Consider the following 52,767-nt stretch of genomic DNA (forward strand, 5'->3'; position numbering starts at 1 on the left):
GCGGACAGGGCTCGCAGCTGTCTGAGCCGCAGGCGAGTTCTGCGAGACCCCGCGAAACGCGAGCACCGCAGGGCAGCCCGAAGGGCCGGCACAGCGGGGCTGACCGGGCCGTACCGCGTACCGGGCGCTCTCCACAACGGATGCCCCGCGGCCGCCCCTAGCACAAGGGCAACGAAAAACACACAGGCAAAGCCCCCAAGCCCTGCCCTAAAATCCACCCCCCCGGCTACATGGGCGCGCAGCGCCTGGCCAAGGGCCCCACCCGATGAATGCTCCGACCGCGTTGAACGCGTTGTTGTCGCAGGCCGCAGAGCCCGCACGACTGCGCGAGATCCCGTACAACTACACCAGCTTCTCCGACCGAGAGATCGTGATTCGCCTGCTCGGCGAACGAGGCTGGGACCTGCTCCAGACCTTGCGTGCCGAGCGCCGCACCGGCCGATCGGCGCGCATGCTCTACGAGGTGCTGGGCGACATCTGGGTCGTGCAGCGCAACCCCTATCTTGTCGACGACCTGCTCGACAACCCGCGCCGCCGCGGCCAGCTGGTCGATGCCCTCAAGCACCGGCTGACCGAGGTCCAGAAGCGCCGCACCCCCGACAGCGACCTGCCGCGCGACCAACTGGTGGGCGAGCTCACCGGCCTCGTGAGCAACGCGGTGTCCACCTTCGACACCATGTTCCGCGACGTCGCCGCCCTGCGCCGCAAGGCCACGCGCGTGCTGCGCCGGCTCACGGCAAAGGACAACATCAAGTTCGACGGCCTCTCGCGCGTGTCCCACGTGACCGACGCCACCGACTGGCGCGTCGAATATCCGTTCGTCGTGCTGTGCCCCGACACCGAGACCGAAATGGCGCTGCTGGTCAAGGGCTGCATCGAGCTGGGCCTGACCATCATTCCGCGCGGCGGCGGCACCGGCTACACCGGCGGCGCGATCCCGCTGACATGGAACAGCGTCGTCATCAACACTGAAAAGCTCGAGGCCATGACCGAGGTCGAGCACGTCTCGCTGCCTGGCCTCGAGGCGCCCGTGCCCACCATCTGGACCGAAGCCGGCGTGGTCACGCAGCGCGTGGCCGATGCGGCCGAGCGCGCGGGCTTCGTGTTCGCGGTCGACCCGACTTCCGCCGAAGCCTCGTGCGTCGGTGGCAACGTGGCGATGAACGCCGGCGGCAAGAAGGCCGTGCTGTGGGGCACCGCGCTCGACAACCTCGCCTCGTGGCGCATGGTCACGCCGCAGGCCGAGTGGCTCGAAGTCACGCGCATCGGCCACAACCTGGGCAAGATCCACGACGCCGAGCGCGCCGTGTTCGAGCTGCAGTATTTCGCGGCAGACGGCAAGACCAAGCTGCGCACCGAGCAGCTCGACATTCCCGGCAAGACCTTCCGCAAGGAAGGCCTCGGCAAGGACGTGACCGACAAGTTCCTCTCGGGCCTGCCGGGCATCCAGAAAGAGGGCTGCGACGGCCTCATCACCAGCTGCCGCTGGGTCGTGCACCGCATGCCGGCGCACACGCGCACCGTGTGCCTCGAGTTCTTCGGCAACGCCAAGGACGCGGTGCCCAGCATCGTCGAGATCAAGGATTTCATGTTCGCCGAGCAGAAGCGCTCGGGCGTGCTGTTGGCTGGCCTCGAACACCTTGACGACCGCTACCTCAAGGCGGTCGGCTACGCCACCAAGTCGAAGAAGCACGGCGGCTTGCCGAAGATGGTGCTGTTCGGCGACATCGCGGGCGACGACGCCGATGCGGTGGCGCGCGTGACCTCTGAAGTGGTGCGCATCGCCAACTCGCGCAGCGGCGAAGGCTTCATTGCCATCAGCCCCGAGGCGCGCAAGAAATTCTGGCTCGACCGCAAGCGCACGGCCGCCATCAGCAAGCACACCAACGCCTTCAAGATCAACGAAGACGTGGTGATCCCGCTGCCGCGCATGGCCGAGTACAGCGACGGCATCGAGCGCATAAACATCGAGCTGTCTTTGCAGAACAAGCTCGCGCTCACCGATGAGCTCGAAGCCTTTCTCACACGGGGCAACCTGCCGCTGGGCAAGACCGACGACGCGCACGAGATTCCGGCGGCCGAGCTGCTCGAAGACCGCGTGGCGCAGGCCGTGTCGCTGGTGCAGGACACGCGCGCGTTGTGGGCCGGCTGGCTGCAGGACATCGACGGCCTGTTTGCGCAGCTGCAGGACCATTCCCTGCGCGCCAGCTGGAAGACGCAGTTGCGCCAGCCGCTGCAGGAGATTTTTTCGGGCGCCGAGTTCGCGCCGATCCTGGCCGAATGCACTGCGATCCACAAACGCGTGCTCAAGGGCCGCGTGTGGGTCGCGCTGCACATGCACGCGGGCGACGGCAACGTGCACACCAACATCCCCGTCAACAGCGACAACTACGACATGCTGCAGACCGCGCATGCCGCAGTGGTGCGCATCATGGCGCTGGCGCGCAGCCTCGACGGCGTGATTTCGGGCGAGCACGGCATCGGCATCACCAAGCTTGAATTCCTCAGCGACGAAGAGCTGAAGCCCTTCACCGACTACAAGAAGCGGGTCGACCCCGAAGGCCGCTTCAACAAGGGCAAGCTGCTGCGCGCACCGGCCGGCGAAGCCGTCACGCTGCACGCCGACCTGACCAACGCCTACACGCCGAGCTTCGGCCTCATGGGGCACGAGTCGCTGATCATGCAGCAGAGCGACATCGGCGCCATTGCCGACAGCGTGAAAGACTGCCTGCGTTGCGGCAAGTGCAAGCCGGTGTGCGCGACGCACGTGCCGCGCGCCAACCTGCTGTACAGCCCGCGCAACAAGATCCTCGCGACCTCGCTGCTGGTCGAGGCTTTTCTCTATGAAGAGCAGACGCGGCGCGGCATCAGCATCAAGCACTGGGAAGAGTTCGAGGACGTGGCCGACCACTGCACGGTGTGCCACAAGTGCCTCACGCCTTGCCCGGTGAAGATCGACTTCGGCGACGTGTCGATGAACATGCGCAACCTGCTGCGCAAGATGGGGCAGAAGAGCTTCCGCCCCGGCAACGCGGCCGCCATGTTCTTCCTCAACGCGACCAATCCGCAGACCATCAAGGCGGTGCGCGCGGGCATGGTGGGCGTGGGCTTCAAGGCGCAGCGGCTGGCCAACGATTTGTTGAGCCGCCTCGCGAAGAAGCAGACCGGCGCGCCGCCTGCCACGCTGGGGCCTGCGCCCATCAAGGAGCAGGTGATCCACTTCATCAACAAGAAGATGCCGGGCAACCTGCCGAAGAAGACGGCGCGCGCGCTGCTCGACATCGAGGATGCCGACTACGTGCCGATCATCCGCAACCCGAAGGCGACCACCTCCGAAACCGAGGCGGTCTTCTACTTCCCGGGGTGCGGGTCGGAGCGGCTGTTCTCGCAGGTGGGCCTGGCCACGCAGGCCATGCTCTGGCATGCGGGCGTGCAGACGGTGTTGCCGCCCGGCTACCTGTGCTGCGGCTATCCGCAGCGCGGCAGCGGCCAGTTCGACAAGGCGGAGAAGATGATCACCGACAACCGGGTGCTCTTCCACCGCGTGGCGAACACGCTCAACTACCTCGACATCAAGACGGTGGTGGTGAGCTGCGGCACCTGCTACGACCAGCTGCAGGGCTACCAGTTCGACAAGATCTTCCCGGGCTGCCGCATCATCGACATCCACGAGTACCTGCTCGAAAAGGGCATCACGCTGGCCGGTGCGGGCGGTGGCGGCTACCTGTACCACGACCCCTGCCATTCGCCGATGAAGCTGCAGGACCCGATGAAGACCGTGAAGGCGCTGGTCGGCGACAACGTGCTCAAGAACGACCGCTGCTGCGGCGAGTCGGGCACGCTGGGCGTGTCGCGGCCCGACATCTCGACGCAGATCCGCTTCCGCAAGGAAGAGGAACTGAAGAAGGGCGAAGCCGCGCTGCGCGAGAGCGGCACGGTCGGCGCGACCGACAACGTGAAGATCCTCACCAGCTGCCCGAGCTGCCTGCAAGGCCTCTCGCGCTACGGCGACGACCTGAACAACGGCCTGCTCGAAGCCGACTACATCGTGGTCGAGATGGCCAATAAGATCCTCGGCGCCGACTGGATGCCAGCCTACGTGGAAGCGGCCAACCACGGCGGCATCGAACGGGTGCTGGTATGACGGTGCAAGGCTGCCCCTTGTGCGAAGGCCCCGGCGGCCGTGTCGTGTTCGAGGGCGCGAAGCTGCGCGTCATCCATGCCGAAGAGGCCGGGTTCCCTGCGTTCTATCGCGTGGTGTGGCGCGCGCATGCGGCCGAGTTCTCGGACCTCGACGCGTCTGACCGCGTGCTGTGCATGGAGGCTGTGACGGTGGTCGAGCAATGCCTGCGCGAGCACCTGAAGCCGGCCAAGATCAACCTTGCCGCGCTCGGCAACATGGTGCCGCACCTGCACTGGCACGTGATCGCCCGCTTTGCGGACGACAGCCATTTTCCCGGCTCGGTCTGGGCGCCGGTGCAGCGCGAGGCCAACGCGGCGCAGCAGGCGGACGTCGCGGCGCGGCTGCCGGCCATCGAGGCTGCGATGATCGGGCGACTGGTCACACTGGGCACAAGGAGTTTCTGATGGCAGGTTTGAAACCGGGCGCACCGACGCCGCAATCGATCACCGTGCACGGCCAGTCGCGTGTGCTGGAAGTCGGCTTCTCCGATGGCGCGACCTTTCGCATTCCCTTCGAGTTGATGCGCATCTATTCGCCGTCGGCCGAGGTGCAGGGCCATGGCCCGGGCCAGGAGATCCTGCAGACCGGCAAGCGCGACGTGGAACTGGCCAACCTGGAGCCGGTCGGCAACTACGCCGTGCAACCGACCTTCAGCGACGGCCACAACACCGGCATCTACTCGTGGGACCTGCTCTATGAGCTGGGCGCGAAGCAGGCCGAACTGTGGGCCCAGTACGAGCACCGGCTGGCGGAAGCAGGGGTGGACCGCGACACGCCGATGATCGAGAAGAGCGGTTCCGCCTGCAGCAGCCACTGAGGCTTCCGCTGAAGCTCGCGATTTCCTCGTGCTATTGAAAAGATAGCCCTACAGGCAAGAAGGGCGGGCGTTTCAGCGCGCCCGCGTTTGAAGAAAAAAGCAACAAATGTCCGCCGTAGGCGCGGGGTCGTCGGCTTGATGTGCAGGCTTCCGGCCTAACATCGGTTGCATGAGTACAACCCACTTCGGCTTCGAGAAAGTCGACGAAAGCGAGAAGGCGACACGCGTTCGCGGCGTCTTCGACTCGGTAGCCTCGCGCTACGACATCATGAACGACCTGATGTCGGCCGGCCTGCACCGCGCCTGGAAGGCGTACACCGTGATGGTTGCCAACGTGGGCGAAGGCTCGCGCGTGCTCGACATCGCGGGCGGCACCGGCGACCTCGCCATGGCCTTCGCCAAGAAGGTCGGCGCCACCGGCCAGGTGGTCCACACCGACATCAACGAAGCCATGCTGCGCACCGGCCGCGACCGTCTGCTCGACGCCGGCGTGTCGCTGCCCACCATGGTCTGCGACGCCGAGAAGCTGCCCTTTCCAGACAACCACTTCGACGTGGTCACGGTGGCCTTCGGCCTGCGCAACATGACGCACAAGGACATCGCGCTCAAGGAAATGAATCGCGTGCTCAAGCCGCGCGGCAAGCTGCTGGTGCTCGAGTTCTCGAAGGTCGCCAAGCCGCTTGCCAAGGTCTACGACTGGTACTCCTTCAACGTGCTGCCGCGCCTGGGCAAGCTCGTGGCGGGCGACGATGCGAGCTATCGCTATCTCGCCGAATCGATCCGGATGCATCCCGCGCAAGAGGAGCTCAAGACCCTCATGAAAGAGGGCGGTTTCGGACATGTGGACTATCACAACATGACGGGTGGCGTGGCTGCTCTCCATGTTGGAATCAAATGTTGATGAAGCGAATCTTTCGCTCAAGAGGAGACGACATGAAGAGTTTGGGAACCTTGTTTTTGGCGGCTGTGATGGTGCTGGGCAGTGTCCAGGCCGAGGCCGCTCGCATGGGCGGTGGCAAGTCGGTCGGACGCCAGTCGTCCAACGTGACGCAACGCCAGGCCACGCCGCCCGCGGCGCCCGGCGCACCCGCGCAGCAGAACGCCACCAACGCCGCGGGCAAGCCCGCGACGGCGGCACCGGCCGCGGCCGCGCCGAAGCGTCCGTGGGGCGCGATGCTCGGCGGCCTCGCAGCCGGCCTGGGCCTGGCATGGCTCGCACATTCGCTCGGCCTGGGTGCAGGCTTCGGCAACATCCTGCTGATCGGCCTGCTGGTGCTGGCCGGCGTGGTGGTGTGGCGCATGATCAAGGCGCGCTCGCAGCAAGCCTCGGGCGGCAACCGCCAGGGCGGCTTCGCGTTCCAGGGTGCGGGCGCCAGCCCCACCAACGCCACGGCCCCCGCGCAGTACAGCCCGGCCAACGTGGGCAACGATGCTTCGGCCCGTCCGTGGGAGCGCAGCGCCACCGCCTTCGATGCCACGCCCGCAACGGACGCAGACCGCCACGGCAGCAGCCTTTCCGCGGCAGGCGCGGCGGCTGGTGGCAGCATGATCGGTTCGGCTCTGGCCGGCTCGCAGGCCTGGGGTACGCCCGCCGGCTTCGACGTGGAAGGCTTCCTGGGTGCCGCCAAGCGCAACTTCGTGACGCTGCAGGACGCATGGGACCGCGCCGACGTGACGACGCTGCGCTCGATGATGACCGACAGCATGGTCGACGAGATCCGCACGCAGCTGGCCGACCGCGCCAGCCACACCGGTGGTGCCTCGAACAAGACCGAAGTCGTGATGCTCGACGCCAAGCTGCTGGGCATCGAAGAACTGCCCGACGCCTACATGGCCAGCGTGGAGTTCTCCGGCATGATCCGCGAAGACGCGTCGGCGGGCCCGGGTCCGTTCCGCGAAGTCTGGAACATGACCAAGCCGACCAGCGGCAACAGCGGCTGGCTGGTTGCCGGCGTGCAAGCGCTGCAGTAAAGCAAAAAGCTGAAGCGCGCCCGTCACAGGGCCGCGGCAGTGACGGGATAATGGGGACATGGCTACACCATCGTCCCCTTTTTCTTTTCTCGGCGACCTCTTCAATCGCATCGGCGAACGCCTCCAGCCTCCGGGTTGGGCGGTCCACGAGATCCAGCACCGCGCGGTCCTGTTCCTGAACCACGTGCTGCAGCAGGAGCCAGAAGCCCAGCAGCGGCTGCTGCGCCAGCAGGGGCGGGTGGTGCGCTTCCAGTGGCGCTTCGTGACGATGGAACTCGTGGCCACGCCGGCAGGCCTGCTCGACCTGGCCCCTGAAGGCTCGGTGCCCGAGCTCACCCTCACCGTGACCGACGATTCCCCCTTCGACATCGCCCGCGCCACGCTGCGCGGCGACAAGCCCGCGGTGCAGATCGTCGGCGACGTGCAGCTGGCCGCCGAGGTCAACTGGCTGGTCGACCACGTGCGCTGGGACGTCGAGGACGACCTTGCCCGCGTGATCGGCGACGTCCCCGCGCACACCCTGGGCAACGGCGTGCGCCGCGTCGTGGGCGCGCTGCGCCAGTTCGTCGGCGACCGCACGGCACGCGCCGATGGTTCGTCGACCGGCTCGGCAGCGGGCTCGGCAGGTCGGGCCGAATGAGGCGCTTCTACCGCGGCGTATTCATCGTCTGGGTCGCGCTGCGCTACGGTCTCGACGAGCTCGTGCTCACGAGCTTCCAGAAGCCATGGCTGCGTGTTGTGGCGCGCATCGTCTCGGTCGGGCGCAACCTCGACGCGCCGCGCGGCCAGCGGTTGCGCGAAGCGCTGGAGCGCCTGGGCCCCATCTTCGTGAAGTTCGGCCAGGTGCTGTCGACCCGGCGCGACCTGCTGCCGCCCGACATTGCCGACGAACTCGCCTTCCTGCAGGACCGCGTACCGCCGTTCCCTTCGGCGGTGGCCGTGGCGACCATCGAGCGCGCATTCCGCCGCCCGGTGAGCGACGTCTTCGTGCAGTTCGACGAAACCCCGATCGCCAGTGCATCGATCGCGCAGGTGCACTTTGCCGTCATCCGCACCAAGGAGGGCGCGCTGCGCGATGTCGCCGTCAAGGTGCTGCGCCCCAACATGCGCGGCGTGATCGAGAAAGACCTGGCGCTGATGGCCATGATGGCCGCCTGGGTCGAGAAGCTCTCGCCCGACGGCAAGCGCCTGAAGCCGCGCGAGGTGGTCGGCGAGTTCGACAAGTACCTGCACGACGAGCTCGACCTGGTGCGCGAGGCGGCCAACGCGGCCCAGCTGCGCCGCAACATGGCATCGCTCGAGCTGGTGCTCATTCCCGAGATGTTCTGGGACTTCTGCCACCCCGAAGTCATCGTGATGGAGCGCATGAACGGCGTGCCCATTGCCCAGATGGACCGCCTGCGCGCGGCCGGCGTCGACATTCCCAAGCTGGCGCGCGACGGCGTCACGATCTTCTTCACCCAGGTGTTCCGCGACGGCTTCTTCCATGCCGACATGCACCCGGGCAACATCCAGGTGAGCCTGGAGCCCGAGACTTTCGGGCGCTACATATCGCTCGATTTCGGCATCATCGGCACGCTCACCGAGTCGGACAAGGAATACCTGGCGCAGAACTTCGTGGCCTTCTTCCGTCGCGACTACAAGCGCGTGGCCGAGCTGCACCTCGAAAGCGGCTGGGTGCCCGAGGGCACGCGAATCGACGAGCTCGAAGCCGCCATCCGCACCGTCTGCGAACCGTACTTCGACCGGCCGCTGAAAGAAATTTCACTCGGCATGGTGCTGATGCGGCTGTTCCAGACCTCGCGCCGCTTCCACGTCGAGATCCAGCCGCAGCTGGTGCTGCTGCAGAAGACGCTGCTCAACATCGAGGGCCTGGGCCGCAGCATCGACCCCGAGCTCGACCTCTGGCACACCGCCAAGCCCTTCCTCGAAAAATGGATGGTCGACCAGATCGGCCCGAAGAAGCTGTTCCAGCAATTGAAGGCCGAGGCCCCGCGCTACGCGAAATTGCTGCCGCAATTGCCCCGCCTGCTGCACGATTTCCTTGAAAATCGGCCCGCCGACAACCGGCGCGAACTGCTCGAACTGCTGGCCGAGCAAAAGCGCACCAACCGGTTGCTGCAGACCATCGTCTACGGTGGCATAGGTTTTGTATTGGGGTTGCTCGCCATGCAGTTGCTGGTGCGCGTGCGCTTGTTCTAGAGGAGTCTTTGCCGTGTTGTTGACGTTGGTCATCGTCTATCTGCTGGTCACCATCGCCATCGGCCTCTACGCCGCCAGGCGGGTAAAAAACACCACCGACTTCGCCATTGCGGGGCGGCACCTGCCGCTCTTCATGATCGTCACGACCACCTTCGCGACCTGGTTCGGGTCCGAAACGGTGCTCGGCATTCCGGCCAAATTCATCGAGGGCGGGCTGAACGGCGTGGTCGAAGACCCGTTCGGCGCGGGCACCTGCCTGATCCTGGTGGGGCTGTTCTTCGCGGGCAAGCTCTACCGCATGACGCTGCTGACCATCAGCGACTACTACCGTGAGCGCTACGGCCGCAGCGTCGAGGTGGCCTGCACGCTGATCATCATGCTGAGCTACCTGGGCTGGGTGTCGGCGCAGGTCACGGCGCTGGGGCTGGTGTTCAACGTGCTGTCGGCCGGTGCCATCAGCATTCCGCTGGGCATGGTGATCGGCGTGGTGTCGATCCTGGCCTACACGCTGTTCGGCGGCATGTGGTCGGTGGCGGTGACCGACTTCATCCAGATGATCATCCTGGTGGCCGGCCTGGCCATCATCGCGGTGTTCGCGGGCAACATGGCCGGCGGCGCCGACAAGGTGGTGGCCTTCGCGGTCAGCAAGGACCTCTTCAAGTTCTGGCCCGAGCCCAACTGGCACGACATGGTGTTCTTCTTCGCGGCCGCCATCACGATGATGCTGGGCTCCATTCCGCAGCAGGACGTGTTCCAGCGCGTGATGTCGGCCAACAGCGTCAAGGCGGCCCAGCGCGGCCCGGTGATCGGCGGCGTGGCGTACATCCTGTTCGCCTTCGTGCCGATGTTCCTGGTGGCCAGCGCGCTGCTGATCATGCCGGACGAGGTGGCCGTGCTGCTGAAGGAAGATCCGCAGAAGGTGCTGCCCACGCTGGTGCTGCAAAAAATGCCGTTCGTGATGCAGGTGCTGTTCTTCGGCGCGCTGCTGTCGGCCATCAAGTCGACCGCCTCGGCCACCTTGCTGGCGCCCAGCGTCACCTTCACCGAGAACATCTGGCGCCAGTTCCGCCCGGCCGGCACCGACCGCGAGAACCTCCTGACCATGCGCATCACGGTGCTGCTGTTCAGCGCGGCCGTGCTGGCCTACGCCATCCGCATGCAGGGCACGCCGATCTACGAGCTTGTCTCGGGTGCCTACCAGGTACCGCTGGTGGGCGCCTTCGTGCCGCTGGTTTGCGGCCTGTACTGGCGCCGCGCCACCACCCAGGGCGCCGTGGCCTCGATCGCGCTGGGCATCGGCGTCTGGCTGCTGTTCCTGGCCATGCCCTGGGGTGCGGCCTTTCCGGCCCAGCTCGCGGGTGTGCTGTGCTCGTTCGCGGGCATGGTGGCCGGCTCGCTGCTGCCGCAATGGCTGGTGAACACTCACACGCCGCACCGCCCGCTGGCCACCGAACCCGCCTGAGACAGGGGCTCAGGCCCCGGGCGGGATGGCGATTGGCGGGTACGCCCCTATAATCGAGGGCTTTGCGAGCGGCAGCTGCGCCGCTTTTTTGACCCCAATCTCCATGCCCATCTACGCCTACAAGTGCAGCGCCTGCGGCTTTGCCAAAGACGCCCTGCAAAAGATGTCCGACGCGCCCCTGACGGTGTGTCCGGCGTGCGGCGCGAGTGCGTTTGAAAAACAGGTCACGGCCGCCGGCTTCCAGCTCAAGGGCTCGGGCTGGTACGTGACCGATTTCCGCGAAGGCGGCGGCAAGAAGGCCGAACCCGCCACGGCACCCGTTGCAAGCGACGGCGCCAAGCCCGCCGAGTCTTCTTCCAGTTCTTCTTCCGCCGCGCCGAGCCCCGCTCCGGCGCCCGCGGCACCGGCCCCCGCGCCGGCTGCTGCCGCCAAGAGCGGCGACTGAGACCCTGCCCATGCTCGCCCTGCGCAAATGGTTGTTCTCCGGCTTGCTGGTGATCGTTCCGCTGTTCATCACCCTGGCGGTGCTGAAGTGGATCATCGACACGCTGGACCAGACGCTCTGGGTGCTGCCGGGGGTCTGGCAGAAATGGCTCTACGAGAACAACATCCGCGGGCTCGGCGTGCTGCTCACCCTGGCCATCCTGCTGGTGGTCGGCGCCATTGCGAGCAACTTCGTCGGCAAGCGCCTGCTCGGCTGGGGCGACGCCGTGGTGCGGCGCATCCCGGTGGTGCGCTCCATCTACTCGAGCGTCAAGCAGGTGTCGGACACGCTGTTCTCCGAGAACGGCAATGCCTTCCGCACCGCGGTGCTGATCCAGTGGCCGCGCGAAAACGTCTGGACCATCGCCTTCGTGACCGGTGCGCCGGGCAACGAGGTGGCCGAGCACCTGGGCACCGAGGAATTCCTCAGCGTCTACGTGCCGACCACGCCCAACCCCACGGGCGGCTATTTCGTGATGCTCAAGCGCAGCGACTGCGTCGAACTGAAGATGAGCGTGGACGAAGCGCTCAAGTACATCGTCTCGATGGGGGTGGTCGTTCCAGGCGGCCCCGCCACGGTGGCAATCAAGCCATCCAACTCATAAAAACGAACGCGCCCCAACGGCGCCGGAATTGATCCCTATGGCCATGCGTACTCACTATTGCGGTCTTGTGACCGAAGCCCTGATGGGCCAGACCGTTACCCTCTGCGGCTGGGTCAACCGTCGCCGCGACCACGGTGGCGTGATCTTCATCGACGTGCGTGACCGCGAAGGTTACGTGCAGGTGGTGTGCGACCCCGATCGCGCCTCCACCTTCGCCGTGGCCGAAAACCTGCGCAACGAGTTCTGCGTGCAGATCACGGGCCTGGTGCGCGCGCGCCCCGAAGGCACCACCAACGACAGCCTCAAGAGCGGCAAGATCGAAGTGCTGTGCCACGAGCTGAAGGTGCTCAACCCGTCGGTCACGCCGCCGTTCCTGCTGGACGACGACAACCTCTCGGAAACCACCCGCCTCACGCACCGCGTGCTCGACCTGCGCCGCCCGGCCATGCAGCGCAACATGATGCTGCGCTACAAGGTCACGATGGAAACGCGCAAGTTCCTCGATGCCAACGGCTTCATCGACATCGAGACGCCGATGCTCGGCAAGTCCACGCCCGAAGGCGCGCGCGACTACCTCGTGCCCAGCCGCGTGCACGACGGCAGCTTCTTCGCGCTGCCGCAGTCGCCCCAGCTCTTCAAGCAGCTGCTGATGGTGGCCGGCTACGACCGCTACTACCAGATCGTGAAGTGCTTCCGCGACGAAGACCTGCGCGCCGACCGCCAGCCTGAATTCACGCAGATCGACATCGAGACCTCGTTCCTCGCCGAAGAAGAAATCCGCGAGATGTTCGAAGGCATGATCCGCAACGTGTTCCGCAACGCCGCGGGCATCGACCTGCCGGTGTTCCCGACCATGACGTACGGCGACGCGATGTTCAAGTACGGCTCCGACAAGCCCGACCTGCGCGTGAAGCTCGAATTCACCGAACTCACCGAGCTGATGAAGCGCGTCGAGTTCAAGGTGTTCTCGAACGCCGCCACCATGGTCGGTGGCCGTGTCGTGGCACTGCGCGTGCCCGGCGGCGGTGCCGAAGGCGGCCTGTCGCGCGGCGAAATCGACGCTTACCAGGAATTCGTCAAGATCTACGGCGCCAAGGGCCTGGCCTACATCAAGGTCAACGACGCGGCAGCCGGTCGCGAAGGCCTGCAAAGCCCGATCGTGAAGAACCTCGACGACAACACGCTGGCCGAGATCATCGCCCGCACGGGTGCCCGCAACGGCGACATCCTGTTCTTCGGTGCCGACAAGGAAAAGGTCGTCAACGACGCCATCGGCGCGCTGCGCGTGAAGATCGGCCACAGCCCCTTCGGCAAGAAGACCGGTCTGTTCGACGACCGCTGGGCACCGCTGTGGGTGGTCGACTTCCCGATGTTCGAGTTCGACGAAGACGGCCAACGCTGGAGTGCCGTGCACCACCCGTTCACCGCCCCGAAGGACGGCCATGAAGACCTCATGGACACCGCGCCCGAGAAGTGCATTGCCAAGGCCTACGACATGGTGCTCAACGGCATCGAGATGGGCGGCGGCTCGGTGCGTATCCACCGCGAGGAAGTGCAGAGCAAGGTGTTCCGCGCGCTGAAGATCAGCGCCGAAGACGCACAGTTGAAGTTCGGCTTCCTGCTCGACGCGCTGCAGTACGGCGCGCCGCCGCACGGTGGCATCGCCATCGGCCTGGACCGCCTCGTCATGCTCATGACCGGCGCCGAGTCGATCCGCGACGTGATCGCCTTCCCCAAGACCCAGCGCGCGCAAGACTTGCTGACGCAGGCCCCGAGCCCGGTCGACGAGAAGCAGCTGCGCGAGCTGCACATCAAGCTGCGCAACACCCCTCAAGCTGCTGCTTGAGGACGGCAGGTAGGCACGGGCAGGGTGATTGGCTAAAATGGCTAATCACTCCTCGGAGCCAGCCATGCGCATCACCGCCACCGAAGCCAAGAACCGATTCGGCTACTACCTCGGCCAAGCCGAGCGCGAACCGGTGCACGTGATGAAAAACGACCGCGTGGCGGTCGTTCTTGTTTCCGCGGCGCGCTTTGCAGAGCTCGAGGCGTTCGAAAAGCAGAAGTCGATGGCGCAGCGCAAGCGCGAGTTCAACGAGGAATACAAAGACTGGATTGCCGCGCAGCATGAGCTGGTCGAGACGCACGGTGTTTTCGGCGAAAACCTCCGCCCCTGGTAAGCACCTGTGGCGCAATTCGACATCTACGCCAATCCCGACAAGACCCAGCGCACCGCATTTCCGTGGTGTGTCGACATGCAGAGCGACCTGCTCGGCGTGTTGCCCACGCGGTTGGTCATGCCGCTGACCACCCGGAAATACCTGCCGCCCAAGGCGCCGCACCGGCTGTGTCCGCCCGTCCAATGGGACGGTGAGACCTTCTTTGCGTTGCCCCAGATGACCGCGCCTTTCCGGGTGAAGGATCTGGGCACCGCGAAAGGCAATGTGCGCCTGGCGTCCAATGATCTGGTGGCAGCGCTCGACGCGGTCATCAGCGGCGTCTGAACACTGCCGTGCCGCCATTCAAGATCCCGGAGTCGGTGCTTGTCGTGATCCACACGCCGGCGCTCGACGTGCTGCTGATCCGGCGCGCCGACGCCGCCGAGTTTTGGCAGTCGGTCACCGGCAGCAAGGACACGCCCGACGAGCCGTTCGCGCTCACGGCGGCGCGCGAGGTGGCCGAGGAAACCGGCATCCAGTGCGGCGAGGGCAGTGCGCTTGCGCCGCGGCTGGTCGACTGGCAGCTGAGCAACGTCTACGAAATCTATCCACGCTGGCGCGCCCGCTACGCCCCCGGCGTGACGCACAACACCGAGCACCTGTTCGGCCTGTGCGTGCCCGAACGGCTGGTGCCCACGCTCGATCCGCGCGAGCACACCGAGTGGAAATGGCTGCCGTACCAGCAGGCGGCCGATGCCTGTTTTTCACCGTCGAACGCCGAAGCCATTCTGTTGCTGCCAGAATTTGCGCAATGAACCAGCCGGCAGCACACACCCTTCGGGTCGCGACCTACAACATCCACAAGGGTGTGCAGGGCATCGGCCCCGCCCGGCGACTCGAGATCCACAACCTCGGCCACGCCATCGAGCAGCTCGATGCCGACATCGTCTGCCTGCAGGAAGTGCGCAAGATGAACCGGCAGGCGGCCGCCCGCTTCGCGCGCTGGCCCGAGCTGCCGCAGGCCGATTTCCTCGCGCCGGAGGGCTACACCGCCGTCTACGAGACCAATGCCGTCACGCGCCACGGCGAGCACGGCAATGCATTGCTCACGCGCTGGCCGGTCATCCGTACCAGCCACCAGGACATTTCCGACCACCGCTTCGAGCAGCGCGGGCTGCTGCACGTGGTGATCGAGGTCGAGGGCCAGCCCGTGCACGCCATCGTGGTGCACCTGGGCCTGATCAAAGGCAGTCGCGTGCGGCAGATCGCGCGCCTGCGAGAGTTCATCGACCGCGAGGTGCCGCCCGACGAGGCCGTGGTGGTAGCGGGCGACTTCAACGACTGGGGCGCGCGCATGCGCTACGCCATGAACGCCATGGGCCTGCGCGACACCAGCGACCTGCGCGGCCCGCGCACGCTCACCTACCCATCGCGCCTGCCGGTGGCGCAGCTCGATTTCGTCTACGGACGCAAGCTGGAGCCGTTGTCGTGCGCCGTGCCGCGCGGCCCGATCTGGGCCCGCATGTCCGACCACCTGCCGCTGGTGGCCGATTTCGCGCTGGCCTGAGCCCGGTTTCGAGGTGTTTCCCTGCGGGGGCACTGAAAAAAGATCGCTGATACCATGCGCGGATGCTGAGGAAAACCGACGTCGAACCGCTTCCCGATCGAAAAGACGATGACGAGGGTACGCCCGTCTCCGTCAAGATCCGCGAGCGACTGAATGCAGCGCGCAAGCGCTTCAATGCCAACGACAACATTGCCGAGTTCATCGAGCCCGGCGAGCTGGAGGGGCTGCTCGACGAAGTCGAGGTCAAGATGAAGGCCGTGCTCGAAAGCCTGGTCATCGACGTCGAGAACGACCACAACACCGACAACACCGCGCGCCGCGTCGCCAAGATGTACCTGAATGAGGTATTTCGCGGCCGCTACGTGCCGCCACCCGCGCTCACCGAATTCCCCAACGCCGAGCACCTGAACGAGTTGATGATCGTCGGCCCGATCACCGTGCGCAGCGCCTGCTCGCACCACTTCTGCCCGATCATCGGCAAGCTCTGGATCGGCGTGATGCCCAACGAGCACACCAATGTGATCGGCCTGTCGAAGTACGCCCGGCTGGCCGAATGGGTCATGGGCCGCCCCCAGATCCAGGAAGAAGCCGTGGTGCAACTGGCCGACCTGATCCAGGAAAAGACCCAGCCCGACGGCCTGGCGCTCGTCATGGAAGCCGAGCATTTCTGCATGGCCTGGCGCGGCGTGAAGGAAATGGACAGCAAGATGATCAACTCCGTGATGCGCGGCGTGTTCCTCAAGGACCCGAGCCTGCGTCGCGAATTCCTTTCCCTCTTGCCGAGAAGGAGCTGAACATGCTGGTCCGACTTCTCTACGCCAGCCGCGCCGTCGACACCAGCCCCGCGGCCATCGAGGCGATCCTTGCAAAATCGCGCACGCACAACCCGGCGTGCGGCATCACCGGCATTCTTTGCTACGGCGCGGGTACCTTCCTGCAGGCCATCGAGGGCGGACGCGACGCCATCAGCGACCTGTACGGCCACATCCAGCGCGATGCGCGCCACAAAGACGTGGTGCTGCTGCACTACGAGGAAATCTCCGAACGCCGCTTCGGTGGCTGGACGATGGGGCAGGTCAACCTGTCGAAGCTCAACGCCTCGACGCTGCTCAAGTATTCCGAGAAGCCCGAACTCGACCCGTACAAGGTCTCGGGCAAGGTCTCGCTGGCGCTGCTGGAAGAACTGATGGCCACGGCCGCCATCGTCGGCCGCCACTGATCCCGGTTTCGCCGGGGTGCCGCTCTCTGCCTTTGCGCTGATCCTGCTCGCCGGGGTCATTCACGCCAGCTGGAACATCGCCGCCAAGAAGGCGAACGGCGACGCGCGCTTCGCGTTCCAGAGCGGCGTTTTCATGGCCGTGGTGTGGGCACCCGTGGGCATCACACTGGGCTGGAGCGTGGTGCCGACCTGGGGCGTGCGCGAGTGGGGCTTCATCACGCTGAGCGGCGTGCTGCACGTTTTCTACTACGTCATTCTTCTGCGCGGCTACCGCAAGTCGGACCTCACGGTGGTCTACCCGCTGGCGCGCGGCTCGGGGCCGTTGCTGTCTTCGCTGGTGGCGATCTTGTTCCTCGGCGAGAAGATCAGCCTTGTCGGCGTGGCCGGCATCTTCGGCGTGGTGCTCGGCGTGTTCCTGGTGGCCGGCGGCCCGCGCCTCTTTCACAAGAAGCATGACGCTGCCCAGCGCGAGCGGGTGCAGAAGGGCATCCGCTACGGCGTGCTGACCGGCGCGTTCATCGCGGCCTACACGGTGGCCGACAGCTACGCGGTGAAGTTCCTCGCGATGTCGCCGATCCTGCTCGACTACATGAGCAACTTCGTGCGCCTGGTGCTGTTGCTGCCCGCGGCACTCCAAGACCGCGCGACGACCGCGCGCATGTGGCGCGAGCAATGGAAATACGCGTTGCTGGTGGCGGCGATCAGCCCCATCTCCTACGTGCTTGTGCTCTACGCGGTGCAGCAGGCGCCCATCTCTCATGTGGCGCCGGCGCGCGAAGTGTCGATGCTGTTCGCCGCGTTGATCGGCGGCCATCTGCTGCGCGAGGGCGACCGCCTGCTGCGCCTGCTGGGTGCGCTCTTCATCGCTGCCGGCGTGGTGGCGCTCGCACTGGGCTGACCGCCATGCTGTTCGGGTGCGATTTTTCAAGCGCGCCCACCAGGCGCAAGCCCATCGTCGTGGCCGTCGGCGAACTGGCCAATGCCAATGCCGATACCGACGGCGACGGCGTGGTGCTGCTGACCGGCCTGCAACGCTTTGCCACGCTCGATGCGTGGGGCGAATGGCTTCAGGCCACGCCCGCCTGGGTTGGTGGCTTCGACTTCCCGTTCGGCCTGCCGCGCGAGTTGGTCGAGCACCTGGGCTGGCCCGCCGAGTGGGGTGCGTTGATGGCGCACTACGCCAGCCTGAGCCGCGCCGAGATCCGCGACACCTTCGCCGCCTTCTGCGCCGCCCGTCCCGTCGGCGGCAAGTTCGCGCACCGCGCGACCGACGGCCCCGCGGGCTCCAGCCCGTCGATGAAGTGGGTCAATCCGCCGGTCGCCTACATGCTGCATGCCGGCGTGCCGCGCCTGCTGGCCGCCGGCGCACGCATTCCCGGCCTGCATGAAGGCCGCCACCGGACCCGTGTGGCCCTGGAGGCCTATCCCGGCCTGCTGGCGCGCGAGCTGATCGGGCGGCGCAGCTACAAGAGCGACGACCTGCCCAGGCAGACGCCCGAGCGCCTGGCTGCGCGCACCGACCTGCTGGCTGCCCTCGAGGCCGGCACCACCCGGCTCGGCCTGCGGCTTGCCGTCAGCCCCGGCCAGCGCGCGGAGTTGCTGGCAGACGCCCAGGGCGACGACATCGATGCCGTGCTGTGCCTCCTGCAAGTTGCCTGGGGTTTGCTGCGTGCCGAAAGCCCGGGTCCAGGCCATGGCCTGCCGGCGCGTTTCGATGCGCTTGAAGGATGGATCGTCACGGCTTGAGCCTTCTTGTCCTACACCGCTTCGGGCTTCCGGCGGCATTCCTGCCCCTCTGGCAGCGCCTAGATTGAACGCAGTGAGTCAACCCCGGCCCACGTGTTTCACCCCCCAAGCAGGAAGGAATCGAAATGAACAAGGACCAAGTGGCAGGCCGCGTCGAAGAGGCCAGGGGCAAGCTGAAGGAAGTCGCCGGCAAGGTCGTCGGCAACGAAAAGCTCGAAGGCGAAGGCCTCGCGGACCAGGCTGCCGGCAAGGTGCAGAAGACCTACGGCGACGTCAAGGAAAAGGCCAAGGACGCGATCAAGTCGGGCGCCGACAAGCTCTGACCGAGCGAACGGGGTTGCGCGCCGGGTGCGCGCAATCTCCTTTCCTTTTTCGTGTTTCCGTGTTTCTGTTTCCCCGTGAGCGACTGGAGGATTTCCCAATGAAAAAAGCAAACCCATACCCCGCCATGCCGCATTCGCGCGCGTGGCTTGCCGTGGTCGTGGCCGGCGCCGCGCTGACGCTGGCCGCCTGCGACAAGTCGGACAACCGCACGGCCGGTGAAAAGCTCGACAGCGCGGTCGCCAAGACCGAGCAGGCCGCCGATACCGCCGCAGCCAAGACCGAGCAGGCCCTGAAGGACGCCAAGGCCAAGGCCGACGCTTCCGGCACCACCGCCGAAGTGAAGGAAGGCATGGCCAACGTGAAGGAAGCCGCCAAGGAAGCCGGTGCCGCCGTGAGCGCGACGGTCGACGACGCAGCCATCACCGCGTCTGTTTCCGCCGGCCTGGCCAAGGACCCGGACCTGAGCGCCATCAAGATCAACGTGGACACCAAGGGCGGCGCCGTGAGCTTGAAGGGCCCGGCACCCTCGGCCGCTGCCAAGGCCCGCGCCGAAGAGATCGCCAAGGGCGTTCAGGGCGTGACCTCGGTGGACAACCAGCTCGACGTGAAGAGCTGATCGACCGCTTCGGTCTTTCCCAAAGAAAAAAGCAAAAAGCCCGGTTCGCGAGAACCGGGCTTTTTCTTTGGCTTCGTCGTGGCGGGCCGCGGGGCCCGCTTTCAACAACAAGCGGCTCAGTGGCCGAGCCAGTCCTTCAGTTCGTCGGCATGCTCTTCCTCGTCGGAAAGAATGTCTTCGAGCATGCGGCGCGTGGTCGGGTCCTTGTCGCCGATGAGCGCGATCATCTGGCGGTACGACTCCACGGCGATGCGCTCGGCAATGAGGTTGGCGCGCACCATGGCCTGCAGGTCGGTCGATTCGTCGTAGGCGGCGTGGCTGCGGTCTAGCAGGTGGCTGGGCGCGAAATCGGGTTCACCGCCCAGCTGCACGATGCGCTCCGCAATGCGGTCGGCATGGGCCGATTCTTCGTTGGCGTGCACCAAAAATTCGTCGGCGATGGCGGGCGACTCGACCCCGTTGGCGGTGAAGTAGTGGCGCTTGTAGCGCAGCACGCACACCAGCTCGGTGGCCAGCGCGTCGTTGAGCAGCTTCACGACGTCGTCGCGCCAGGGGCCGTAGCTGGGCGTGACCGCACCTTCGTCCAGGCTGCGGCCCGCGGCGTCGATGGCCTTCTGGTCGAGCACCAGGTGCTTGTGATCGGAGGCCTTGGGAGAAGCGGAAACATCGGCTTTCATGGAGGGTCCTTTCGTGGGGGGCTTGTGGTTTTCTGCATCAACGTGTTGACGATGTCCGCCACGTCGGATGTCTTGAGCACCGCTGCCAGCACTGCCGTGACGGACAGCAGGCGCCACGGCTTGACGAGCACCAGCACCGCGCCGGTGGCCGCCGCAACCGCCATCAGCTTGGCCGGCTCCTTGCGTGCGTAGTGTTCGAGAACGGGGCGGGCCAATTGGCCCACGGCGTGGGCGGGGTGGCGGCGCCACCAGCGCTGCACCACGCTGCGCGCCACGGAGCCCCAGACGTTGCCGCCACGGCCTTGCGCTGGCGCTTCGAGCGCTGCCGCCGCCAGGTGGTCGTGGTGCGCGTATTCCAGGTCGTCGTCGGGCTCGTATGCCGCTGCCGTGCGTTGCTGCGGTTCGGGCGCGCCGCCGTTCAACTGGCGGACCAGCGCGCGGCGCGAAAGGGCCAGGCGCTGCTGCGGGGTCAGGGGCGCGCGGTCAGCGTTGGCCATGATGGGCTCCGGCGTTGTGCAGGGCTTGCAGGTCGGCATCGAGTTGCGCGCGCAGGTCGTCGAAGCCGTAGCCGGGGTTGGGCCGCGTCGCGTACCAGGTGCACAAGGCCGCGATCAGCACCGCAACGCCCGGCACGATGACCAGCACCCAGTGAAAGCTGCCATGCATCACGCCGAGCAGCACGGCCACGCCGATCAGCCCGAGCGCCAGCATGGCGCTGGCCGCCGCCAGCACGCCCGCGACGAGGCGGGCGGCAAGTCCGCGCCCCGCCTGGGCAGTTTCCTGCCTGACGAGGGCGGCGTAGTTGGCGACGTGTTCAGCGACGAGTTCCGGATGCCCGAGCACCGTGGAAAAAATCGGATGGAGCATGGTGCGGGGAATCCGTGGAACGGGAAATCAGGCGCTGCGGATCAGTAGTCGTCCCGGTTGCGGCGGCTGGCCAGCACGATGAGCGCGGTAATGGCGGCACCGGCGGCCGCTGCCAGCAGCACCGAGCGCACCGGCTGGTCGGAGATGTAGCGGCCGGTGACGTCGGCAGCCTGCTCGATGCGGCGCTGCGCACGGGCGCTGGTGGTCGACGCGGCGTCCAGGCCACGCTGTACGGCCTGCTGCACGCGGGCTGCCAGTTGCTCGACGGCCGGTTCGGCGTCGCGGCGAAGGTCGCGGACCTTTTCGCCCGCCGCATTCACCGCGTTCTGTGCATAGGCGCGGGTGGATTCGACCGCGTCGTTGGCGGTCTGGCGCGCTTCGTCGGCGAGTTGCGAGGGAGTCTTGGTCGTGTTCATGTGAAAGTCCTTTTCGGGAAGATGAAATGCGGGAGCCTGTGGATCGTAACTACGCTACTTGCGTCGAAGCAAGCCGGCTAGGAAGCTGGCAATGGCAAGCACGGCGAAGATCACGAAAAGGATCTTGGCAATACCGACTGCGCTGGCGGCGATGCCGCCGAAACCGAACAGGGCGGCGATCAGCGCGATGACCAGAAACACCACGGCGTAATGCAACATGCGGAACTCCTTCGAGGTGGCCCTCGTTGTCTTGATGAACAGCCCTTCCGGGGCTTCACAAGGAAGAACCGGAGGGCTTAGGAGCAACCTTAAGTGGGGGGCCGCGCGGGACCTGTCAGCGGTCGGGGACGGGGTGCGTAGGAGATGGCCGAGTCACCCGACGCGGGTCTGTGAAGGAGTACCGGTCAGACGGTCGGCTTGACGACGGGAAGCATGGCGCTCAGGCGCGTGCCGCTGCCCGGCGTGGACGACACGGTGAGCTTGCCTCGGGCGGCCTCCACCCGGTGGCGCATGCCCGCAAGGCCGTGCGTCGAGGGGCGCACCCGGTTCACGTCGAAGCCCTTGCCGTTGTCCGCGACCTCCACGATCACGTGGTTGTCGTAGTTCTTCAGCACGATGGTGGCTTCGCTGGCCTCGGCGTACTTGCCGATGTTGGTCAGGCTCTCCTGCACCATGCGGTAGATCGTGAGCTGGTGCGATTCGTCCATCGTCACCGGCTCCAGCGCCATCTCGATCTGCAGGCCCGAGCGCTCGGCGAACTCGCGCCCCAAAATTTCCAGCGATGCCACCAGCCCCAGGTTCGACAGCGAAGATGGCCGCAGGTCTTCGATGATGCGGCGCTTCAGCGCGATGCCGCTGTTGAGCAGCTCGGTCAGATGCTGCAGCCGCTGGATGGCGTCGGGCGCCTCCACCAGCCGCGACTTGAGCCGCGCCACGTCGAGCTTGGCGGCGGTGAGCAGCGAGCCCAGCTCGTCGTGCAGCTCGCGCGCCAGGTAGCCGCGCTCGGTTTCGCGCACGTCCTGCAGATGGGTGGCCAATTCGGCCAGCGAGGCGGTGCGCTCGCGCACTTCGTCTTCGAGGGCGTTGCGCTCGCGCTGCAAGGCCTCCTGCTGGCGCTCGCCGATTGAACGCAGCGCATGCGTCTGCCGCAGGTAGAGAAAGAAGGCGATCAGCGCGGCCAGGGCCACGATGGCGGTGCCGATGCGGGCCAGTTGCAGCGATTTGAGCACCTGCACCTGGCTTTCGTGCAGGGTGGCGTTGCTGATCTTCACCAGCTCGCCCGCCGTGGCGCGGATGGCGTCCATTTCCTCGCGCCCGACGTCGGTCGTGATGACGAACTTCCAGGCGTCTTCCTTGCCGTCCTGGCGCAGCCGCACGCTCATGTCCATCTCGGCGATCTTGCGCAGCACGTGCTTGGACAGCTCGGCCATCTGGGTGAGCTCGGTCGGCCGGTCGGCGTACAGCCGGCGCAGGTTCGCCAGGTGGCCGTCGACCTGCTTGACCGCCATGTCGTAGGGTTGCCGGTAGCTGGCCTCGCCGGTCAGCAGGTAGCCGCGCTGGCCGGTTTCGGCATCGAGCATGCTCTGCAAAATCTGGTTGAGCGTGCCACGCACCTGCTGGGCCTCGTTGATGTCGGCCAGGGCGCGGCTCGACTGCCGGTAGCCGGCCTCGTTGATGCCGACAAGCGCCAGCGCAGCCAGTGCCGCGAGCAGCAGGCTCACGGCCATTTTTGGAGGGGCTAACCAGTGCATGAAACTTTCAAAGATGCTTTCAACGCAAGTTCGTGAATAATTGACAACAATCAGGGACCGGCATGTTGCGGCCTTCATGCGCGCAACACAACGACGAAAGTAACAGATGATCAAAATTGGAATTGTGGACGACCACGCCATCGTGCGATCGGGCCTCCGGCAGTTCTTCTCCGAGCACGTGGACCTGCGCGTGGCGGGTGAAGCAGCCAGCGGCCGCGAAGCCATCGAACTGGTGCGCACCACGGAGCTGGACGTGCTGGTCATGGACCTTTCGATGCCGGGGCAGAGCGGCATCGACGCGCTGGCCATGATCCGCGCCAAGGCGCCGGACGTGGGCATCCTGATCCTGAGCGGCTACCCGGAAGAACACTACGCGATGAACCTGATCCGTCAGGGCGCGAGCGGCTACCTGAACAAGGAATGCGATCCCATCGAGATCGTCAACGCCATTCGCACCATCTCGCTGGGCCGCCGCTACATCACGCCCGCCGTGGCCGAACTGCTGGCCCGCCAGCTCGACCGCAAGGACGACGCGGCACCGCACGAGCAACTGTCGGAGCGCGAGTTCCAGGTGTTCCTGAAGCTGGCCAAGGGCGAAACCGCCGGCGACATCGCCAAGACGCTGTCGCTTTCGGTGAAGACGGTGAGCACCTACCGCACGCGCCTGATGGAAAAAATGAACCTCTCGTCGAACAGCGACCTGACGTACTACGCGCTGAAGAACAAGCTGATCGACTGAAAAACGCATGAGGGTGGCGCGGGGGAGGGGGCCGGTTGCGGCTGCTTCTTCAGCCTGCCTTGGGCGCGGGGCGCAAGGCCTCGGCCTGCGCGATGCAGAAGTCGACCAGTGCGTCGATTTCGTTCGACTTGTCGAACACCGCGTCGACCCCGAACTCGGCGCAGCGCCGGCGGATGTCGGGCGTAGCGTAGTTGCTGAGCACTACCACCTTCTGGGCCGGATTGCGTGCCTGGCAGGCCTGCAGCACACCCAGGCCGCTGCCCTGCTTGAGGAAGAGATCGACGATGGCCAAGTCCCATTCGGCGCCGTGGCCGAGCAGCCATTCGCGAGCGTGGTCTTCGGTCTCGGCGAAGCCGACGACCGTGGTGCAGGTGAGCTCTTCCAGCGTGCCAATGAGGTTTTCACGGATCGTGAGGTTGTCTTCGACGACGTATGTCTGCAATCTGGAATCCATGCCGAACCGCGCTTCCTCTGACGTTGACAGGTGCACCCGAAGCGCCCCGCTGGGGGAATGCCTGCACATGGACACTGCGGCTTTCCCGTTGCGCATCATGCAGGGTTCGTGGGCCGGGCGTTGTAGGCGGGTTCCGACGCATGCACCGACGGGTGTGCATTCGTAGGCAATGCCGCACGGTTTGTGCGGTCCCTTGCCGACCCGGCAGTCGCAACCGTTGAGGTATCTACTTGAACATGGCAACGCACATCTTTCGCACCCGGCCGCTCTGGCAGAAGTTGCTGGCGTCCTTCGTGCTGCTGCTCGCCGCGCTTCTGGTCGCGCTGGTCTTCTTTCCCTGGGACGTGCTGCGCGAGCCGGTCAACCGCTACGTGAGCGAGAAGACGGGACGCAAGTTCGAGATCACGCGCAAGCTCGACGTCGACCTGGGCTGGCGCACGGCCACCGTCAAGTTCGATGGCATCGAATTCGCCAACCCCTCCTGGGCACGCGACCCCTACCTTGTAAAGGCCGACCGCGCCGAGTTCGACATCCGCATCTGGCCGCTGATCGGCAGCAAGATCGTCATGCCGCGCCTGTCGCTCTTTTCACCCACGCTCGGCCTGCAGATGGAAGAAGACGGGCGCCGCACCTGGGCGTTCGGCAAGGACACTTCCGATTCGGGCACCGTGCCGAGCATCGGGCTCATCCAGGTCGACACCGGGGCGGTCGATTTCCTCGCCAAGCACTTGGGCGTCGACTTGCATGCCGACCTGAGCTACGACAGCAACCGCGGTGAATTGCCGCTCAGCTACCGCATCAAGGGCCGCTACAGGGGCCAGCCGCTGACCGCCAACGGCCGCACCGGCAACGTGCTGCAGATCAATGCCGCTGGCGCGCCGCCGTTCCCGATGGAGATCACCGCCGCGGCCGGGCAGACGCAGCTCAAGGCCTCGGGCACCGTGGCCGAGCTGTCGGGGCTCGACGGCATCGACGCCAAGTTCGAGCTCAAGGGGCAGACGCTGGGCGCGCTGTTCCCGCTGCTGGGCATCGCGCTGCCGCAAACCTCGCCGTATGCGCTCAGCGGTAACCTGGGCAAGCGCGGCAAGCTTTGGACCGTGGCGGGCCTCAAGGGCAAGCTGGGCCTGTCCGACATTGCCGGCGACATGCGTTTCGACCAGGCCGGACGCCTGCCGCACCTGGCGGGCGACCTGCGCTCGAAGGTCATGGACATGGACGACCTCGGCCCGCTGATCGGCCTGCCGCCCACGGCGCGCACGGCCAACGCGGTGGAGGGCGTGGCCCCGCCGCCGACCATCACGCAGGTCAAGCGGCCGGCGGGCGGCAAGGTGCTGCCCACGGCGCCGCTCGATTTCGAACGCCTGCGCGCCATGAATGCCGACGTGAAGTACACGGCCGACCGCATCCGCAACGTGCGCGAGGTTCCGCTCGACCGGGGCAGCGTGCAGGTCAAACTGAACGATGGCGTGCTCACGCTCGATCCGCTCGACCTGGGCGTGGGCGGCGGCAAGCTGGTGGGCGCCATCCGCATCGACGCGGCAAAGAACCCGGCGGACATCCGTGCCTCGCTCGACCTGCGCGGCATGCAGCTGGCGCGCCTGTTCCCCAAGCTCGAAACCACGGGCAACAGCGTGGGCCGGCTCGACGGCCGGCTCAACCTGTCGGGGCCGGGCAGCTCGGTGGCCAACTGGCTCGGCGGTGCCTCGGGCGATGTGGCGGTGCTGTCGGGACGCGGCCAGTTCGGCAACCTGCTGCCGGTGTTCGCGACGCTGGTGGGAGGCGACATCATCAAGTTCCTGCTGCGCGGCGACCGCAACATCGAGTTGCGTTGCGCGGCCATCGCCTTCGACGTGAACAAGGGCCTGATGACCGGGCGCACGCTGGTGGTGGACACGACCAACGCCGTGTTCGTCGCCACCGGCCAGGCCAGCCTGGCCAATGAAACGCTGGACTTCGTGGTTCACCCGGAGCCCAAGAGCAAGAACATCCTGTCGATTCGAACGCCGCTGGTGGTCAGCGGTACTTTCGGCGACCCGAAGGGCGGCGTGGAGATCGCGCCGCTGGCGGGCCGGGGCCTTGCGGCACTGGCGCTGGGCGCCATCAATCCGCTGCTGGCGCTGGCCGCGACCATCGAGACCGGGCCGGGCCAGGATTCGGATTGCAAGGGCGTGCTGGCGGATGCGAACCAGCCGACGGCCGGGGCTGCCGCCAATGGTGCCGCGAGGGCAAAGGGCGCGCGCCAGCCCTGAAAAAGCCGGGCGAGGGGGGGTTAGGTCAGCCGCCTGGGCGTTGCGCGCAGACGCTGCAGTGCGGGTCGCGCGCCACGCGCAGCGTGTCGAAGGCCGTGCTGCGGCCATCGAACATCAGCAGCTTGCCCGCCAGCGACGGGCCGATGCCGGCAAGCAGCTTGAGTGCTTCGCTGGCCTGCAGGGTGCCGATGGTGCCGACCACGGGGCCGAACACGCCCAGCACCGCACAGCGCGTTTCTTCAAACGCCGCGTCGGGTGGGAACAGGCAGGCGTAGCAGGGAGAGGTGGCATCGCGCGTGTCGTACACGCTCAACTGGCCGTCGAAACGGATCGCCGCCCCCGCCACCAGCGGCTTGGCATGCGCGACGCAGGCGCGGTTCACGGCATGGCGGGTGGCGAAGTTGTCGCAGCAGTCGATCACCACGTCGGCCGCCGCGACCAGGCGCGACAGCAGTGCCTCGTCGGCGCGCAGGGCGTGGGTTTCGATGGCGATGCCGGGGTTGATGTCGCGCATCGCCTGTGCGGCCGATTCGACCTTCGGGCTGCCGACGCGCGCATGGGTGTGGGCCACCTGGCGCTGCAGGTTGGTAAGGTCGACCTCGTCGTCGTCCACCAGCGTGATGTGGCCGACGCCGGCGGCTGCCAGGTACAGCGCGACGGGTGAGCCCAGTCCGCCCGCGCCGATGACCAATGCGTGGCCGGCACCGACGCGCGCTTGCCCGTCGATGCCGAATTCTTCAAGCAGGATGTGGCGCGAATAGCGCAGCAGGTCGTGGTCGTCCATGCGCGCTCCGGGCCTCGCGAATGACGGAATGAAGAAGCAACCAAGCCGTGTTGCCGGCGCGAACCGCACTGCGCGTGCGGTTCGCGGCCGGGTCAACGGCTTCAGTTTTCCTTCTTCTCGTCCTTGTTGTCGACGATGACCTGCGTCTTGCTGACCAGCACCGGCTGGCCCTTCAGGCGGTTGAGCGCCTGCACCAGCGGGAAGTCCTTGTCGGTGCCGAACTCGGGCACCTTGCGGTCTTGCGGTGGCTTCTTGGCCTCTTCCTCGAGGCGCTTGCGGGCTTCGTCGCGGGCCTTTTCGCGTTCAGGGTCCTTGGTCTCGGGGCCCTGGCCGCTGGCCAGGTGCTTTTCAAGGTCGGCTTCCCGCATGCGCAGGGCGGCAAACGGGCTGCCTTCGGCGCTTTCGTCGACCAGCACGTTGGGCACGATGCCCTTGGCCTGGATCGAGGTGCCGCTCGGCGTGTAGTAGCGCGCCGTGGTGATCTTCAGGCCGGTATCGGGGCCCAAGGGGCGCACCGTTTGCACCGAGCCCTTGCCGAAGGTCTGGCTGCCCATGACGACGCCGCGCTTGTGGTCCTGCAGGGCGCCGGCCACGATTTCGCTCGCGGAGGCCGAGCCTTCGTTCACCAGCACCACCAGGGGCACGGTCTTCAGGGCCGCTGGCAGGTTGCGCAACGGGTCGCTGCCGGAGCGGCGCTGGTAGTACTCGGGCGCGGCCTTGTAGACCGACTTGCTTTCGGCCAGCTGGCCGTCGGTGGTGACCACCGTCACGTTTTCGGGCAGGAAGGCCGAAGACACCGCCACCGCCGCGTCTAGCAGGCCGCCCGGGTCGTTGCGCAGGTCGAGCACCAGGCCCTTGAGGTTCGGGTCTTCCTTGTACAGCTCTTCGATCTTCTTGACGAAGTCGTCGACCGTGCGTTCCTGGAACTGCGACAGCCGGATCCAGCCGTAGCCCGGCTCGATCATCTTGCCGCGGACCGACTGCGTGCGAATTTCCTCGCGCGTGATCGTGACCGGGAAGGTGCGGCTCTCGTCCTTGCGGAAGATGGTCAGCAGCACCTTGGTGTTGGCTTCGCCGCGCATGCGCTTGACCGCTTCGTTCAGCGACAGGCCGCGCACGGCCGTGTCGTCGATCTTGGTGATCAGGTCATTGGGCTTCAGGCCGGCACGGAAGGCCGGGGAGCCTTCGATGGGCGAAACGACCTTGATGAGGCCGTCTTCCTGGGAAATCTCGATGCCCACGCCGACGAAGCGGCCGGTGGTGCCTTCCCGGAATTCCTTGAAGGACTTCTTGTCGAAGTACTGGGAATGCGGGTCGAGCCCGGACACCATGCCGGAGATGGCATCGGAAATGAGCTTTTTCTCGTCGACTGGTTCGACGTAGTCGCTCTTGACCATGCCGAACACGGCAGCGAGCTGCTGCAATTCCTCGAGGGGAAGCGGCGCAAGCGAACCGCGTGCGACCGTCTGCAACGAGACGGTGGTCAAGACGCCTGCAACGGCGCCGGCGGCGACCCAGCCGGTGATCTTCAGTTTCTGGCCCATCATGAGTGATTGTCCTTGTCGGCGGCTGTCGAACCAATATACACAGCTTGGAAGCAAATTGTTTGCCGGGGTTCCACGGGGGAGCGGCAAACGAGGGTTTCTTTCAGCCTTTGCCTTGCGAGGCCACCGCTGCGGCGGCCTTTTCGGCGGCTGCGGCATCGCCGAGGTAGTAGTGGCGCAGGGGCTTGAGATCGTCGTCCAGTTCGTAGACCAGCGGAATGCCGTTCGGGATGTTCAGGCCGACGATGGCGTCGTCGGAGATGCCGTCCAGGTACTTCACCAGCGCCCGGATCGAGTTGCCGTGGGCCGCCACGACCAGGCGGCGCCCGGTGCGGATGGCCGGCGCCATCGATTCGTTCCAGAACGGCAGCACGCGTGCCACCGTATCTTTCAGGCATTCGGTGAGCGGAATCTGCTCGGGCGACAGCTTGGCGTAGCGCACGTCGCCGCGCTCGCTGCGCGGGTCGTCGGCTTCCAGCGGCGGGGGCGGGGTGCCGTAGCTGCGGCGCCAGACCAGCACCTGCTCGTCGCCGTACTTCTTGGCGGTTTCGGCCTTGTTCAGGCCTTGCAGGCCGCCGTAGTGGCGCTCGTTCAGGCGCCACGAGTGCACCACCGGCAGCCAGGTGCGGTCGAGCTCGTCGAGCGTGTGCCAGAGCGTGCGGGTGGCGCGCTTGAGCACGCTCGTGTAGGCGACGTCGAAGTCGTAGCCCTCGGCCTTGAGCAGCCGGCCGGCCTGCTTGGCCTGGGCCACGCCGGTCTCGGTCAGGTCGACGTCCGTCCATCCGGTGAAGCGGTTTTCGAGATTCCAGGTCGATTCGCCGTGACGGATCAGTACCAGTTTGTGCATGTGGGAGGCCTTTGGCTGCGCTTGCGAAACCTCGCATTCTAAAATCCCCGGTTTGCCATTCAAGGAACCCCCGTGAAATTGATCGAATTCGTCACCACGAACTGGATGCTGATCCTGATCGCGCTCAGCTCCGGTGCCATGCTGGCGTGGCCCCTGGTGCGCGGAGCGGGCGGTGGAACGCTCACGGCGCAGGGTGCCGTGCAGCTCATCAACCGCGAGCGCGCCGTGCTGGTCGACGTGCGCGAGGCGGAAGAATTCGCCACCGGCCACATGATCGGCGCGAAGAACGTCCCGCTGAACCAGCTGGAAGAAAAACTGGCAGCTGCCGTCAAGAACAAGAACGTGCCCCTGCTGCTGGTGTGTGCCACCGGAGCCCGCGCCCAGCGCGCCGTTGCCGTGGCCAAGAAGCTCGGTTACGAGCAGGCCCAAGCGGTCGCCGGCGGGCTCAAGGCCTGGAAAGAAGCTAACCTGCCGGTTGAAAAGGCCTGAAGCTTCCCAAGGTAAAGAGCATGCAAGCAGTCAAGATGTACACCACCGCCGTTTGCCCCTACTGCACGCGTGCGAAACAAATCCTCAAGTCCAAGGGGGTCGAGCAGATCGAAGAGATCCGCATCGACACCGACCCGCAGGCCCGCAACACCATGATGGAGATCACCCAGCGCCGCACGGTGCCGCAGATCTTCATCGGCGACACCCATGTCGGCGGCTGCGACGACCTGATGGCGCTCGACAGCCGCGGCGGCCTCGTCCCGCTGCTTCAGAGCGCCTGAAACACAAAGCAACCGCCGTCACGAAAGTGATCCGGCGGTAGGGCGATAATCCCTTGCTCATTCATCTGCAGCCCGCTGCGGGAACCTCTCCCCGGCGGGCATTGTTTTGATCCTCGAAAGTTCAGCCATGGCCGACCAGCAAGCCCAAGATCCCGTTTTCCAGATCCAGCGCGTCTACCTCAAGGACCTGTCGCTCGAACAACCCAATTCGCCCGCGATCCTGCTGGAGCAGGAGCAGCCCACCGTCGACATCCAGCTCGGCGTGGACGCCCAGCCCGTGACCGATGGCATCTTCGAGATCACCGTGTCGGCCACCGTGCAGACCAAGATCGGCGAGAAGACCGTGTTCCTGGTCGAAGCGAAGCAAGCCGGCATCTTTGAAATCCGCAACCTGCCGGAAGACCAGATGGGCCCGATCCTGGGCATCGCCTGCCCGCAGATCGTCTACCCGTACCTGCGCGGCAACGTGGCCGACGTCATCCAGCGCGGCGGCTTCCCGCCCGTGCACCTCGCCGAAATCAACTTCCAGGCGATGTATGAACAGCAGCAGGCGCAGGCCGCCGGCCAAGCCGCTCCCACCCTCGCCCAGTAAACCGGCACGACGCCGCCAACGCCGATGAAGATCTGCGTTCATGGCGCCGGTGCCTGGGGCACGGCCGTCGCGGTCAACGCGGCGGCCCGCCACGAGGTCACGCTCTGGGCGCGCGACAGCGCCCAGGCCGATGCCATATCGGCCGCGCGTGAAAACACCCGCTACCTTCCCGGGCTGGCGCTGCCGGCCTCGCTGGCCGTGCGCGCCGGCGACATCCGGCAGGCACAGGCCGGTGCCGATCTCGTCATCGTGGCCACGCCCATGGCCGCCCTGCGCGAACAACTCATTGCACTGCGCGGCACCACCGCCGCGCCGGTGGCATGGCTGTGCAAGGGCGTCGAGCCCGCGCTCGACACATCTCCCCATTCCTTCGGCCTGCTCGCCCACGAAATATGGGCCCAGGTCGCTCCCGATTTAAGAGCGGGCGTGCTCAGCGGCCCCAGCTTTGCGCAAGAGGTCGCCGAAGGGCGCCCGACCGCGCTGGTGGCCGCCAGCCCGCACGCGGCGGTGCGCGATGCGCTGGTCGATGCCTTCCACGGCCCGGCGCTGCGCGTCTACGCCAACGACGACATCGTGGGCGTCGAGGTCGGCGGCGCGGTCAAGAACGTTCTGGCCATTGCCACCGGCCTGTGCGACGGCCTTGCGCTCGGGCTCAATGCCCGCGCGGCGCTCATCACGCGCGGCCTGGCCGAAATGACACGCTTCGGTCTTGCGCTCGGTGCGCGCGCCGAGACCTTCATGGGCCTTTCGGGCCTCGGCGATCTGGTGCTTACCTCCACCGGCGACCTGTCGCGCAACCGCAAGGTCGGCCTGCTGCTGGCTCAGGGCCAGACGCTGGCGCAGGCCGTCGCCTCGCTGGGCCATGTGGCCGAAGGCGTGTACTGTGCCCGCACCGTGGTGCAGCGCGCCCGTGGCCTGGGGCTCGAAATGCCCATCGCCGAAGGCGTGGTGGCGTTGCTCGACGGCCGCGTGAGCCCGAAAGACGCCGTGGCCGCGCTCACCGGCCGAGACCCGGTGCCCGAATCGGTTCAGCCCGGCGCCGCCGCGGCGAACCCCCGCCATTTCCCCTGACAAGACTGCTGTAGAGACAAAAAGAGCCATGAGCCTTCGCTTTGATTTTTCTGCGTCGGCCGTGGCCGCGCTGGCCCTCGCCGATGCCACGCGGGCATTGCAGGAAGACGTTGCCGACGGCGACCTCACCGCCTCGCTGGTAGCGCCCGATCGCCGCGCCCGTGCTCGCGTGCTGGCACGCGAATCCGCCGTGCTGTGCGGCGCGCCCTGGGTCGAGGCCACGCTGCGGCAGCTCGATCCGCAGGTCCGCATCACCTGGCTGTGCGGCGAAGGCGAGCGCTGCGCCGCCGACCAGACCGTGCTGGAAATCGAAGGCGCTGCCCGCGGGCTGCTGACCGCCGAGCGCACCTCGCTGAACTTCCTGCAATTGCTGAGTGCCGTCGCCACCAAGACGGCCCTGTACGCCGATGCCATCCAGGGCACCCGGGCCCGCATCGTCGATACGCGCAAGACCCTGCCGGGCCTGCGCCTGGCGCAGAAGTACGCCGTGCGCACCGGCGGCGGCCTGAACCACCGCATCGGCCTTTATGACGCGGTGCTCATCAAGGAAAACCACATCGCCGCAGCCGGTGGCGTGTCCGCGGCCTTGCGTGCGGTGGCGCCCGTGGCGGCGCAAGCGGCTTTTGTCGAGGTCGAGGTCGAAACGCTGGCCCAACTGAGCGAAGCGCTGGAAGCCGGCGCGCGCATGGTGCTGCTCGACAACATGGACCTGCCCACGCTGCGCGAAGCCGTTCGCATCAACGACGAAGCGGGCAATGACCGCAAGGCCGTGCTCGAGATTTCTGGCGGCGTCACACTCGACGGCCTGCGCGCCCTGGCCGACACCGGTGTCGACCGCATCTCGGTCGGCGCGTTGACCAAGGACGTGAAAGCCATCGATTTCTCGATGCGTTTCCAGGAAGGCTGATTTCGGCATGGCGTCTTCTTCTCTCGTCATCGATGTCGACTACGAACAGCCCGCGATGCTGCAGGGCGCCGTGTGCGACACGCGCCATGCCTGGGCCCGCGTGCCGCCCGAGCCGTTGCCCGACGAACGCATTGCGCTGAAGGAGCGCATTCGCCGCCTGCTGCGCGAGCGCAATGCCGTGATGGTGTCGCACTTCTACGTGCACCCCGACCTGCAGGACCTGGCCGAGGAAACCGGCGGCATCGTGAGCGATTCGCTCGAGATGGCGCGCTTCGGCCGCGACCACGCCGCGCAGACGCTGGTGGTGTCGGGCGTGCGCTTCATGGGCGAGACCTCGAAGATTCTTTCGCCCGAAAAGCGCGTGCTGATGCCCGACCTGGACGCCAATTGCTCGCTCGACCTGGGCTGCCCGGTCGACGAATTCAGCGCCTTCTGCGACCAGCACCCCGACCGCACCGTGGTCGTCTACGCCAACACCAGCGCGGCCGTGAAGGCGCGGGCCGACTGGCTGGTCACTTCGAGTTGCGCGCTCGACGTGGTGAACGCGCTGCATGCTGCTGGCCAGAAGATTCTGTGGGGCCCCGACCGCCACCTGGGCGACTACATCCAGCGCCAGACCGGCGCCGACATGGTCAGCTGGAACGGCGCCTGCATCGTGCACGACGAGTTCAAGGCGCTGGAACTGGAACTGCTGAAGAAGGACCACCCAAAGGCCAAGGTGCTGGTGCACCCTGAGTCTCCCGCCGACGTGATTGCGTTGGCCGATGCGGTCGGCTCGACCTCGGCGATCCTGAACGCGGCGCAACGCATGGACGCGACCGAATTCATCGTCGCCACCGACACCGGCATGCTGCACAAGCTGCGCACGCTGAACCCCGGCAAGACCTTCATCGAAGCGCCGACGGCGGGGAATGGCGGCACCTGCAAAAGCTGCGCGCATTGCCCCTGGATGGCGATGAACGGGCTGGTGGAGCTGGCGAATGCGTTGGAGACGGGCGCGGGGGAAATCCACGTTGATCCGAAGCTGGGCCTGCGCGCGCGGGTGCCGATCGATCGGATGCTGGCGTTCACGGCGGGGTTGAAGAATGGGCAGGCGCCGGGAAGCCTGGTAGCGGGCATCGGCGCCGCCTGAGGCGTTGTCCCCTCTCCCGCTTGCGGGAGAGGGCTAGGGTGAGGGCGGCGGCCTTGCAGCATCGCGCAGCCTTTGATGCCGCTCACCCTCACCCCAAGGGGAGAGGGAGCAAAGCCTAGAACTCCAGGGTGCAGCTGTCCCCCAACGCCTCCCGCCACACCTTCACCCGCGCCAGCGACTGCCGCAAATCCGGCAGCGCCTGCGCAATGAACACGCACAGGTTCTCCAGCGTCGGCGGATGCAGCCCCGCCACGTCGTCCAGCAGGTGATGGTCCAGCTGTTCGCGCACCTCTTCCAGCCGCCGGCGCAGCAACCCCAGGTCGATCACCATGCCCGTCACCGGGTCGCGTTCGCCCGCGAGCCAGACTTCGGCGTGGTACGTGTGGCCGTGAATACGGCGGCTGCCTTCGACTTCGATCTCGCGCTTCAGCGTGTGAGCGGCGTCGAAGAAAAAGCGTTGGCTGATGGTGAAGCGCATCGTCAGGAAAAAAGAAACTCGGGAGAAACAAAAAAAGCTGCAGCTTCAGCGGATGCCGGTGATCTTGTGCGTCTGCACGCTGAGCCGCCATGCCGGCTGCCGCATGCACTCGGCAATGCACAGCTCGGTGTTGGCCAGCCGGTCGGGCCCGTCCATCGGCTGCAGGAACCGGTGCGTGAACTCGCCGGTGTGCGCCATCGCGTCGAGGTCGAATTCGGCCTGCGGCCACACCAGCTTCAGCTCCTGCCCGCGCTGCTGCACCCACAGTGCGCCGGCCTTGGGGCTGATGCACAGCCAGTCGATGCCTTCGGGCGCGGCGACCGTGCCGTTGCTCTCGACCGCGATGCGAAAGCGCCGCGCGTGCAACGCGTCGACCAGCGCCGCGTCGACCTGCAGCAGCGGTTCGCCACCCGTCAGCACCACCAGCCGATGGTCCGCATCACCCGCCGGCCATTGCGCGGCGATGGTGTCGGCGAGCAGGTCGGCGTTCTTGAACTTGCCGCCCAGCGTGCCATCGGTGCCCACGAAGTCGGTGTCGCAGAAACGGCAGATGGCGCTGGCGCGGTCTTCCTCGCGGCCGGTCCACAGGTTGCAGCCCGCAAAGCGGCAGAACACCGCCGGCATGCCGGCCTGGCCGCCTTCGCCTTGCAGCGTGTAGAAGATTTCCTTGACGCTGTAGGTCATGCGGCCGGCGCCTCGATCTCGAGGTTGTCGATCAGCCGCGTGGTGCCCAGCCGCGCGGCGGCCAGCGCCACCAGCGGTTCGCCGTGCAGGCCGAAAGAGGGCGCCTGCAGGTCGGTGCGCCGGCGCAGCACCAGGTAGTCGGGTTGCCAGCCACGCTGCGTCAGCGTCTGCATGGCGCGTGCCTCGATGGCGGCCAGGTCGCGCTCGCCCGCCTGCACGGCCGCGGCCATCGCCTTCAGCGCCTTCGACAGCTGCACGGCTTCGGCGCGTTCGCTCTCGCTCAGGTAGCCGTTGCGCGACGACAGCGCCAGCCCGTCGTCGGCGCGGAAGGTCTCGCTGCCGACGATCTCGATGGGCAGCGCAAACTGCCGCACCATGTGGCGGATCATCATCAGCTGCTGGTAGTCCTTCTTGCCGAACACCGCCACGCGCGGCTGCACGCAGGTGAAGAGCTTCATCACGACCGTGCACACGCCGATGAAGAAGCCGGGCCGGAAGTGCCCTTCGAGAATGTCGGCCAGCGCCGCGTCGGGGTGCACCTTGCAGGTCTGCGGCTCGGGGTAGAGCGCCTTCTCGTCGGGCGCGAACAGCACGTCGCAGCCGGCCGCGCTCAGCTTCTGGCAGTCGCTGTCCCAGGTGCGCGGGTAGGTGTCGAAGTCTTCGTGCGGAAGAAACTGCAGGCGGTTGACGAAGATGCTCGCCACCGTCACGTCGCCCAGCGGTTTGGCCTGCTTCACCAGCGCAATGTGGCCGTCGTGCAGGTTGCCCATGGTCGGCACGAACGCCGGGCGCTTGTACGCGGCCAGGTGTGCGCGCAGGTCGTCGATGGTGTGTGCGATGTACATGTGTCTGTCCCTTACCAGGCGTGGAGTTGATCGTCGGGGAAGCTGCCGTCCTTGACGGCCTGCACGTAGGCCTTGAGCGCGGGCAGCACGCCCGGCGCGCCGGCCATGAAGTTGCGCACGAACTTCGGCATCTTCCCGAGGTTGATGCCCAGCATGTCGTGCAACACCAGCACCTGGCCGGCAGTGGCCTTGCCGGCACCGATGCCGACGGTGGCGCAGTGTTTCAGTTCGGCCGTGAGCTCGGCCGCCAGCGCGGCCGGCACCATCTCGAGCACCAGCATGGCCGCGCCCGCGTCCTGCAGGGCGTGCGCCTGCTGCTTCAACAGCGCGCCGGCTTCATCGCCCTTGCCCTGCACGCGGTAGCCGCCCAGCGCATGCACGGTCTGCGGCGTCAGGCCCAGGTGCGCGCAGACCGGAATGCCGCGTTCGACCAGGAAGTGCACCGTCTCGGTGGTCCAGCCGCCGCCTTCGAGCTTGACCATGTGGGCGCCGGCCTGCATGAGCACGGTGGCGCTGCGCAGCGCCTGCTCGCGCGACTCCTGGTAGCTGCCGAAGGGCAGGTCGGCAATCAGCCAGGCCGTGCCCTGCACGCGGCGCAGCCCGCGCGACACGCTGTCGGTGTGATAGCGCATGGTGTCCAGGCTCACGCCCACCGTGCTGTTCAGGCCCTGGCAGACCATGCCGAGCGAATCGCCGACCAGCAGGCAGTCGATGCCCGCGGCATCGGCCATGGCGGCGAAGGTCGCGTCGTAGGCGGTGAGCATCGCGATTTTCTCGCCGCGCGCATGCATGTCGGCCAGCCGCGGCAGGCTCACGGGCTTGCGCGACGCGGGCGGCGAGGCCGGCGACAGCGTGCCGTAGGGCGTGGCGGGCGGACCGGTGTGGACAGTGGTGGCGGTGGTGGTCGACATGGTTGGGTTTCTCCCTGCGGGCGTCGGTGGCCGGGCATCCTTGGGTGGCGAAAAATGAAAGCGGGTGGCTCGGTCAGCCGGCCGGTGGCACCAGGACGGTCGGTGCGGTGGGCTCGGCGAGCGAAGGGTAGTCGCGGCTGAAATGCAGCCCGCGGCTTTCGTGGCGTGCCTGTGCCGAGCGCACGATCAGCTCGGCCACCTGCACCAGGTTGCGCAACTCCAGCAGGTCGCGCGTGACGTGGAAGTTCGCATAGAACTCCTGGATCTCGGCCTGCAGCAGCGCGATGCGATGGCTCGCGCGCTCCAGCCGCTTGTTGGTTCGCACGATGCCCACGTAGTCCCACATGAAGCGGCGCAGCTCGTCCCAGTTGTGCGAAATGACGACCGCTTCGTCGGCGTCGGTGACGCGGCTGTCGTCCCAGGCCGGCAGCGCGGTGGCGCGGTGCGCGGGCGCTTCGGTGATGGCCTTCGCCGCGGCGCGCGCGAACACCATGCACTCGACCAGCGAATTGCTGGCCAGCCGGTTGGCGCCGTGCAGGCCGGTGCAGGCGGTTTCGCCGATGGCGTAGAGGCCCGGAATGTCGGTGCGGCCGGCAAGGTCGCTCAACACGCCGCCGCAGGTGTAGTGCGCGGCCGGCACCACCGGAATCGGCTCGCGCGTGATGTCGATGCCCAGCTCGGCACAGCGCGCCAGGATGTTCGGAAAGTGTTCCTTCAGGAACGCCGCGGGCTGGTGGGAGATGTCGAGGTACACGCAGTCCAGGCCGTGCTTCTTCATCTCGAAGTCGATGGCGCGGGCCACCACGTCGCGCGGCGCGAGTTCGGCGCGCTCGTCGTGCTTCGGCATGAAGCGCGTTCCACCGGCCGATTCGGGTAGCTTCAGCAGTCCGCCTTCGCCGCGCACCGCCTCGCTGATCAAAAACGACTTGGCATGCGGGTGATACAGACAGGTCGGGTGGAACTGGATGAACTCCATGTTCGACACCCGGCAGCCCGCGCGCCAGGCAGCGGCAATGCCGTCGCCGGTGGCGGTGTCGGGGTTGGTCGTGTACAGGTACACCTTGCCCGCGCCGCCCGTCGCCAGGATGGTGTGCGGCGCGCGAAAGCTCAGCACCTCGTCGGTGGCGTCGTCCAGCGCGTAGAGGCCCACGCAGGCCGGATCGTTCAGGCCCAGCTTGGTGCCGGTGACCAGGTCGACCAGCGTGTGGTGCTCGAACAGCGTGATGTTCGGCGTGCGGCGCACGCGCTCTATCAGCACCTGCTGCACGGCCGCGCCGGTGGCGTCGGTCACGTGCACGATGCGGCGCTGGCTGTGGCCGCCTTCGCGCGTCAGGTGCAGGTCGCCGCCTTCTTCGGAGAACGGCACGCCCATCTCGCGCAGCCAGCCGATGGCCTCGGGCGCGTGCTCGACCACGAAGCGCGTGGCCTCGGGGTCGCACAGGCCGGCACCGGCCACCAGCGTGTCTTCGACATGCGCGTCGAAGCTGTCGCCTGCCGCCAGCACCGCGGCAATGCCGCCCTGCGCCCAGGCGCTGGAGCCGTCGTGCAGCGCGCGCTTGGTCAGCACGGCCACGCGGTGCGTGGGGGCCAGCAGCAGCGCGGCCGAGAGGCCGGCGAGGCCGCTGCCGACGATGAGGACGTCGAAGTCGTGTGAAGCCATGGAGCTGGATGCCAAGTGAGGCCCCGTCACTTCGGGGAACACCGTGGAACCGGCTTTGCCGGGCCACTGGTGTTGCCCCCTGAAAGGGGGTTGGCGAAGCGACACGAAGTGCGCGAAGACTGGGGGTAAGCCATTTATGTCGGCGAGTAGGCCAGCCGCACGTAGATGGGCGCGAAGGCTTCGGCCTGCGTGATGTCGATCAGCGTTTCTTTCGCCAGCTCGAGCATCGCGATGAAGGTGACGATCAGCACCGGCGCGCCGCGCGACACGTCGAACAGCTTTTCGAATTCGACGAAGCGCTGCCCCTGCAGGTGGCGCAGCACGATGCTCATGTGCTCGCGCACGTTCAGCTCTTCGCGCGAGATCTTGTGGTGCTGCACGAGCTTGGCGCGCTTCATGATGTCGGCCCACGCGTCGCGAAGCTCGATCACGTTCACGTCGGGAAAGCGCGGCTTGAGCGACTGCTCGATGTAGACCTGCCCTTTCCAGAAGTCGCGCCCGTAGGTCGGCAGGGCGCTGATGGCGGCGGCCTGCAGCTTGGTCTGCTCGTACTCCATGAGGCGGCGGACCAGTTCGGCGCGCGGGTCTTCGGCCTCTTCGCCGTCGGCCACCTTCTTGGGCGGCAGCAGCATGCGCGACTTGATCTCGATCAGCATCGCGGCCATCAGCAGGTACTCGGCCGCGAGTTCCAGGTTGGTCTGGCGAATCTCGTCTACGTAGCTCAGGTACTGCCGCGTGAGCCCTGCCATCGGGATGTCGAGGATGTTGAAGTTCTGCTTCCTGATCAGGTAAAGCAGCAAGTCCAGCGGGCCTTCGAAGGCCTCCAGGAACACCTGCAACGCCTCGGGCGGGATGTACAGGTCTTTCGGCATCGCGAACAGTGGCTCGCCATAGAGCCTCGCGAGCGCAACCTGGTCGACCACGTCGGGCATGGCGACCACGAGCCTGCCGGTATCCTCGTCGCTGCTCATCGGATATGCACTATCGTTTTGATAGCTATATGCGCAGTGCGGACGGGCGTCGGGTGCCGATTCGGCATTGCCTGGTTACTTGGCCTGGGTCTGGTAGACGTACGGCTGTTGCGGCACGCGGGCTTCGCTGTATTCCTCGAGCAGGCTGCGGTCGAGGTGCTTGTCCCACAGCAGGGCGCGGCCGGCGCGCTGTTCGGCTTCCAGCGTCGGCTTCTTTTCTTTCATCTCCTCGATGAAATTGGTGATCTCGGAAGAGTAGTGGGGGCGGCGGAAGATGGACATAGACTGGACCTTTATGGCGCGAATTTTACCGGGGACGGCATGAGGCAACGGCGACTGTGGCAGATCGGCATGGCAACGGGGCTTTTGGCGGCACTGATCGGCCTTGCCGGTTGCGACCGCAAGAACATCAGCGAGCTTGAAGAAGGCGTCTCGACCGAGGCCGACGTGCGGGCCCGTTTCGGCGAGCCCGAGAACGTCTGGGACGCCCCGGGCCGGGGCCGCGTGTTCGAGTACAACCGCCAGCCCCAGGGCCAGAAGAACTACATGATCACCATCGGTGCCGACGGCAAGATGAGCGCGCTGCGCCAGGTGCTCACGCCCGAGAACTTCGCCAGGGTGCAGCCCGGCATGGCGATGGAAGACCTGCGCAAGCTGCTCGGCAAGCCCGCCAAGGTCACGCCCTATGCGCTCAAGCGCGAAACCGAATGGGAATGGCGCTGGGTGCAGCCGCCGAACTCGTCGATGGTGTTCACCGCCACGCTGAACGACGACCAGCGCGTGCTGCGCAGCGGTTCCTCGCCCGACCGCGGCACCGAGGCGCCCTAGCTTTCGTCCAGCGGCGGCGCCGTCGGCGTCATGGGCGTCCTCGGGGCGTTCGGCATGCTCGACGTGCTCATCACGCCGGCCCGCGCCGCCACCAGTTCATCCGCGAAGCCCGAGCGCTCGATCACCTCGCGGGGCTGCGGCTGCAGCGACTCCACGCGCAGCAGCCCGTCGCGCGCCAGCACCGCGCGGTGCAACTGCCGCAGTGCGTCGATGCCCGAGGCGTCGAGGTAGATGAGGTGCGTGGCGTCCAGCACCACCGTCATGCCGCGCGGCGCGCGCTCGGCCGCATTCACCGCCTCGTCGAGCTTGGCCGCCGCGCCGAAGAACAGTGCGCCGTAGATGCGGTAGGTCAGCACCGGCGGCTGCAGCGTCACCAGCTCGACGCTGAACAGCCGGCTCATGCGGCGGATGAACAGCGCGCACGCCAGCACGATGCCCGCCTGCACCGCCACCGTCAGGTCGAACACCACCGTCAGGAAGAAGGTACCCAGCATCAACAGCCGGTAGTGCCGGCTGAAGTGGCGCAACTGGCCCGGCGTGAATTCGCGCCACTCGCCCATGTTCAGCGCCACGAACACCAGAATGCCAGCCAGCACCGCCAACGGCACGTGGCGCGCCAGCGGCGCGGCCAGCAGCACCACGGCCAGCAGCGTCAGCGCATGCACCATGCCCGCAATCGGCGAGCTGCCGCCCGAGCGGATGTTGGTTACCGTGCGCGCGATGGTGCCGGTGGCCGGCATGCCGCCGAAGAAGGGCGTGACCACGTTGGCGATGCCCTGCGCCATCAGTTCCTGGTTCGGGTCGTGGCGCGGCTGGCCGCTGATCTGGTCGGCCACGCGCGCGCACAACAGCGACTCGATGGCGCCGAGCAGCGCGAGGGTCAGCGTGGGCGTGACCAGCTGCTTGACCGTCTCCCATGAAAAATCGGGCAGCGCAAAGGCCGGCGCGCCTTCGGGAATGCCGCCGAAGCGCGTGCCGATGGTTTCCACCGGCAGTTCGAGCCCGTAGGCAACCAGCGTGAGCGTGACCAGCGCGATGATGGGCCCAGGCAGGCTAGCGACCACCTGCACCGCGCGCAGCCGCGCCACGCGGCCCACCACGCGAAGCACCGCGTGGCCCACCTTCGATTCTTCGCGCAGCAGCAGCGGCCACAGCAGCAGGCCGGCCACGCACGCCAGCCCGAGCGCAAAGGCATAGGGGTTGAAGGTGCCGATCTGCAGGGCCATGGCGTGCAACTGCGAGAACGCGTCCGCCGGCATCTTCTCCACCGACAGCCCCAGCAGGTCTTTCAGCTGCGACAACAGGATCAGCACCGCGATGCCGTTGGTGAACCCGACCACGATCGACACTGGCACGAAGCGCACCAGCCGCCCCAGGCCGAACAGCCCCGCCATGAACAGCAGCACGCCGGCGCAGGCGGTGGAAATCATCAGGTTCGCCAGGCCGTAGCGCTCGACGATGCCGTAGACGATCACGATGAAGGCGCCGGCCGGCCCGCCGATCTGCACCGCCGAGCCACCCAGCAGCGAGATCAGGAAGCCCGCGATGATCGCCGTCCAGATGCCCGCCTCGGGCTTGAGCCCCGACGCGATGGCAAAGGCCATCGCCAGCGGCAGCGCCACGATGCCCACGGTGGCCCCCGCACCCAGGTCCTTGAAGAAACGCTCGCGGTTGTAGTCCGCGAGCGCGTCCATCAGGCGTGGGCGGAAGCGGGTGAGATTCAACGGCGATGGCATGGGCGGCCATTGTGGCTTGCGCGCAATAAATGTTTCCTCAGGAAACCTTCATCCGGGGTCGCATGCGAACTTTCGACGAACTTATCGGGCGCCAAAGATAAAGATACATTTTTGACATTAATTGACATTTAGAAACCAACATTACCGAGGGCGTTCCCGATGCACATCCTGCTTGTCGCAAGCGCGTTCAACAGCCTGACGCAACGGGTTCTGGCCGAACTCCAGGACCGCGGCCACACCGTGGGGGTGGAGCTGGCACTCGGTAATGACGATGCCCTGCGCGAAGCCGTGCGCCGGCATGCGCCGCAACTCGTCGTGGCGCCGATGCTGACCACGGCGATTCCCGAAGACGTCTGGACCGCCCACACCTGCCTGATCGTGCATCCCGGCCCGCCGGGCGACAGAGGCCCCTCGTCGCTCGACTGGACGCTGCGGGGCGGCGTGGAAAGCTGGGGCGTGACCGTGCTCGAAGCCGTCGCCGAGATGGACGCGGGCGATGTCTGGGCCTGGTCGCCGCTGAAGATGCCGCCGCTGGCCGGCAAGAGCGACCTGTACCGCGGCGAAGTGGCCGACGCCGCCGTCGACGCGGTGCTGCTGGCCGTGGAGCGTTTCGGCTCCGGCAAGTACAAGCCCAAGCGGCAGAAGGCGGCCGACCTTGCCGCCGGCTGGCGCCCGTTCCTGAAGCAGGCTGAACGCCGCATCGACTGGGCCACGCAATCGACCGAATCGGTGCTGCGGCAATTGCGCGCGGCCGATTCGCAACCCGGCGTGCTCGACGAATTGCTGGGCGCTCAGTGGCACCTGCATGGCGGCCACCCCGAAGACGAACTGCGCGGTGCGCCCGGCGCCCTGATCGCCACCCGGGCCGGCGCCATCTGCCGCGCCACTGTCGATGGCGCGGTGTGGATTGCGCAGTTGCGCCCCTGGCGCGCGCCCGGCTCGGCGCTGGCCAGCTACAAGCTGCCGGCCGTCCAGGCGCTGGGCGACCTGCTGCCCGTGGATGTGCCCGAAGTGCCGGTGCCGCTGCAACTGCCCGCGAGCCGGCGCACCTGGTCCGACATCCGGTACAGCGAGCACGGGGAACATGGCGGGCGCAACGCGGTCGGCGTGTTGAACTTCTCGTTCCCCGGCGGCGCGATGAGCACCGTGCAATGCCGGCGCCTGCTGGAGGCCTACCGCTTTGCGCAGGCGCGCCCGACCTCGGTGCTGGTGCTGGGCGGCGTGCGCGACTTTTTCTCCAACGGCATCCACCTCAACGTGATCGAGGCTGCGGCCGATCCGGCCGAGGAATCGTGGGCCAACATCCACGCCATGAACGACCTTGTCGAGGCAGTGCTCACCACCACCGACCGGCTCACCGTGTCGGCGCTGGGCGGCAACGCGGCCGCGGGCGGCGTGATGCTCGCACTGGCGGCCGACGAAGTCTGGTGCCGCGATGGCGCCGTGCTCAACCCGCACTACACGCTGATGGGCCTGCACGGCTCCGAATACTGGACCTACACCCTGCCGCGCCGCGTGGGCGCCGCCGAGGCGCAGCGCCTGACCCAATCGGCCCTGCCCGTGAGCGCCAGGCGCGCCGTCGAACTCGGCATGGCCGAGCGCGTGCTGCAGGCCGCGCCGGAAGAACTGGGCGATGAAGTGACGCGGCTGGCCACGCAACTGGCCGCCTCGCCGGACCTGGCTGCGCGCATCGCGAAGAAGCAGGCGGCGCGCGCGCAAGACGAAGCCGCAAAGCCGCTGCAGCAGTACCGCGATGAAGAGCTGGCGCACATGCGCCGCAATTTCTTCGATGCCAGCGAGCCACACCGTGCATTGCGGTCCGCGTTCGTGCGCAAGGAGAAGGCGCTGCACACGCCGCCGCATGTCGCCCGATTGGGGCTCGCCGCGGACTGAGCGGGCGCAGGCCGCGGTCTCCCGTCGTCAGGGTTGCGCCAGCTCCGCAAGAATCGCCTCGCGGTCCTGGTCCAGCCGCGGCGGCTGCCGCAGCACCTGCGTGCGGTGGCCGCCCACGTGCACCGGGTTGCCCGCCACCGTGAGCGGCCGGCCGCTCTGCGTGCGCACCTGCACCAGCATTTCTCGCGCCTGCACTTGCGGGTCGTTCACCACCGCGGCCACGTCGTTGTAGCCGCCCGTGGGAATGTTGTGCTGCATCAGCAGCGCCTGCCAGTGCGCGCAGGTCGCCGACGCCAGGCGCTCTTCGAGCAACTGCTTCAACACCTCGTGGTGCTGGCAGCGCCCGGGGTTGGTGGCAAAGCGCTCGTCGTCCTGCAGTGCCGGCAATTCCAGCACCGTGCACAGGCGCTGGAACAGCGCGTCGTTGCCCGCCGCGATCACGAACCAGCCGTCGGAAGCACGGAACACGTCGAAGGGCGTGATCGATGGGTGCCGGGAGCCGATGGGCCCCGGCGCGCGGCCATCGGCCTCCATGCGCGAGATCGCGTTCTCGAGCAGCGCGACCTGGCAGTCGAGCATCGCCACATCCACCCTGTCTCCCAGGCCGGTGCGCCCGCGCTGCAGCAATGCGGCCTGCGTGCCGATGGCGGCGTACAGGCCCGCGCCCAGGTCGCCGATCGACACGCCCACGCGCGTCGGCGGCGCGCCGGGGTGGCCGGTCAGGCTCATGATGCCGCCCATCGCCTGCACCACCATGTCGTAGGCAGGGCGCTTGCTGTAAGGCCCCGTCTGGCCGAAGCCCGAGACCGAGGTGAACACCAGTTTGGGAAAGCGCGCATGCAGCGTCGGCCAGTCGTAGCCCAGCTTTTCCATCGTGCCGGGGCGGAAGTTTTCGACCAGCACGTCGGCCGTGGCCAGCAACGACTCGAAGACCTCCCGGTCGGCCGGCGCCTTCAGGTCCAGCGCAATCGACTCCTTGTTGCGGTTGACCGACATGAAGTAGGCCGAGTCGCCCTCGACGAACGGGCCGATCTGGCGGGCGTCGTCGCCCAGCCCCGGCTGCTCCACCTTGATGACGCGCGCGCCCAGGTCGGCCAGCAGCAGCGTGCAGTACGGGCCCGCGAGCACGCGCGTCAGGTCGATGACGGTAAAGCCCTGCAGCGGGCCCGCCGTGACCGTGGCTGCGGATGCATTTGAAGAAGTGCCCGGCATCATTCGACGGTCGCGCCCGAGCGCTCGGTGAGTTCCTTCGATTTCGCGCCCTCGGCCGTGGCCCAGCTGCGGAACTCGGCGAGCGATTTCGACGGCGCCGCTTCGTTGCCCGACTTTTCCATCCGCGCCTTCACGTCGGGGTCGTTCAGTGCCGCCACGCTGGCGTCGAACAGCTTCTGCGCCATCTCGGGCGGCAGGCCGGCCGGTGCGAACAGGCCGAACCAGAAGGTGTAGTCGTAGCCCTTCACGCCGGCCTCGGCAATGCTCGGCACGTCGGGAAAGAGCGGCGAGCGCTGGCCCGAGGTCACGGCCAGCACGCGCAGCTTCTGGCCCTGCGCCATCGGCAACACCGAGGGCGGCGTGCCGAAGGTCAGTTGCACGTCGCCCGCGGCCACCGCCTGGATCGACGGGGCGCCGCCCTTGTAGGGCACATGCAGCATCGTCACGCCGGCGGCCTTTTCGAACGACAGGCCCGCAAGGTGGGTCACCACGCCGGTGCCCGACGACGAATAGGCCAGCTTGCCCGGGTTCTGCCGCGCTTCGGCAATCAGTGCCTGCACGGTCTTTGCGCTCACATCCTTGTTGACGGCGAGCAGCATCGGCGCCGAGCTCCAGCGCGAGATGGGCACGAAGCTCTTCGCGCCGTCGTACTTCACGGCCTTGTAGAGCAGCTTGTCGCTGCCATAGAGGTTGGCGCTGCCCAGCAGCAGCGTGTAGCCGTCGGGCGCCGCGCGCGCCACCTGGTCCGACGCGATGGTGGTGCCCGCGCCGGGCTTGTTGTCGATGATCACCGGCTGCCCCAGCAGCTTGGCCATCTTGTCGCTGACGATGCGTGCCACCGTGTCGGCCCCGCCGCCGGCGGGAAAGCCCACCACCAGCGTGATCGGCCGCGTGGGGTAGCTGTCCGCCAGGGCGCCGGCCGAGGCCAGCAGCGCCGCCGCGGCGAATGAAACGGCGCGAAGTTGTTGCTTCATGTCTTTGTCTCCGGTTTCTTGTCGTATCGATGGGGAGGGCGGCGCCCGGTCAGCGGCCCTTGAAGACCGGCGGACGCTTCTCACGCCAGGCGCGGCCGCCCTCGGCCAGGTCTTTGGAAGCGACGGTGCGCTGCACCTCGCGCTGGATCGAAGCGGCGTCGGCACTGCCGCGCGCAATCTGGTTCAGGTGCTTCTTCATGCCCAGCAGCGCCAGCGGCGCCATGCCGGCGAGCGTGGTGCGCAGGCGCAGCACTTCGGCGTCGAGCGCCTGTGCGTCGTCGACCAGTTGCGTGAGAAAGCCGCAGTCGCGCATGGCGGGACCGTCGAGCTTTTCGGCGGTCAAGAAGAGCCGCTTGGCCGTGTCCAGCCCGAGCCGTGACACATAGCGCTCCATGCCGCTCTGGTAGTAGTGCAGGCCGAGCCGGGCGGCGGGCATGAACATCTCGGCGCCGCGCACGCCCACGCGGAAGTCGCAGGCCAGCACCAGGTCGGTGGCCCCGCCGAAGACGCCCCCATGCACCGCCGCGATGGTGACGGCGCGGCAGTTTTCGAGCGCATCGACCATGTCGCCGAAGCTGCGCCCCTCGGTCTGGCTGCTGGAGGCCACCTCTGATATATCGTAACCGCTGCAAAAGTACTTGCCCTCGGACTGGAGGACCAGCACCAGCACTTCAGGCGAGCGATTCACCGTCTCCACGAGGCGAACCAGCTCGGGCAGGTCCTCCGGCACGAGCTTGTTCGCGGCCTGCGGGCGGCGCAGCGTCAGGAAGGCGACCGGGCCTTCGATCTGGAGTGTTGGAAGCATTGATGTACCAAATGACTGAATTGATATATCTGTAAGGTTAGCTAATATCGCAATTCCCATGCAACCCGCGAAAACCCTCGACACCCCCAGCCTGCAGGACCAGATCCGTGGCCGGCTCGAAAAAGACATTCAGGCAGGCACGTTGTCGCCCGGCATGCCCATCGACGAAAAAGCGCTGGCGCTGAGCTTCAACACCTCGCGCACGCCGGTGCGCGAGGCGCTGCTGCTGCTGAGTGCGCGCGGCCTGGTCGACATCGTTCCGCGCACCGGCATCTACGTGCGCCAGCTGCGGGCGAACGAACTGGTCGCGATGATGGAAGCGCTGGGCGAGCTCGAAGGCGTGCTGGCGCGGCTGGCGGCGTTGCGCATCGGCCCGGCGTTGCGCGACGAGTTGCTGCGCGCGCTGGCCGGCACCGCCGCGCAGGCGGAGGCGAACGACGCCGAGGCCTACCAGCAGGCCAACGCCGTGCTGCACGACGTGATCTACCGTGCCAGCGGCAATCCGTTCATCGTCGAGCAGGCGCAGACGGTGCGCCTGCGCATCGCGGCTTACAGGGGGCGGATGTTCGAGAAACCCGGGCGCCTGGCCGCTTCACAGCGGGAGCACGAGCGGGTGGTGGAGTGGATCCTGAAAGGCCACGCGGACAACGCCGCGGAGGCGATGCGCGACCACATCTCGGTGGGCGGCAAGGTGTTTGCCGACCTCGTGCTGAACAACAAGTTCGGCTAGCCCGGCCTGTTGCGCGGCCGGACCCTGCTTTTCTACTTTTTTCAGCGAACGCGCATGCCCGGCGTCGCGCCCGGCCACGGCTCGAGCACGTGGATGCCCGGGTTGGCTTTTTCGTCGCCATGGCTCGCGGCCAGCACCATGCCTTCGCTGACGCCGAACTTCATCTTGCGCGGCGCCAGGTTGGCGACCAGCACCGTCAGCTTGCCCACCAGTTGCTCGGGTTGGTAGGCCGAGGCGATGCCGCTGAACACGTTGCGCGTTTTTCCTTCGCCCGCATCGAGCGTCAAGCGCAGCAGCTTGGTCGAGCCCTCGACTTTTTCGCAGGCCACGATCTTCGCGATGCGCAGGTCGATCTTCACGAAGTCGTCGATGGTGATGGTCGGCGCGATGGCTTCGCCGCCGGGCAGCGCATCGGCGGACGCGGGTTCCGCCGCAGCAGCGGAGGCCGCAGTGGCAGCACCGGGCGCCGCTTCCGGCGCGTCGAACAGCTTGTCTACCACCTTGGCATCGGCACGCTGCATCAGGTGCTTGTAGTCGCCGATGGCGTGGCCGGCCGGCAGGGCCTGCGCGGCATCGGACCAGACCAGCGGTGCGATCTTCAGGAAGGCCTCGACGTTCACGGCCAGCGCCGGCAGCACCGGCTTCAGGTACAGCGTGAGCAGGCGGAAGGCCTCGATGCACACCGTGCACACGTCGTGCAGCCGTGCCTCGGCGCCTTCCTTCTTGGCCAGTTCCCAGGGCTTGTTCTGGTCGACGTATTCGTTCACCTTGTCGGCCAGCGCCATCACCTCGCGCAGGGCGCGGGCGTAGTCGCGGCCGTCGTACAGCGACTGCACCTGCGGCGCGGCCGCGCGCAGCGCCGACAGCAGCGTTTCGCCATCGGCCGACACCGTGCCCAGTTGGCTGCCGAAGCGCTTGCCGATGAAGCCCGCCGCGCGGCTGGCAATGTTGATGTACTTGCCCACGAGGTCGCTGTTGACGCGCGCCACGAAGTCCTCGGGGTTGAACTCGATGTCTTCGTTCCGGCCGTTCAGCTTGGCCGCGATGTAGTAGCGCAGCCATTCGGGATCGAGGCCGATCGACAGGTATTTGAGCGGATCGAGTCCTGTGCCGCGGCTCTTGCTCATCTTCTCGCCGTCCTTCAGCGTGAGGTGGCCGTGCACGTACACCGCATTGGGTGCCTTGCGGCCGCTGAAGTGCAGCATGGCGGGCCAGAACAGCGTGTGGAAGGTGATGATGTCCTTGCCGATGAAGTGAACCTGCTCCAGGTCCGGGTCGGCCATGTACTCGGTGTACGAGATGCCGTCGCCGCCCAGTTCGATGCAGCGCTTGTCGAGCAGGTTCTTCAGCGAGGCCAGGTAGCCCACGGGCGCGTCGAGCCACACGTAGAAGTACTTGCCCGGCGCATCGGGGATCTCGATGCCGAAATAGGGCGCGTCGCGGCTGATGTCCCAGTCACTGAGACCACCTTTGCCTTCGTCGTCCTTGTAGAGCCACTCGCGGATCTTGTTCTGCACTTCGGACTGCACGTGGCCGGGCGCGGCGGTCCATTCCTTCAGGTAGGCCTCACAGCGCGGGTCCGACAGCTTGAAGAAGAAGTGCTCCGAGCTGCGCAGCTCGGGCTTGGCGCCCGACAGCGCCGAGTAGGGGTTGATCAGCTCGGTGGGCGCGTACACGGCGCCGCACACCTCGCAGTTGTCGCCGTACTGGTCCTTCGAATGGCAGTTGGGGCATTCGCCCTTGATGAAGCGGTCGGCCAGGAACATGCCCTTTGCAGGGTCGTAGAACTGCTCGACGCTCTTGGTCGCAATGAGGCCGTTGGCACGCAGGTCGCGGTAGATGTCCTGCGCCAACTGGTGGTTCTCGGGCGCATCGGTCGAGTGCCAGTTGTCGAACGAGATGTAGTAGCCATCGAGGTAGGGCTTGCGGCCCGCCGCGATCTCGGCCACGAAGGCCTGCGGCGTCACGCCGGCCTTGTCGGCCGCGATGGTGATGGCCGCGCCGTGCGCGTCGTCGGCGCACACGAAGTTGACCTCGGCGCCATTCATTCGCTGGTTCCGCACCCAGATGTCGGCCTGGATGTATTCCATCATGTGGCCGATATGGAACTTGCCGTTGGCATACGGCAGGGCGGTGGTAACGAAGAGCTTGCGCGGGGCGGACATCGGGGAGGGCGCTTTCGGGAGTGACGGACAGGGGAACCGGGCATTTTAGGTGGCGGCGTGCGCCGGTGGGTTTGGTGGCAGCATCAGCCCCAATGTCCCGCATTTCCCACATGTCATCTCCTGTGCCCCACGCCATCGATCTCCATGCCTACATCGCCGGATTCGCCGCGTCGCCGCTGGCGCGATGGGGGCGCTGTCTTCCGTGGGAGCTGCCGGTGCAGGCGCCGCAGATCGTGCGCGAACTGCTGGCTGGTCTGCCCGCCGGCGAGTACGCCATCGAGGGCGATGTCGCCATCCACCGCAGCGCGCGCGTCGAACCCGGCGCGGTGCTGAAAGGGCCGCTCATCCTCGGTGCAGGCTGTTTCGTGGCCACCGGCGCCTACCTGCGTGGCGGCAACTGGGTCGATGCGGGCTGCAGCATCGGGCCGGGCGTGGAACTGAAGTCGTCCTTCGTGTTCGCGGGCACGGCGCTCGCGCACTTCAACTTCGTCGGCGATTCGGTGTTGGGCGCCGGCGTCAACATGGAAGCCGGCAGCATCGTCTGCAACCACCGCAACGAGCGCGCCGACAAGAACATCCGCGTGCGAATCCGTGACGGCGGCGACGGCGGTGATGGCGGCGCACTGCACCCCACGGGCTGCGAGAAGTTCGGCGCGCTCGTCGGCGATGGTGCGCGCATCGGTGCCAATGCGGTCATTGCGCCCGGTGCATTGCTGCTTCCCGGCCGCGTCGTGGCGCGCGCTTCGCTGCTCGATCAGGAACTGCCCAACGACCCGCTCTGAGCCGAAAAATCGACGAAAAGTGCATGGCATCATCGCCCGCTCAAATCACCGGGAGGATTCGATGCACAACACTACCAAGTCATTTGGTTTCAAGGCAATTCTGGGCACCGCCATCGCAGCCATGGCCGCCGCGGCAAGCACCAGCGCCATCGCAGCGGCCCCGTCGTTTGCCGATTGCTTCAAGCTCAAGCCCGGCGTGGCCTACACGCTGAGCGACCGTTCCAAGGTACAGATCATCAAGTCCCAGTTCGCGGGCAAGGCCGCGGTGGGCGTGGTCAGCACCGACGGCGGCGTCAAGTCGGCCAGGTTCTTCGACGAAACCGGCCGCCAGCGGCTGGGCTCGGAGCAGTACGGCGTTGCGGCGCTCGGCGGCAATGCCAGCAAGGTGGTCATCAAGGAAGTTTTCACGGCCCCGTTCCCCGAGGTTCCGGCCGACGTCAAGCCGGGCGCCACCTTCAAGCTGGCCGGCAAGGGCGTGAAGACCACCAGCGCGGGCAACGAGCCGTTCGACTTCGCAAAGAGGTACCAGGCGGACCACGTTTTCGTGGGCTTCGAAAACCTGGAGCTGAAGCCGAACTACAACGCCCGCACTTTCGAAAACGTCTGCCACGTGCGCTCCCGCGGCGAAGACAACTCCGTCGACTCCTGGTACGCACCGCAATACGGCGTCATCAAGATGGAGGTGAAGACCGCCAAGGGCGACGCGCTCTTCAGCTACGAGCTCGACGGCCTGGAAGAGCGCTGAGGCGCGGGCGCTCTCCCGCTTTTTCAGCACGCCCCGCGCGGCCTTGTGGGCATAAGGTCTTGCGCCTGCCGCGCGGGCAGGCCGTGGGATGATTCCGGCCAGCTTTTTCGCCAACCGACCCGAGCGCCCCATCTATGACCACCTCCATTCCCGCAACCCTGATTCCCGGCGACGGCATCGGCCCCGAAATCGTCGATGCCACCCTGGCCGCGCTCGACGCGCTGAAGGCGCCCTTCGAGTGGGACCGCCAGATTGCCGGCCTCGGTGGCGTGGTGGCCGCGGGCGACCCGCTGCCGCCGGCCACGCTGGAAAGCATCCGCCGCACCCGCCTGGCCCTGAAGGGGCCACTGGAAACGCCATCGGGCGGCGGCTACCGCTCGTCGAACGTGCGGCTGCGCGAGGAGTTCCAGCTGTACGCCAACCTGCGTCCGGCGCGCACCATCATTCCGGGTGGCCGCTTCGACAAGATCGACCTGGTGGTGGTGCGCGAAAACCTCGAGGGCCTGTACATCGGCCACGAGCACTACGTGCCGATCGACGGCGACCCGCATGCGGTGGCCATGGCGACCGGCATCAACACCCGCCAGGGCAGCCGCCGCCTGCTCGAATACGCCTTCGAAACGGCCGTGGCAACGGGCCGCAAGAAGGTGACGATCGTGCACAAGGCGAACATCATGAAGGCGCTGACGGGCATCTTCCTGGAGACGGGCCTGGACCTGTACGAGAAGAAGTACAAGGGCAAGTTCGAGCTGGACACGGTGATCATCGACGCCTGTGCGATGAAGCTGGTGCTGAACCCGTGGCAGTTCGACATGCTGGTGACGACGAACCTGTTCGGCGACATCCTGTCGGACCTGGTGGCCGGCCTGGTCGGCGGCCTGGGCATGGCACCGGGCGCGAACATCGGCGCGGACGCGGCGATTTTCGAGGCGGTGCATGGGTCGGCGCCTGATATCGCTGGCAAGGGGATTGCAAATCCCATTGCGTTGCTGCTGGCTGCTGCGTTGATGCTGGACCACGTTCGGCTGCCTGAGTTGGCTACGCGCTTGCGCACGGCGATTGATGAGACGCTGAATATCGACAAGGTTCGTACGGGGGACCTCGGGGGGGCGGCTGGTACGGCGGCTTTCACCAAGGCGCTGGTCAGTCGCATCAACGGGGGTTGAGTCGTTCTTGGCGCTGCTGTTTGGGAGC

General features: G+C 66.8%; 57 protein-coding genes. 35 read left to right on the forward strand and 22 right to left on the reverse strand.

Annotated features, from left to right (window positions below):
• The first annotated feature begins 265 nt into the window (after positions 1 to 265).
• The 21 genes from DBV14_RS24580 to DBV14_RS24680 all read left to right on the forward strand — a co-directional run bounded on the left by DBV14_RS24580 (position 266) and on the right by DBV14_RS24680 (position 19,354).
• Positions 266 to 4,144, forward strand: coding sequence for an FAD/FMN-binding oxidoreductase (locus tag DBV14_RS24580; RefSeq protein ID WP_124463034.1), 3,879 nt, complete (start codon positions 266 to 268; stop codon positions 4,142 to 4,144).
• Positions 4,141 to 4,587 carry an HIT family protein gene (locus DBV14_RS24585; protein WP_124463035.1) on the forward strand — a complete coding sequence of 149 codons (447 nt, stop codon included), beginning with the start codon at positions 4,141 to 4,143 and terminating at the stop codon, positions 4,585 to 4,587. Before DBV14_RS24580 ends, DBV14_RS24585 begins: the two co-directional genes overlap by 4 nt.
• Positions 4,587 to 5,000, forward strand: a complete 414-nt coding sequence (locus DBV14_RS24590) for a gamma-butyrobetaine hydroxylase-like domain-containing protein (protein ID WP_124463037.1) — start codon at positions 4,587 to 4,589, stop codon at positions 4,998 to 5,000. The genes DBV14_RS24585 and DBV14_RS24590 overlap by 1 nt, the downstream gene beginning before the upstream one ends.
• 169 nt (positions 5,001 to 5,169) lie before the next feature.
• Positions 5,170 to 5,901, forward strand: coding sequence for a bifunctional demethylmenaquinone methyltransferase/2-methoxy-6-polyprenyl-1,4-benzoquinol methylase UbiE (gene ubiE / locus DBV14_RS24595; protein WP_124463039.1), 732 nt, complete (start codon positions 5,170 to 5,172; stop codon positions 5,899 to 5,901).
• Between the two features lie 32 nt (positions 5,902 to 5,933).
• A complete protein-coding gene (locus DBV14_RS24600) occupies positions 5,934 to 6,971 on the forward strand; it encodes a Tim44 domain-containing protein (protein ID WP_124463041.1) in 1,038 nt (345 codons plus the stop codon).
• 58 nt (positions 6,972 to 7,029) lie between these two features.
• Entirely contained in the window at positions 7,030 to 7,611 is a 582-nt protein-coding gene (locus tag DBV14_RS24605) for an SCP2 domain-containing protein (protein WP_124463042.1), read from the forward strand.
• Positions 7,608 to 9,173 carry a ubiquinone biosynthesis regulatory protein kinase UbiB gene (gene ubiB, locus DBV14_RS24610; protein WP_124463044.1) on the forward strand — a complete coding sequence of 522 codons (1,566 nt, stop codon included), beginning with the start codon at positions 7,608 to 7,610 and terminating at the stop codon, positions 9,171 to 9,173. The genes DBV14_RS24605 and ubiB overlap by 4 nt, the downstream gene beginning before the upstream one ends.
• 13 nt (positions 9,174 to 9,186) lie before the next feature.
• Entirely contained in the window at positions 9,187 to 10,635 is a 1,449-nt protein-coding gene (locus DBV14_RS24615) for a sodium:solute symporter family protein (RefSeq protein ID WP_124463046.1), read from the forward strand.
• A 103-nt stretch (positions 10,636 to 10,738) separates the two neighbouring features.
• Positions 10,739 to 11,080, forward strand: a complete 342-nt coding sequence (locus tag DBV14_RS24620; protein WP_124463047.1) for an FmdB family zinc ribbon protein — start codon at positions 10,739 to 10,741, stop codon at positions 11,078 to 11,080.
• A gap of 10 nt (positions 11,081 to 11,090) precedes the next feature.
• A complete protein-coding gene (locus DBV14_RS24625; protein WP_124463049.1) occupies positions 11,091 to 11,723 on the forward strand; it encodes a DUF502 domain-containing protein in 633 nt (210 codons plus the stop codon).
• Positions 11,724 to 11,760: 37 nt separating this feature from the next.
• Entirely contained in the window at positions 11,761 to 13,569 is a 1,809-nt protein-coding gene (gene aspS, locus DBV14_RS24630) for an aspartate--tRNA ligase (protein WP_124463050.1), read from the forward strand.
• Positions 13,570 to 13,633: 64 nt separating this feature from the next.
• On the forward strand, positions 13,634 to 13,903 hold the full coding sequence (locus tag DBV14_RS24635; protein ID WP_124463052.1) for a type II toxin-antitoxin system prevent-host-death family antitoxin: 270 nt from the start codon (positions 13,634 to 13,636) through the stop codon (positions 13,901 to 13,903).
• Positions 13,904 to 13,909: 6 nt separating this feature from the next.
• The gene (locus tag DBV14_RS24640; RefSeq protein ID WP_124463054.1) at positions 13,910 to 14,227 is read left to right on the forward strand and encodes a CcdB family protein; all 318 of its coding nucleotides are present in this window, start codon (positions 13,910 to 13,912) and stop codon (positions 14,225 to 14,227) included.
• Between the two features lie 8 nt (positions 14,228 to 14,235).
• Entirely contained in the window at positions 14,236 to 14,697 is a 462-nt protein-coding gene (gene nudB / locus DBV14_RS24645) for a dihydroneopterin triphosphate diphosphatase (RefSeq protein ID WP_124463056.1), read from the forward strand.
• Positions 14,694 to 15,449, forward strand: a complete 756-nt coding sequence (locus DBV14_RS24650) for an endonuclease/exonuclease/phosphatase family protein (protein WP_124463058.1) — start codon at positions 14,694 to 14,696, stop codon at positions 15,447 to 15,449. The genes nudB and DBV14_RS24650 overlap by 4 nt, the downstream gene beginning before the upstream one ends.
• Before the next feature lie 62 nt (positions 15,450 to 15,511).
• Entirely contained in the window at positions 15,512 to 16,243 is a 732-nt protein-coding gene (gene folE, locus DBV14_RS24655) for a GTP cyclohydrolase I (RefSeq protein WP_124463060.1), read from the forward strand.
• 2 nt (positions 16,244 to 16,245) lie between these two features.
• Positions 16,246 to 16,668 carry a BLUF domain-containing protein gene (locus DBV14_RS24660; protein ID WP_013543155.1) on the forward strand — a complete coding sequence of 141 codons (423 nt, stop codon included), beginning with the start codon at positions 16,246 to 16,248 and terminating at the stop codon, positions 16,666 to 16,668.
• A gap of 16 nt (positions 16,669 to 16,684) precedes the next feature.
• Entirely contained in the window at positions 16,685 to 17,566 is an 882-nt protein-coding gene (locus DBV14_RS24665; RefSeq protein ID WP_124463062.1) for a DMT family transporter, read from the forward strand.
• Positions 17,567 to 17,571: 5 nt separating this feature from the next.
• Positions 17,572 to 18,414, forward strand: coding sequence for a DUF429 domain-containing protein (locus DBV14_RS24670; RefSeq protein WP_124463064.1), 843 nt, complete (start codon positions 17,572 to 17,574; stop codon positions 18,412 to 18,414).
• A gap of 125 nt (positions 18,415 to 18,539) precedes the next feature.
• On the forward strand, positions 18,540 to 18,737 hold the full coding sequence (locus DBV14_RS24675) for a CsbD family protein (protein ID WP_124463066.1): 198 nt from the start codon (positions 18,540 to 18,542) through the stop codon (positions 18,735 to 18,737).
• 98 nt (positions 18,738 to 18,835) lie between these two features.
• Positions 18,836 to 19,354 (forward strand): BON domain-containing protein, encoded by a 519-nt coding sequence (locus DBV14_RS24680; protein WP_124463068.1) that lies wholly within the window; start codon positions 18,836 to 18,838, stop codon positions 19,352 to 19,354.
• Positions 19,355 to 19,470: 116 nt separating this feature from the next.
• Here the strand turns inward: DBV14_RS24680 and DBV14_RS24685 are convergent, their stop codons facing one another.
• The 6 genes from DBV14_RS24685 to DBV14_RS24710 all read right to left on the reverse strand — a co-directional run bounded on the left by DBV14_RS24685 (position 19,471) and on the right by DBV14_RS24710 (position 23,041).
• Positions 19,471 to 20,031 carry a bacterioferritin gene (locus DBV14_RS24685; protein WP_124463070.1) on the reverse strand — a complete coding sequence of 187 codons (561 nt, stop codon included), beginning with the start codon at positions 20,029 to 20,031 and terminating at the stop codon, positions 19,471 to 19,473.
• A complete protein-coding gene (locus tag DBV14_RS24690) occupies positions 20,028 to 20,528 on the reverse strand; it encodes a hypothetical protein (protein WP_124463072.1) in 501 nt (166 codons plus the stop codon). The genes DBV14_RS24685 and DBV14_RS24690 overlap by 4 nt, the downstream gene beginning before the upstream one ends.
• Positions 20,515 to 20,898: a phage holin family protein gene (locus DBV14_RS24695; RefSeq protein WP_124463074.1), complete on the reverse strand. Its 384-nt coding sequence runs from the start codon at positions 20,896 to 20,898 to the stop codon at positions 20,515 to 20,517. Before DBV14_RS24695 ends, DBV14_RS24690 begins: the two co-directional genes overlap by 14 nt.
• A 41-nt stretch (positions 20,899 to 20,939) precedes the next feature.
• Positions 20,940 to 21,314: a hypothetical protein gene (locus tag DBV14_RS24700; protein WP_124463076.1), complete on the reverse strand. Its 375-nt coding sequence runs from the start codon at positions 21,312 to 21,314 to the stop codon at positions 20,940 to 20,942.
• Between the two features lie 54 nt (positions 21,315 to 21,368).
• Positions 21,369 to 21,533, reverse strand: coding sequence for a DUF1328 domain-containing protein (locus DBV14_RS24705; protein ID WP_013543146.1), 165 nt, complete (start codon positions 21,531 to 21,533; stop codon positions 21,369 to 21,371).
• A 185-nt stretch (positions 21,534 to 21,718) separates the two neighbouring features.
• On the reverse strand, positions 21,719 to 23,041 hold the full coding sequence (locus tag DBV14_RS24710) for a CHASE3 domain-containing protein (protein ID WP_124463121.1): 1,323 nt from the start codon (positions 23,039 to 23,041) through the stop codon (positions 21,719 to 21,721).
• Between the two features lie 130 nt (positions 23,042 to 23,171).
• Here DBV14_RS24710 and DBV14_RS24715 point away from each other — a divergent pair, with 130 nt between their 5' ends.
• Positions 23,172 to 23,804, forward strand: coding sequence for a response regulator transcription factor (locus tag DBV14_RS24715; RefSeq protein ID WP_007837167.1), 633 nt, complete (start codon positions 23,172 to 23,174; stop codon positions 23,802 to 23,804).
• Between the two features lie 49 nt (positions 23,805 to 23,853).
• Here the strand turns inward: DBV14_RS24715 and DBV14_RS24720 are convergent, their stop codons facing one another.
• Positions 23,854 to 24,258: a response regulator gene (locus DBV14_RS24720; protein WP_124463078.1), complete on the reverse strand. Its 405-nt coding sequence runs from the start codon at positions 24,256 to 24,258 to the stop codon at positions 23,854 to 23,856.
• Positions 24,259 to 24,494: 236 nt separating this feature from the next.
• Here DBV14_RS24720 and DBV14_RS24725 point away from each other — a divergent pair, with 236 nt between their 5' ends.
• On the forward strand, positions 24,495 to 26,507 hold the full coding sequence (locus tag DBV14_RS24725) for an AsmA family protein (RefSeq protein WP_124463080.1): 2,013 nt from the start codon (positions 24,495 to 24,497) through the stop codon (positions 26,505 to 26,507).
• 25 nt (positions 26,508 to 26,532) lie between these two features.
• Here the strand turns inward: DBV14_RS24725 and DBV14_RS24730 are convergent, their stop codons facing one another.
• The 3 genes from DBV14_RS24730 to gpmA form a co-directional block, all read right to left on the reverse strand.
• Positions 26,533 to 27,291: a molybdopterin-synthase adenylyltransferase MoeB gene (locus DBV14_RS24730; RefSeq protein WP_124463082.1), complete on the reverse strand. Its 759-nt coding sequence runs from the start codon at positions 27,289 to 27,291 to the stop codon at positions 26,533 to 26,535.
• Between the two features lie 101 nt (positions 27,292 to 27,392).
• Positions 27,393 to 28,835 carry a S41 family peptidase gene (locus DBV14_RS24735; RefSeq protein ID WP_124463123.1) on the reverse strand — a complete coding sequence of 481 codons (1,443 nt, stop codon included), beginning with the start codon at positions 28,833 to 28,835 and terminating at the stop codon, positions 27,393 to 27,395.
• Between the two features lie 103 nt (positions 28,836 to 28,938).
• Complete coding sequence (gene gpmA / locus DBV14_RS24740) at positions 28,939 to 29,682, reverse strand: 2,3-diphosphoglycerate-dependent phosphoglycerate mutase (protein WP_124463084.1); 744 nt, start codon at positions 29,680 to 29,682, stop codon at positions 28,939 to 28,941.
• 81 nt (positions 29,683 to 29,763) lie between these two features.
• Here gpmA and DBV14_RS24745 point away from each other — a divergent pair, with 81 nt between their 5' ends.
• The 6 genes from DBV14_RS24745 to nadA all read left to right on the forward strand — a co-directional run bounded on the left by DBV14_RS24745 (position 29,764) and on the right by nadA (position 34,154).
• On the forward strand, positions 29,764 to 30,171 hold the full coding sequence (locus DBV14_RS24745; RefSeq protein ID WP_185546117.1) for a rhodanese-like domain-containing protein: 408 nt from the start codon (positions 29,764 to 29,766) through the stop codon (positions 30,169 to 30,171).
• 20 nt (positions 30,172 to 30,191) lie between these two features.
• Positions 30,192 to 30,452 (forward strand): glutaredoxin 3, encoded by a 261-nt coding sequence (gene grxC / locus DBV14_RS24750; RefSeq protein ID WP_093058047.1) that lies wholly within the window; start codon positions 30,192 to 30,194, stop codon positions 30,450 to 30,452.
• Between the two features lie 127 nt (positions 30,453 to 30,579).
• Positions 30,580 to 31,044: a protein-export chaperone SecB gene (gene secB / locus DBV14_RS24755; protein ID WP_124463088.1), complete on the forward strand. Its 465-nt coding sequence runs from the start codon at positions 30,580 to 30,582 to the stop codon at positions 31,042 to 31,044.
• A 24-nt stretch (positions 31,045 to 31,068) separates the two neighbouring features.
• A complete protein-coding gene (locus DBV14_RS24760; protein ID WP_124463090.1) occupies positions 31,069 to 32,115 on the forward strand; it encodes an NAD(P)H-dependent glycerol-3-phosphate dehydrogenase in 1,047 nt (348 codons plus the stop codon).
• 28 nt (positions 32,116 to 32,143) lie between these two features.
• Positions 32,144 to 33,022, forward strand: coding sequence for a carboxylating nicotinate-nucleotide diphosphorylase (nadC, locus tag DBV14_RS24765; RefSeq protein ID WP_124463092.1), 879 nt, complete (start codon positions 32,144 to 32,146; stop codon positions 33,020 to 33,022).
• Between the two features lie 7 nt (positions 33,023 to 33,029).
• Positions 33,030 to 34,154: a quinolinate synthase NadA gene (gene nadA / locus DBV14_RS24770; protein ID WP_124463094.1), complete on the forward strand. Its 1,125-nt coding sequence runs from the start codon at positions 33,030 to 33,032 to the stop codon at positions 34,152 to 34,154.
• Positions 34,155 to 34,269: 115 nt separating this feature from the next.
• On the opposite strand, the gene DBV14_RS24775 is transcribed toward nadA, so the two are convergent.
• The 7 genes from DBV14_RS24775 to DBV14_RS24805 form a co-directional block, all read right to left on the reverse strand.
• Positions 34,270 to 34,632, reverse strand: coding sequence for a 6-carboxytetrahydropterin synthase (locus DBV14_RS24775; RefSeq protein ID WP_124463095.1), 363 nt, complete (start codon positions 34,630 to 34,632; stop codon positions 34,270 to 34,272).
• A 45-nt stretch (positions 34,633 to 34,677) separates the two neighbouring features.
• The gene (gene queE / locus DBV14_RS24780; protein WP_124463096.1) at positions 34,678 to 35,316 is read right to left on the reverse strand and encodes a 7-carboxy-7-deazaguanine synthase; all 639 of its coding nucleotides are present in this window, start codon (positions 35,314 to 35,316) and stop codon (positions 34,678 to 34,680) included.
• Complete coding sequence (panC, locus tag DBV14_RS24785) at positions 35,313 to 36,161, reverse strand: pantoate--beta-alanine ligase (RefSeq protein ID WP_124463098.1); 849 nt, start codon at positions 36,159 to 36,161, stop codon at positions 35,313 to 35,315. The genes queE and panC overlap by 4 nt, the downstream gene beginning before the upstream one ends.
• A gap of 11 nt (positions 36,162 to 36,172) precedes the next feature.
• Positions 36,173 to 37,072 (reverse strand): 3-methyl-2-oxobutanoate hydroxymethyltransferase, encoded by a 900-nt coding sequence (gene panB, locus DBV14_RS24790; protein WP_124463100.1) that lies wholly within the window; start codon positions 37,070 to 37,072, stop codon positions 36,173 to 36,175.
• 73 nt (positions 37,073 to 37,145) lie between these two features.
• A complete protein-coding gene (nadB, locus tag DBV14_RS24795) occupies positions 37,146 to 38,732 on the reverse strand; it encodes an L-aspartate oxidase (RefSeq protein ID WP_124463102.1) in 1,587 nt (528 codons plus the stop codon).
• 134 nt (positions 38,733 to 38,866) lie between these two features.
• Positions 38,867 to 39,703 carry a ScpA family protein gene (locus tag DBV14_RS24800; protein WP_124463104.1) on the reverse strand — a complete coding sequence of 279 codons (837 nt, stop codon included), beginning with the start codon at positions 39,701 to 39,703 and terminating at the stop codon, positions 38,867 to 38,869.
• A gap of 75 nt (positions 39,704 to 39,778) precedes the next feature.
• Positions 39,779 to 39,985, reverse strand: a complete 207-nt coding sequence (locus DBV14_RS24805) for a DUF3460 family protein (RefSeq protein ID WP_093238117.1) — start codon at positions 39,983 to 39,985, stop codon at positions 39,779 to 39,781.
• A gap of 69 nt (positions 39,986 to 40,054) precedes the next feature.
• Between DBV14_RS24805 and DBV14_RS24810 the strand changes: the two genes are divergently transcribed.
• Positions 40,055 to 40,531 (forward strand): outer membrane protein assembly factor BamE, encoded by a 477-nt coding sequence (locus DBV14_RS24810; RefSeq protein ID WP_124463125.1) that lies wholly within the window; start codon positions 40,055 to 40,057, stop codon positions 40,529 to 40,531.
• Here the strand turns inward: DBV14_RS24810 and DBV14_RS24815 are convergent.
• Positions 40,528 to 42,267: a SulP family inorganic anion transporter gene (locus DBV14_RS24815; protein ID WP_260397215.1), complete on the reverse strand. Its 1,740-nt coding sequence runs from the start codon at positions 42,265 to 42,267 to the stop codon at positions 40,528 to 40,530. The two genes, DBV14_RS24810 and DBV14_RS24815, sit on opposite strands and share 4 nt — an antisense overlap.
• 159 nt (positions 42,268 to 42,426) lie before the next feature.
• On the opposite strand from DBV14_RS24815, the gene DBV14_RS24820 reads away from it, so the two are divergent.
• Positions 42,427 to 44,160, forward strand: a complete 1,734-nt coding sequence (locus DBV14_RS24820; protein ID WP_124463106.1) for a hydrogenase maturation protein — start codon at positions 42,427 to 42,429, stop codon at positions 44,158 to 44,160.
• A 27-nt stretch (positions 44,161 to 44,187) separates the two neighbouring features.
• Here the strand turns inward: DBV14_RS24820 and DBV14_RS24825 are convergent, their stop codons facing one another.
• The 3 genes from DBV14_RS24825 to DBV14_RS24835 are packed head-to-tail and all read right to left on the reverse strand — an operon-like array spanning position 44,188 to position 47,151.
• The gene (locus DBV14_RS24825) at positions 44,188 to 45,375 is read right to left on the reverse strand and encodes a CaiB/BaiF CoA-transferase family protein (RefSeq protein ID WP_260397216.1); all 1,188 of its coding nucleotides are present in this window, start codon (positions 45,373 to 45,375) and stop codon (positions 44,188 to 44,190) included.
• Positions 45,372 to 46,346, reverse strand: coding sequence for a tripartite tricarboxylate transporter substrate binding protein (locus DBV14_RS24830; RefSeq protein WP_124463108.1), 975 nt, complete (start codon positions 46,344 to 46,346; stop codon positions 45,372 to 45,374). Before DBV14_RS24830 ends, DBV14_RS24825 begins: the two co-directional genes overlap by 4 nt.
• Before the next feature lie 49 nt (positions 46,347 to 46,395).
• Positions 46,396 to 47,151 carry an enoyl-CoA hydratase/isomerase family protein gene (locus DBV14_RS24835; RefSeq protein ID WP_124463110.1) on the reverse strand — a complete coding sequence of 252 codons (756 nt, stop codon included), beginning with the start codon at positions 47,149 to 47,151 and terminating at the stop codon, positions 46,396 to 46,398.
• Positions 47,152 to 47,209: 58 nt separating this feature from the next.
• Here DBV14_RS24835 and DBV14_RS24840 point away from each other — a divergent pair, with 58 nt between their 5' ends.
• Positions 47,210 to 47,881: a GntR family transcriptional regulator gene (locus tag DBV14_RS24840; protein ID WP_124463112.1), complete on the forward strand. Its 672-nt coding sequence runs from the start codon at positions 47,210 to 47,212 to the stop codon at positions 47,879 to 47,881.
• A 41-nt stretch (positions 47,882 to 47,922) separates the two neighbouring features.
• Here DBV14_RS24840 and metG read toward each other — a convergent pair whose 3' ends face one another.
• On the reverse strand, positions 47,923 to 50,046 hold the full coding sequence (gene metG / locus DBV14_RS24845) for a methionine--tRNA ligase (protein ID WP_124463114.1): 2,124 nt from the start codon (positions 50,044 to 50,046) through the stop codon (positions 47,923 to 47,925).
• A 110-nt stretch (positions 50,047 to 50,156) separates the two neighbouring features.
• On the opposite strand from metG, the gene DBV14_RS24850 reads away from it, so the two are divergent.
• The 3 genes from DBV14_RS24850 to DBV14_RS24860 all read left to right on the forward strand — a co-directional run bounded on the left by DBV14_RS24850 (position 50,157) and on the right by DBV14_RS24860 (position 52,739).
• Positions 50,157 to 50,828: an LpxA family transferase gene (locus tag DBV14_RS24850; RefSeq protein ID WP_185546116.1), complete on the forward strand. Its 672-nt coding sequence runs from the start codon at positions 50,157 to 50,159 to the stop codon at positions 50,826 to 50,828.
• A 61-nt stretch (positions 50,829 to 50,889) separates the two neighbouring features.
• Entirely contained in the window at positions 50,890 to 51,573 is a 684-nt protein-coding gene (locus DBV14_RS24855) for a hypothetical protein (RefSeq protein ID WP_124463116.1), read from the forward strand.
• Between the two features lie 134 nt (positions 51,574 to 51,707).
• Entirely contained in the window at positions 51,708 to 52,739 is a 1,032-nt protein-coding gene (locus DBV14_RS24860) for an isocitrate/isopropylmalate dehydrogenase family protein (RefSeq protein ID WP_124463118.1), read from the forward strand.
• Positions 52,740 to 52,767: the final 28 nt, after the last annotated feature.

The sequence above is a fragment of the Variovorax sp. KBW07 genome (assembly GCF_003852515.1).
GTDB lineage: Bacteria > Pseudomonadota > Gammaproteobacteria > Burkholderiales > Burkholderiaceae_C > Variovorax.

Bases quoted from the DNA above. Each gene is read 5' to 3' on its own strand.
- DBV14_RS24580 (WP_124463034.1), top strand. From the start codon at position 266: ATGAATGCTCCGACCGCGTTGAACGCGTTGTTGTCGCAGGCCGCAGAG.
- DBV14_RS24585 (WP_124463035.1), top strand. From the start codon at position 4,141: ATGACGGTGCAAGGCTGCCCCTTGTGCGAAGGCCCCGGCGGCCGTGTC.
- DBV14_RS24590 (WP_124463037.1), top strand. From the start codon at position 4,587: ATGGCAGGTTTGAAACCGGGCGCACCGACGCCGCAATCGATCACCGTG.
- ubiE (WP_124463039.1), top strand. From the start codon at position 5,170: ATGAGTACAACCCACTTCGGCTTCGAGAAAGTCGACGAAAGCGAGAAG.
- DBV14_RS24600 (WP_124463041.1), top strand. From the start codon at position 5,934: ATGAAGAGTTTGGGAACCTTGTTTTTGGCGGCTGTGATGGTGCTGGGC.
- DBV14_RS24605 (WP_124463042.1), top strand. From the start codon at position 7,030: ATGGCTACACCATCGTCCCCTTTTTCTTTTCTCGGCGACCTCTTCAAT.
- ubiB (WP_124463044.1), top strand. From the start codon at position 7,608: ATGAGGCGCTTCTACCGCGGCGTATTCATCGTCTGGGTCGCGCTGCGC.
- DBV14_RS24620 (WP_124463047.1), top strand. From the start codon at position 10,739: ATGCCCATCTACGCCTACAAGTGCAGCGCCTGCGGCTTTGCCAAAGAC.
- DBV14_RS24625 (WP_124463049.1), top strand. From the start codon at position 11,091: ATGCTCGCCCTGCGCAAATGGTTGTTCTCCGGCTTGCTGGTGATCGTT.
- aspS (WP_124463050.1), top strand. From the start codon at position 11,761: ATGGCCATGCGTACTCACTATTGCGGTCTTGTGACCGAAGCCCTGATG.
- DBV14_RS24635 (WP_124463052.1), top strand. From the start codon at position 13,634: ATGCGCATCACCGCCACCGAAGCCAAGAACCGATTCGGCTACTACCTC.
- DBV14_RS24650 (WP_124463058.1), top strand. From the start codon at position 14,694: ATGAACCAGCCGGCAGCACACACCCTTCGGGTCGCGACCTACAACATC.
- folE (WP_124463060.1), top strand. From the start codon at position 15,512: ATGCTGAGGAAAACCGACGTCGAACCGCTTCCCGATCGAAAAGACGAT.
- DBV14_RS24660 (WP_013543155.1), top strand. From the start codon at position 16,246: ATGCTGGTCCGACTTCTCTACGCCAGCCGCGCCGTCGACACCAGCCCC.
- DBV14_RS24670 (WP_124463064.1), top strand. From the start codon at position 17,572: ATGCTGTTCGGGTGCGATTTTTCAAGCGCGCCCACCAGGCGCAAGCCC.
- DBV14_RS24675 (WP_124463066.1), top strand. From the start codon at position 18,540: ATGAACAAGGACCAAGTGGCAGGCCGCGTCGAAGAGGCCAGGGGCAAG.
- DBV14_RS24680 (WP_124463068.1), top strand. From the start codon at position 18,836: ATGAAAAAAGCAAACCCATACCCCGCCATGCCGCATTCGCGCGCGTGG.
- DBV14_RS24685 (WP_124463070.1), bottom strand. From the start codon at position 20,031: ATGAAAGCCGATGTTTCCGCTTCTCCCAAGGCCTCCGATCACAAGCAC.
- DBV14_RS24690 (WP_124463072.1), bottom strand. From the start codon at position 20,528: ATGGCCAACGCTGACCGCGCGCCCCTGACCCCGCAGCAGCGCCTGGCC.
- DBV14_RS24695 (WP_124463074.1), bottom strand. From the start codon at position 20,898: ATGCTCCATCCGATTTTTTCCACGGTGCTCGGGCATCCGGAACTCGTC.
- DBV14_RS24700 (WP_124463076.1), bottom strand. From the start codon at position 21,314: ATGAACACGACCAAGACTCCCTCGCAACTCGCCGACGAAGCGCGCCAG.
- DBV14_RS24705 (WP_013543146.1), bottom strand. From the start codon at position 21,533: ATGTTGCATTACGCCGTGGTGTTTCTGGTCATCGCGCTGATCGCCGCC.
- DBV14_RS24710 (WP_124463121.1), bottom strand. From the start codon at position 23,041: ATGGCCGTGAGCCTGCTGCTCGCGGCACTGGCTGCGCTGGCGCTTGTC.
- DBV14_RS24715 (WP_007837167.1), top strand. From the start codon at position 23,172: ATGATCAAAATTGGAATTGTGGACGACCACGCCATCGTGCGATCGGGC.
- DBV14_RS24720 (WP_124463078.1), bottom strand. From the start codon at position 24,258: ATGGATTCCAGATTGCAGACATACGTCGTCGAAGACAACCTCACGATC.
- DBV14_RS24725 (WP_124463080.1), top strand. From the start codon at position 24,495: ATGGCAACGCACATCTTTCGCACCCGGCCGCTCTGGCAGAAGTTGCTG.
- DBV14_RS24730 (WP_124463082.1), bottom strand. From the start codon at position 27,291: ATGGACGACCACGACCTGCTGCGCTATTCGCGCCACATCCTGCTTGAA.
- DBV14_RS24735 (WP_124463123.1), bottom strand. From the start codon at position 28,835: ATGGGCCAGAAACTGAAGATCACCGGCTGGGTCGCCGCCGGCGCCGTT.
- gpmA (WP_124463084.1), bottom strand. From the start codon at position 29,682: ATGCACAAACTGGTACTGATCCGTCACGGCGAATCGACCTGGAATCTC.
- grxC (WP_093058047.1), top strand. From the start codon at position 30,192: ATGCAAGCAGTCAAGATGTACACCACCGCCGTTTGCCCCTACTGCACG.
- secB (WP_124463088.1), top strand. From the start codon at position 30,580: ATGGCCGACCAGCAAGCCCAAGATCCCGTTTTCCAGATCCAGCGCGTC.
- DBV14_RS24760 (WP_124463090.1), top strand. From the start codon at position 31,069: ATGAAGATCTGCGTTCATGGCGCCGGTGCCTGGGGCACGGCCGTCGCG.
- nadC (WP_124463092.1), top strand. From the start codon at position 32,144: ATGAGCCTTCGCTTTGATTTTTCTGCGTCGGCCGTGGCCGCGCTGGCC.
- nadA (WP_124463094.1), top strand. From the start codon at position 33,030: ATGGCGTCTTCTTCTCTCGTCATCGATGTCGACTACGAACAGCCCGCG.
- DBV14_RS24775 (WP_124463095.1), bottom strand. From the start codon at position 34,632: ATGCGCTTCACCATCAGCCAACGCTTTTTCTTCGACGCCGCTCACACG.
- queE (WP_124463096.1), bottom strand. From the start codon at position 35,316: ATGACCTACAGCGTCAAGGAAATCTTCTACACGCTGCAAGGCGAAGGC.
- panC (WP_124463098.1), bottom strand. From the start codon at position 36,161: ATGTACATCGCACACACCATCGACGACCTGCGCGCACACCTGGCCGCG.
- panB (WP_124463100.1), bottom strand. From the start codon at position 37,072: ATGTCGACCACCACCGCCACCACTGTCCACACCGGTCCGCCCGCCACG.
- nadB (WP_124463102.1), bottom strand. From the start codon at position 38,732: ATGGCTTCACACGACTTCGACGTCCTCATCGTCGGCAGCGGCCTCGCC.
- DBV14_RS24800 (WP_124463104.1), bottom strand. From the start codon at position 39,703: ATGAGCAGCGACGAGGATACCGGCAGGCTCGTGGTCGCCATGCCCGAC.
- DBV14_RS24805 (WP_093238117.1), bottom strand. From the start codon at position 39,985: ATGTCCATCTTCCGCCGCCCCCACTACTCTTCCGAGATCACCAATTTC.
- DBV14_RS24810 (WP_124463125.1), top strand. From the start codon at position 40,055: ATGGCAACGGGGCTTTTGGCGGCACTGATCGGCCTTGCCGGTTGCGAC.
- DBV14_RS24815 (WP_260397215.1), bottom strand. From the start codon at position 42,267: ATGCCATCGCCGTTGAATCTCACCCGCTTCCGCCCACGCCTGATGGAC.
- DBV14_RS24820 (WP_124463106.1), top strand. From the start codon at position 42,427: ATGCACATCCTGCTTGTCGCAAGCGCGTTCAACAGCCTGACGCAACGG.
- DBV14_RS24825 (WP_260397216.1), bottom strand. From the start codon at position 45,375: ATGATGCCGGGCACTTCTTCAAATGCATCCGCAGCCACGGTCACGGCG.
- DBV14_RS24830 (WP_124463108.1), bottom strand. From the start codon at position 46,346: ATGAAGCAACAACTTCGCGCCGTTTCATTCGCCGCGGCGGCGCTGCTG.
- DBV14_RS24835 (WP_124463110.1), bottom strand. From the start codon at position 47,151: ATGCTTCCAACACTCCAGATCGAAGGCCCGGTCGCCTTCCTGACGCTG.
- DBV14_RS24840 (WP_124463112.1), top strand. From the start codon at position 47,210: ATGCAACCCGCGAAAACCCTCGACACCCCCAGCCTGCAGGACCAGATC.
- metG (WP_124463114.1), bottom strand. From the start codon at position 50,046: ATGTCCGCCCCGCGCAAGCTCTTCGTTACCACCGCCCTGCCGTATGCC.
- DBV14_RS24850 (WP_185546116.1), top strand. From the start codon at position 50,157: ATGTCATCTCCTGTGCCCCACGCCATCGATCTCCATGCCTACATCGCC.
- DBV14_RS24855 (WP_124463116.1), top strand. From the start codon at position 50,890: ATGCACAACACTACCAAGTCATTTGGTTTCAAGGCAATTCTGGGCACC.
- DBV14_RS24860 (WP_124463118.1), top strand. From the start codon at position 51,708: ATGACCACCTCCATTCCCGCAACCCTGATTCCCGGCGACGGCATCGGC.